Genomic DNA, 56,015 nt, shown 5'->3' on the forward strand with positions numbered 1-56,015 from the left:
GGGGTGAGTAAGAACCGGTACCTTTACAATCAAGGCGCAGGGGAAGTCACTTTCGATACCGAAAGGATACCTGAACTCAACATCGACCTGACCCAGTTCAGGGCCTATGATCCGACCTTGGGGAGGTGGTGGCAGGTGGATCCGATGGCCAGTGAGATGTCAAGCTGGACTCCGTATAACTACAGCTTCAACAACCCCATTAGGTTCAATGATCCTTTGGGTGATCGTCCCTCGGCTACGTTTAATGTTGGTCAAAGTGATGATTCCATAGGGCAAGACCAGTCTGAGGACTGGTTTGGGAACCAGCGGGCAATGAATTCCAATGAGGGGAGAGATGGACAAGATCATGTACCGAGTGGTGGGGATAAGGATAAGAAAAAGGAGGACAAGGAAAAAAAAGATGTGGTATATAATGATCTTGGGAAGCCCATGGCAACAGGACAGGCAGATCATGATCTTACAATAGAAGGATTTGCACTTCCCATCTTTAGTTTTCTAAAAGTACTAAAGATTCCTGGGGTTCAGGATTTCTTCAAGGCATTTGCCTCTAAGTCGAGTGCACAAGGATTTAAATCTCTGGGAGCCGCTGCAAAAGGGTTCTCCAAGAACAGCTTCAAGGCAGTTGATTCCAACTTGTTATCCAAGCACGGCATAGCAGATATTCACATATTCAAGCAGGGATTTCTTGGAAGAAATGCTGTGCTAAAACACTACGATGTTGTGAAGCATACTCACAGTGGAGAGCTACTAATAATAAGGAAGTCCACTCAAGAAATTATTGAATACACTGGAACCTTTATAAAATGAGATATACATCCAAAGCATATACGTATTTTTCTATCAGCGGGAAAAATTTTGATACTCAGGACTTTGTTAATCTGATTCAGATTACACCAACCAAAGTAGGCGAAAATCGACTTGGTGAGAAGTTTTGGGAATACAAAATTGAGGCAACCGATTCAGATCAAGATTTAGATAAGGCTATAGAGAAGCTCATTCAAATTTTTAATCCAAAGTCAAACGAGATTCAAGCCTATGCATCTCAGAAAGGTTTGTACATCAAAATATTTGTAGTTATTCAAAGTAAGAATAATGAGGATAATGGCGTGTTTCTAAATAGGAACTTTATCAAGTTCCTTGGTGACATGGGCGCGGAAATCGAAATTGATATCTATAATTAGTACGTGTTTCGATGAAAGAGATGCTAGAAAATAAAATTTGTTTGTTAGCAAGACTGGTCTTCGTTCTTATCAATTTTTTTATTTTCCAGTTTGGTATCATATCTGCCTTTGTCCGATCAGTTTTTATCAAAATCATCAGACTGCTATTTTAGAAGTTTATATATGATGAAATTGAACATTCGGTTTGTGTGGAAGTTGGTCGTACTGGTGTGCTAATCCGAGTACCCCATCTGGGTGAAGATTGGCGAAGGCGCTAGGTGTAGATTGCATCTACACCTTCTTATTTTTGGAATTTGTAATTCCAGTTTTGTATAAGTACTTTTAGTTATGGGGGAAGCATATCAAATTAGAGATCAGGAAATACCCTATTTTTTAACATTCCAAGTGGTGGGATGGGCAGATGTATTTTCCAGAAAACTGTATCGGGATTTTATCTTGGAGAATCTTACTTATTGCAGAAATGAAAAAGGACTTTTCCTCTTTGGTTACGTCATTATGACCAATCACCTTCATTTGGTGGTCCAACAAAAGGATGGGAATTTGTCAGGATGGGTAAGAGATTTTAAGAAGTTCACAAGTAAGAAATTGCTTAAAATGGTATTAGAAAATCCACAGGAGAGCAGAAAGGAATGGTTGAAGATGATTTTTACGTATCATGCGAAATCTAATAAAAGATCTGGGGAAATGCAGTTTTGGACACATGAAAACCATGCCATTGAGCTTTACCGACCGGAAATGATAGAAAGTAGGATGAATTATATACATGAGAATCCGGTTAGAGCGGGAATAGTAGATAAATCAGAAGATTATTTGTATTCCAGTGCTAGAAATTACTCTGGGTTAAAAGGTCTAATTGAAGTGGATTATTGGTGAATTTAGGATATATTCCAATTGTAAATTGGTTAGAATAAAAGGGTGTAGTTGCAAACTACACCCAGCTGCCGCCGGAAGCCTAAACTACACCGAGGGGGGGAGATCGTCCCTCGGCTACGTTTAATATTAATCAAACCAATGATAACATAGGTCAGGACCAGTCTAAAGACTGGTTTGGGGAGCAAGGTGCAATGAATTCCAATGGGGGCGGAGGAGGAATACAGAAATATTTGCCAAGTGGTGGGGATAAGGATAAGAAGGAAAATCAAGAAAAGAAAGAAGAGATTAAAATTGAGAATAATATTAGCGGCCAGAACAAGGTGTCTTCTAATGCTATGACCATTGGAATTGGAGTTGGCATAAGTCTGGAAGGAGTTGGAATAGCTATAAGTAGATACACTCCCGTTGGATTGGCTGGTGTTGGGGGATGGCAGATCGGAAATTCGATAGGAAATAATATTGAGATAGTCACTGAAACCTTAGCAGGATGGTTAGTTGGATTAGGAGTATCTCCAGAGGTACTGTTTGCAAAGGATAGATTAAAGGGAGGAAAACAGGGACAAAGAGATAGGGATTATGGATTGCCTCCTGAATTATTTGACTGGTATCATAACGGTGGTGGTAAAGCACAACATGGAGGGCAAAATATTGGAAGTGAATATGGACCATCACCTGGTGAGATTTTACAAGAATGGAAAGATTTAGGTCGACCAAGTGGATCGAAGCCAAAGGGGAAAAAATAAATATGGAAAAATTATTATGAACAGTTTTGAAGCACTAATTGAAGATTTAGAATCGTCTATATTGGAGAAAAAAATTGAGACAATAAAATATATTGGCGAAGTTCAGTATAAAGAATTCGAGCCGATATTATTGAAATTGTTGTCCAATGAAGAAGATATAAATGTTTTAAATGCATTAGCTTTAAGCCTTGGAAAATTGGAATGTAATGAAGCTGTTCCTATACTTATGAATTATATTAGGAATCCTAAATTTAAAAACACAAGAGGATCCTTTATCTATGCATTGTTGGATTTAGATTGTAGGGAATATTTCTTGGATTTTGCAAGGATGATATGTGAAGGCGATTTTGAAGTGTATAGCCATTCTTTTTCGATTTTTGAATCCATTGTTGATGATGTGAGTTACGAATTGAAATTCGAAGCAAAAAAAATTCTTGAAAGGCAGCAAAAAATAGAACTAACTAAAACTGAAAGTAAATATCCTCAGTATGAGCGGATTAATTATATAAATGAAGCATTGGAATTATTGAATTAGTTATTGGTAAAGATGAATGAATATAGGATGATCTATAGTTTTTTTCTCTCTTAAAGCTTCCACCATATATTTGAAGGTACTTTTTCCTGTTCATTTCATGGGATTGAAAAAGCTTGAGTTTTACCAATAGAGTTTATCTCCTAGGTTCACATCCTTGAAAAGGGAAAAATTTTATTATCTTCCCAAGCGGAAAACAAACATGAGAACCCGAACCATGGGTTCAGGATCGAAAAGGGTGGATTTATGGAAGCCCCTTCTGGGTGAAGTTTGGCGAAGATGCTAGGAGTTGTCCCGGACAGCTCTCGGGAGCATCTAAATCTCTTTATATAAGGCCTATCTGGGTGAAGATTGGCGAAGGTGCAAGGTGATGACCTGACCCAATTCAGGGCATATGACCCGGCCATGGGGAGATGGTGCCAGCTGGATCCGATGGCCAGCGAGATGTCAAGCTGCTGGACTCCTTACAACTACAGCTTCAACAATCCGGTCAGGTTCAATGTATAAACTACATCCGGAAGGGGATTACTATTTAGCCAAGAATACTGCTGAAATTTCTAAAGAACTTAACTTTTTAAAACACTCCTAAGTTTCTCCATATCCTTACTGATCTTGATATCCAGGATTTTTGCATAATGCTGAGTCTGTTTCAGGGATTTGTGTCCGAGCATTTTTGAGACAGTTTCAATGGGAACACCGTTTCCTAATGTTATCGTGGTCGCAAATGTATGCCTGGCGATATGAAAGGTCAGCTGTTTGTTGATTCCACATACATCGGCGATTTCCTTCAAATAAGAATTCATTTTCTGATTGCTCAAAACCGGTAATACATATCCTTTATTCTTACAATATGGATAGTCATTATATTTTTGGATAATAACCATTGCCTGAGAAAGTAATGGAAGTCTAGTTGGAGTTTCTGTTTTTTGTCTTTGGGTAAAAATCCATTGTTCACCATCTATTCCCAATTTGATATGATCCTTTTTCAGGTTTTTGACATCTATATAGGCAAGTCCTGTATAGCAGCAAAAAAGAAATATATCCCTGACCTGTGATAATCTTTCAATACCAAAATCCTTATTCCGGATACTGAGTAATTCTTCATTGCTCAATACCTCCCTTACAACTTCCTTTTTTACCATTTTGTATCCAAAGAATGGATCCCTGATCAGCCATCCTTTTTTGACACAGGAGAGGACAATCTTCTTAAAATTTGACAGATATTTTACAGTTGTATTGTGGCTGCAATTCCTGACAGTTTTCAACCAGAATTCATAGTCTGAAATAAATTCATAATTGAGTTGGTGGATTTCAATGTCATCTTTTTGGAATTTCCATTGAATGAAAGATCTGGTATGGTCCAAAGATGTCCTGTAACGCTGAAGGGTCCCTGCAGCGAATCCTTTTCCTACCAGTGCTTCGAGCTGTTCATTGTGCACCTGAAAGACCTCCAATATTTGTTTCCGATCCTCAGTTTTCCCAAGGAGAATATTTTTGATGTTTTCGGCTGTCACATCTTTGTTGTTGTCCATTAGGATTATTTTGGCTTGAAGGATTTTCATTTGAAACGAATCCAGGGAGGCATTCAGCTGTCTCACCTCTTCTTTGTTTCCCATTGCCCGTCCCAGCCCTTGATTCCACTTATGAACTTCACATACTCTTTTCGTGGAGATTTCCCTTGAATCACCGTCTACGGTCACCCTAGCGTAGATATACTTCTCCGATTTCTTACTGTTTTTGGTTGTTTTTAGAAAAAACATCAATCCAAAGCTTTTGTCTAACATAATGTTGTTTTTTTATTGGTTAAATAAATATCGAAAAACAGGCTAACCAATACAAGATGTTCAGCTATTGAACATGTTGTTATTCAGTAGTTTAAACCACCTAAAAAGCGTCTTTTTTTTGAAACCAAAGAACGCCACGAATGACGCTTTTGAATTTTGGGTATTTTTGAAAAATTTGGTGGATTTGGCACCAAAAACAAAAAGCCCACAGTTTGCGGACTGTAGGCTTTTTATAAATAAAATGATGTAAAATTGGTTGAAAATGTGCTTAAAATCGCTTTAAATCCACTTTTTCAATTTCTCAGCTCATTTCGATCAAATCTGGAAAATCTTTAATTCTTCAAATTTGAACGTTTTGTAAGCCATTTTCGCAGAGGAGGAGGGATTCGAACCCCCGGTACCTCACGGTACAACGGTTTTCAAGACCGCCGCGATCGACCACTCTGCCACTCCTCTATTTAATCCTAAAACGAATTGCTCGATTACGGATTGCAAATGTAGCCCTTAACTTTGATTTTGCAAATCGAGATCAGCCAAAAATGTTTTCGTTTGCTTTAAATCATTGATTTCCTGAAATATTGAATTGAAAGTTTCTGAGGATAGGATTTTTTTAGATCGATGTCGGATGTCCGATGACCGATGTTGGGAAGTTGGGGAGTGGGAAGTTTGGAAGTAGTGTTCAGTAGGCAGTCTCAGTAGGCAGTCTCAGTAGGCAGTCTTAGTAGGCAGTCTCAGTAGGCAGTCTCAGTAGGCAGTCTCAGTAAGCAGTCTCAGTAAGCAGTCTCAGTAAGCAGTCTCAGTTGGCAGTCTCAGTTGGCAGTCGCATTAAGCAGTGGGTAGGCATACCTCACAGTGGGGAAGTTTAAAGGTGGCAGTAGGTACTAAAGACTGAAAATTTTCTTCAATTTGAGGATTTAATGAGGATATGAAAATTAGATAATGTATCGAAAAATCCCGTATTTTAAAGGTTTATTAATTCAACCAAAAATGACTAAAACCACCACTTACCTGACCTTCGTATTGATATGTTCTTTATTGATTGCTTGCAGCCAACAAGATGATTCTGGAGATAATTCCGATTCGCTTCCCCGGATTGCTATTGCGGGGATAGCCATTGAATCGAGTACTTTTTCTCCGGCAGTGAGTGAAATGGATGCCTTCAGGGTCAGTAGGGGTGAGGAGATTTTTAACCTCTATCCGTTTTTCTCTACGGATTCGACAAATAGAAACCGGGCCAACTGGTTTCCGGCTTTGTATGCACGATCCTTACCTGGCGGGGCGGTGACAAGGGAAACCTATGAATCACTGGTTATCGAAATGCTCGAAAAACTTCAGGAGAATACTCCTTATGATGGGATGTTTTTGGATATACATGGTGCGATGAGTGTGGTGGGATTGGATGATCCTGAAGGGGATCTGATCACCAGAATCCGTGGGGTTATTGGTTCGGAAACAATGATATCTACCTCTATGGACCTGCATGGCAGTGTATCTTGGCGCTTGGCCGAAAATACTGACCTGATTACCTGCTACCGAATGGCACCCCATGAAGATGCCATGGAATCAAAGAAAAGAACTGTGGATAATCTCTTGAATAGGCTTGAATTGGGATTGGCAAAACCAAAATTTAAGGCTTGGATTGCAGTGCCAATTTTATTGCCTGGTGAAAAAACCAGCACAAGGGTTGAGCCTGCTAAGAGTCTGTATGATAAAGTTGCTCCGATAGCAGATCAGGAAGGGGTAGTGGATGCCGGGATCTGGATTGGCTATGCTTGGGCCGATGAACCAAGAAATCAGGCCTACGTCATGGTCACAGGTGATGATCAACAAAAAGTTAAAGAAGGTGCAGAGTATCTGGCCAAAAGTTTTTGGGAGGTAAGAAAGGAATTTGATTTTATTGCCCCCACAGCCACCTTGAAGGAAAGCCTTGAAAAAGCCATTGTAAGTGACATGAGGCCATTTATCATCAGCGATATGGGAGATAACCCTACAGCTGGAGGGGCAGGGGATGTAACCTGGACGCTGCGGGAAATTCTTTCCCGTCCTGAATTTAAAACAGATAAGGGACCTTCTGTGATTTATGCTTCCATTCCAGGACCTGATTTTGTGGAAATGGCTGTCAAAGCCGGGGTAGGGGCAGAGGTGGAAGGTGATGCAGGTGCAATGGTGGATGACCGATATGCTCCCCCGATTCGATTAAAAGGGACGATCACGGCCATCGAACACGGTGACCAACATGCACAGACTGAGGTTGTGGTCAAAGTGGGTAGTGTATCAGTGATTGTAACAAAAAGGCGCAAACCCTATCACCATGAAGCGGATTTTACAAATTTGGGGCTGAACCCAAGAGAAGCAGATATTGTGGTCGTAAAGATTGGCTATTTGGTGCCGGAGTTATATGATATGCGGGCCGATTGGATCATGGCTTTGACCCCGGGAGGCGTAGATCAGGATTTGGATCGATTAGAGTTCAAACGTATCAACCGTCCCATGTTTCCTTTCGACAAGGATATGAAGGATCCTGATCTTAAGGCAAAGTTGGTCCCGGTGAAGTGATCATTCTTTCAGTGCCGCCCATGTGAGAGTCTTCACTCATATCCTTGAGTCGAAAGAGAAACCATGAAAAAATTTCAGCCGTCAAACTAATTTTAATCGGGAATAAGGACTTTTTTATATCGTCCGTACCTACGGTACTTTTGGGCCCTTGTTTTCTTTTTTAACCCGGCAATAAATTACCGAGCTATTATATGGGTCATGCCGATGGCATTTTCTCTTTACTAAAATGAGAGCCCTGTTTTTGTCGCAAATGTGAGTGTCTCCACTCACATCCCATCCCACTTGATGTATTGCGAAATTATGGAATCAGACTTTACCTAAAATAAAATCGGGACAAAAGGCTTCTAGTTCCTACTTCGAAAATCTGACCATAGATTTTGCTTTTTTTTATTTCAGTTTGGAAAGTGCCTCCTCCAATGCATTGATTTTAGCTTCTGCATCGACCAGTTTTTTCTTTTCGTTTTCAACTACTGCGGCAGGAGCACCTGCTACAAAGCGTTCGTTACTGAGTTTTTTCAAAACCGAATTCAGGAATCCTTTGGTATATTCCAGGTCTTTGCGGATGTTTTCTATTTCTTCCTCCACATTGACTTGTCCTTCCATTGGAATAAAACATTCATCAGACTTCACTATAAAGCTTACTGCATTTTCCAAAGCATCGCCAAAGGAAACCTCCGTTAAATTGGATAGTTTCTTCAACACTGCTTCAAAACGCTGATAAAGCATTGGCTGATTTGTTTTGATCGTTAGAGAGAAAGCTTCTTTTGGAGAGATTCCTTTAGATGCCCGGATGTTTCTTATCTGTGAAACCAGCTCAAATACCTGATTGGCCTCTTCAATCTGAATTTTGTTGAATACATTGGCTTTTGGCCATTCCGCTACAATCAACGCCTCATGGGTATTTCGATCTTTAATCTGATGCCAAAGTTCTTCTGTCAGGAATGGCATAAAAGGATGCAGGATTTTTAGTATTTCCTCAAAGAATATGATGGTTTTATTGTAGGTCTCTGCATCTATTGGCTGCTGGTAGGCTGGCTTGATCATTTCCAAATACCAAGAACAGAAATCATCCCACACCAATTTGTAGGTTGCCATCAGGGCATCCGAAATTCGGAACTTGTTGAAGTGGTCTTCTATTTCGGTCAGAGCCTCATTGAAGCGATTATCAAACCATTCAATGGATGCCTTGTTGCTTTCACCGGATAGCTTATCATCAATTTCCCAACCCTTGACCAATCTGAAAGCATTCCAGATTTTGTTGGCAAAGTTCCTTCCCTGTTCAACCAATTTCTCATCATATGGCAAATCATTGCCGGCAGGAGAACTGAACAACATTCCTGTTCTGACACCATCGGCACCAAAGTTTTTGATCAGTTCGAGTGGATCGGGTGAGTTCCCTAAAGATTTGGACATCTTTCTACCAAGCTTGTCCCTTACAATCCCTGTAAGGTATACATTTCTGAATGGCTTGTCATCCATGTATTCATACCCAGATATGATCATTCTAGCTACCCAAAAGAAAAGGATTTCAGGAGCTGTGACTAGGTCATTGGTAGGGTAATAGTATTTGAGTTCTTCGTTTTTATTTCCTGAAGAGAAAACTTCAGTGTCAAACACAGAGATAGGCCATAACCATGAAGAAAACCAGGTGTCGAGGACATCATCGTCCTGCTTGAGGTCTTCCAATTTGTAGCTGGTATTGAATTTTTTGTTTGCAATTTGTACCGCTTCTTTATTTGTCTTGGCTACAACAAATTCCCCGTTTGGGAGATAGTATGCTGGTATCTGATGTCCCCACCACAATTGTCTTGATATACACCAATCCCTTACATTCTCCATCCAAGATCGGTACATGTTTTTGAACTTGGGTGGATGTAGTTGGATGATGTCATCCATGACCGAACTCAAAGCCGGCATGGTAATATCCTCCATTTTCAGAAACCATTGCAAAGAAAGCTTTGGTTCTACCACTGCATCAGTTCTCTCGGAATGCCCGACATTGGATTTATAGTCTTCAATCTTTTCGAGTTGACCTGCTTCATCCAATAATTTACTGATCTTCTTTCTAGCAATGAAACGGTCTTCACCTATCAGAATTTTGGCTTTTTCATTCAAAGTCCCATCATCATTTAAGATGTCGATGACTTCAAGTTTATGCTTTACTCCCAGCTCATAATCATTGACATCATGGGCTGGGGTGACCTTTAGACATCCTGTACCAAATTCCATGTCCACATACTCATCTTCAATGATCGGTATGGCTCTGTTGATCAATGGAATAATGGCCTGTTTTCCTTTGAGATGGTTAAAGCGTGGGTCATTTGGATTGATACAGATGGCCACATCCGCCATGATGGTTTCAGGACGGGTTGTCGCTATGGTCAAGTGATCATTTTCAGTCCCTTCAATTTTATATTGGATATAATACAGCTTGGAGGATATTTCTTTGGTAACCACCTCATCGTCTGAAAGCGCAGTTTTTCCCTGTGGATCCCAATTGACCATTCGGATTCCCCTATAGATTTTACCTTTGTGGTATAAGTCGATAAAAACAGAAATGACAGCATCACTGAGATCGGCATCCATGGTAAATTTGGTCCGGTCCCAATCGCAGGAGGCACCTAGTTTTTTTAGCTGTTCAAGGATGATTCCACCATATTTTTCTTTCCATTCCCAGGCGTATTTCAAAAATTCCTCTCGGGTCAAAGATTTTTTATCAATACCTCTTTCTTTAAGCATTGCCACTACCTTGGCCTCCGTCGCGATGGATGCATGGTCGGTTCCGGGAACCCAACAGGCATTTTTTCCTTCCATTCTTGCTTTACGAATCAATACATCCTGAATCGTATTATTGAGCATATGGCCCATGTGCAATACTCCAGTGACATTTGGTGGAGGAATGACGATGGTATAAGGTTCTTTGCTATGATCTACTTTGGAGGAGAAAAATCTGTTTTCCATCCAGTAGGCATACCATTTTGCTTCAACGGATTCAGGGCTGTATTTGGTAGCTAATGACATATGTTATTTTGTAATGAAAACTTCAAGGCGCAAAATTAAGATAAAATACTTTTAGACCTAGTTGTTTTTAGTAGGCAAAGTTCAGTTTCAGTAATCAGTGTAACTTGTCAAACTGCTATTGCCTCCTGAAAACTGCAACTGCTTACTACCTACCGAAAACTGCGACTGCCTACTGAACACTGCCTACTAAATACAGGGACTGCCTACAGCAAACTGCGACTGCATACTAGTAAAAGTTGGAATAAAAAAAACCGGAAAATATTCTCCGGCTTTGATTTGAGTGTTATAAAGTTATGTACATACGCAATGATGCCAATAAAATGATAATTCAATATTTCTTGCTAGGAAACTGAATTGTCCAGCACATCGGACATCCGACTTCGGACATCCAACCTGTTTGAAGTAGAATATTGGGTTACTGGCAAAGAAGCGGATATATACATACGCAATGATGCCAATAAAATGATAATTCAATATTTCTTGCTAGGAAACTGAATTGTCCAGCACATCGGACATCCGACTTCGGACATCCGACCTGTTTGAAGTAGAATATTGGGTTACTGGCAAAGAAGCGGATAACCATTTATAAAGTTTCTAAATCTTACTTTTTGATCTTTGAGAAATCAAAAGTCTCCAGAAATTTAGTGGTAAAATTACCTGCTCTGAACTCGGGGTCGTCCAATAAGGCAATATGGAAAGGAATGGTTGTCTTTATACCATCAATTACAAATTCTTCCAATGCTCTCTTCATTCTGACAATGACTTCTTCTCTGGATTGACCACTGACTATCAGTTTGGCGATCATGGAATCATAATTTGGTGGGATGACATATCCTGCATAAACATGGCTGTCAACTCTCACGCCTCTGCCCCCTGGCATATGCAGATTTAGAATTTTTCCCGGACTTGGTCGGAAACCATTGATGGGATCTTCTGCATTGATCCGGCATTCCATGGCAAACAATTTCGGATAATAGTTTTTGCCAGTAATTTTTTCTCCGGCAGCTACCTTAATCTGTTCTTTGATCAGGTCAAAATCAGTTACTTCTTCGGTAATGGGATGCTCTACCTGGATTCGTGTATTCATTTCCATAAAATAGAAATTCCTGTCTTTATCCACCAAGAACTCGATTGTTCCTGCACCCTCGTATTTGATGGCCTCAGCGCCTTTAATGGCAGCATTTCCCATAGCTTCTCTAAGTTCATCAGTCATAAATGGTGAAGGAGTTTCTTCTACCAGTTTTTGATGTCTCCGTTGTATAGAGCAATCTCTTTCAGAAAGGTGGCAGGCGTTTCCGTCGCTGTCCCCAACTATCTGAATCTCGATATGCCTTGGTTCTTCTACATATTTTTCAAGATATAGACCGTCATTTCCGAAAGCAGCACTGGATTCCTGTCTGGCATCATCCCATGCTTTTTTGAATTCACTTTCCTGACGGACTATTCTCATTCCTTTTCCTCCACCACCTGCAGTGGCTTTAAGAATCACAGGATAGCCCATTTCTGTGGCTATTTTAATTCCATGAGCCATATTTTCCATCAGCCCTTCTGATCCTGGAATAGTAGGAACACCTGCTATCTTCATGGTTGCTTTGGCAGTAGCTTTGTCACCCATTTTATTGATCATCTCAGGACTAGCACCTATAAACTTGATACCATATTCCTCACAAATTCTTGAAAACTCAGCGTTTTCAGAAAGAAATCCATAACCTGGATGTATGGCATCTGCATTTGTAATTTCCGCGGCAGCGATAATTCTAGGAATATTAAGATAAGATTCTCTGCTTGGGGCAGGGCCAATGCAAACAGCTTCGTCTGCAAATCGTACATGCAGGCTGTCTTTATCAGCTGTAGAATAGACTGCCACAGTTTTGATTCCCATCTCCTTACAGGTGCGGATTACTCTTAAGGCAATTTCTCCTCGGTTGGCTATTAATATTTTTTTAAACACGGTAAATCGGGTTAGTGAAACAAAATTATCCAGCTGGATCTACTAAGAATAATGGTTGGTCATATTCCACAGGAGTGGCATTATCAACCAATACTTTTACTATTTTCCCTGAAACTTCGGATTCTATTTCATTAAAAAGTTTCATGGCTTCAATAATACACACTGTTTGGCCGGCTGAAACTGAATCTCCAACCCCAACAAAAGGATCAGAATCAGGATTTGAAGTACGGTAAAATGTCCCGATCATAGGGGATTTGATTTCAATCAACTTGGAGTTCTCTTCTTTGGCCACGACGGGGGCAGAGGCTGCCTGAGCTGGAGCTACGGGTGCTGCTGCTACTGGAGCAGCGATTGGGTTGGGCTCAAGTTTTACTGTGGGTGCTTCTGAATATTTTTTTATAGAAAGTTTGAATTCGTCTGTTTCTATTTTCACTTCAGCAAGCCCTGAGTTTGAAATGAAGTCTATTAAATCCTGTATTTCTTTTGCTTTCATGATGCGTTTAGTTTATGAAAATCCTATTAGTAAATTGGTCTTGATTGGAATTAAAATAAAGAAGCTGTTTAAATTAAAGAATTTAAACAGCTTTTTAAAGTTATTTTACTCTTTCGGAGTAAGATCCATCCCTTGTATCCACCTTGATCATGATATCCTGATCAACAAACAATGGGACCATGACAACAGCACCTGTTTCCAAAGTTGCTTGTTTCATTGCATTTGTCGCAGTATCACCCTTGATGCCAGGCTCTGTGTAAGTGATCATTAGTTCCACGAAAGGTGGAAGTTCGACGGAAAGTGGTGTTTCTGTTTCTGCATGGACCAGAATATCCACTATTTGCCCTTCTTTTAGAAGATTTGATCTTTCTATTAATTTTTCAGGTATTGGGATTTGCTCGAATGTGTCAGTATCCATAAAATTGTAGCCAAAGTCATCCGCATAAATGAATTGGTGGGGTCTTTTCTCTACTCTAGCGGTGGTCACTTTTTCTCCTGCATTAAATGTCTTGTCCAGAACCTTTCCTGTATTGAGGCTTTTTAATTTGGTTCTGACAAATGCAGCACCTTTCCCAGGTTTGACGTGCTGAAATTCTACTATGGAATAAATGTCGTTGTTCATTTCCAGACACAGTCCATTTTTGAAGTCTGCGGTACTTGCCATTTTAAGTATTTAGGTTAATTGTTTATTTTATTTTGGGTCATAGCCCCATTTGAGGTAAATCGCACCCCAAGTAAATCCTCCTCCAAAAGCGGCTAGAATAATGTTATCGCCTTTTTTGAGCTGAGGTTCATAATCCCACAGGCATAGAGGTAAAGTTCCCGCGGTGGTATTTCCATATTTTTCTATATTCAGCATGACCTTATCAGGACCTATCCCCATTCGGTTAGCCGTTGCATCAATAATCCTTTTATTGGCTTGATGAGGCACCAGCCAAGCGACATCTGCCGCAGTCAGGTTATTTTTCGCCATTATATTGGCACTTACTTCTGCCATGTTGGTAACAGCAAATTTAAATACCGATGAACCTTCTTGAAATGCATAATGCTCTCTATTGGCAATCGTTTCGGTGGTTGCAGGTTTTCTGCTACCGCCTGCTTTCATATGAAGATATGGCGCACCGGATCCATCTGAATGTAATAATGAATCCAAGACTCCAACTTCTTCCGTCGTGGGCTCAAGAAGGACAGCCCCGCCACCATCGCCAAAAATGATACAAGTAGCTCTATCTTGATAGTCAATAATAGATGACATTTTATCTGCACCAACGATAATCACTTTTTTGTGCATTCCAGTTTCTATAAACTGGCTTCCCATAGTCAAGGCATATAAAAATCCTGAACAGGCAGCGGAAATATCAAAACTATAGCTTTTGGTTGCCCCAACACCGTCGGCTATGATGTTAGCAGTTGCAGGAAAAGGCATGTCAGGGGTTACCGTTGCACAAATGATTAGATCAATTTCTTCAGGATCTGTATTTGTCTTTTTCAGTAGACCTTTAATTGCGTTGATTCCGATGATGGAAGTGCCTTTGTTATCTCCTTTGAGAATTCTTCTTTCTTTGATTCCCGTTCTGGTAATGATCCATTCATCATTGGTGTCCACCATGGTTTCAAGCTCTCGGTTGGTCAAAATATATTCGGGTACCCATCCATGAACTCCGGTAATAACTGCTCTGGTTTTTTTCATTCAATGATTATTTAAGGCTTATTTTAGAATCGACGACCCTGCAATATATAACTTTGATTTAATTAGGGGAGGTACCTTGATCAGTCTGATTGCTTTTTAATCAAGGTCCAAAATTATCTAAAAAGCACTTTTTCACCAAAGAATTTTGGTTTTTGAATGCTTTTAAACAAAGATAGCTTTTTGAAATTAATGATTTGGGAAGAAATCAGGAAAATAAAAATCCATCCCGGAACTTCCCGGGATGGATTTTGTCAAAATGAATTTGGTGCTATTATTAAGCAAGAACTTCTTTCTCTATAACAACCTGCCCTTTGAAATACAGTTTGCCATCAAGCCAATATGCTCTATGTGGTAAATGATATTCACCTGTGGTGGGACATTGTGTAAGACCTGGAGCAGTTAACTTATAATGAGTTCTTCTTTTGTCTCTTCTGGTTTTCGAAATTTTGCGTTTAGGATGTGCCATCTCTATGCTATTTTAGATTAATCTTTTTTCTTTAACTTATTTAATATTTCCCATCTGGGATCTGCGGGTTTCTCCGGGATATCTTGATCTCCAGATTCGTCCGAATCATATTCATCTGAAAGATAAACCAAGCTACCATCTTCTTCAAATTCATCTTTATCCATTTCTCCTATATAATCTGGATGGATTTTCTTGGCAGGAATGGCCAATAAAATGAATTCATAGATCAACTGGGCTACATTGATGCTTTGGGTATCTTTGGTTATCATATACACATCCTCACTTATTTCCTCTTCGACCAGCCCGTACTTGTAAATGACTTTTTCGGCCACATCCATGGGATGATCAAATTCTTCTAAGCTTCTGTCACATGTCAATCTAATGGTTCCGACAATATCAAAATCTGCTTCCATTAATGAAGCGGTCTTTGTAACTGTCACATTTGCAGTAAGATCGGATCCGTTGACCCAGTCATTGGCTTCGTAAAATTTAAAGAACTCATCTTTCACTTCAAAAGAAAAGGTATGCTTACCTTCCCTTAGTTTAATGACATCAATATCGTAGGCTCTTAAGAATTTCACGGCTCCTCCTGCTTTTCAAGACCGCAAATTTAGGGAAATGCTTGGTAAAATAAAATTTGGCTGAAAAATAATTTGAACCAAATCAAAACCTGACCCCATATTCGGGATTCGGTTTTGAAGCTCATAAAAATTTACTTTTTACAACCATCAGTTTAACTCTGGTCATTTCGTGCATGGAGTAGGGGATACCTCCCAATCCTTCTCCTGAAGCATCTCTACCTCCAAAGGGCATCCAATCCACTCTAAAGGCAGTATGGTCATTGACCATTACCGCTGTAGCATTGAGCTTTTGAACTGTATCAAATGCAACATCAAGGTCTTTGGTAAATACTGCGGCTTGAAAATGATAATCAAGACTATTTGCTTCTTGAATAGCCTTTTCTCTGTCAGTATATGGGTAAATACAAACCACTGGTCCAAATATTTCCGCTGTTGATACCTTGGAATCTTTGGAGGGGTTCCAAATAACTGTTGGTGAATAACAGGTGTCCGAAATTTTCTTTCCTCCACAAAGTATTTCCCCACCACTTTTTTCTGCTTCCAATACCCATTCATGAACCCGATCAACTTCCTTTTCACCAATCAAAGGACCTACTTCCGTATTTTTATCCATAGGATCACCCACTATCAACTGCTCAGCTGCTTTGGAGATTTCATCGGCAAGGTTCTTTGCGATAGATTCATGGACAAAAACTTTCTGAACAGATACACAGACCTGACCAGCATGATAAAAACCACCTTTGACAAGGGCAGGAACCATAGATTTGAATTCTGCATCAGGCTCTACAATTACTGGAGCTGCTCCACCATGCTCCAATGCACACCTTGTTCCGGGAGCTAATTTTGATTTCAGATACCAACCGACATTAGCTGAACCAATAAATGAAAGATATCCGATACGTTTATCTGTTGCAAGGACTTCGGAAGATTCATTGTCGATGATCAATACCTGAACCCAATCCTTTGGTATACCCGCTTTGTAAAGTATTTCAACGAAAGCCAAACAAGAAAGTGGTGTGGTGGAAGCAGGTTTTACGATAACCGGACAACCTGCGGCAAAGGCTGTTATTGTCTGATGGACTATGAGGTTCAAAGGATGGTTGAAAGCCGAAATTGAAGCGACCACTCCAATAGGTTCTCTTGTAGTGAATGCTATTCTATTTGCAGAGGCTTGTGTTAATCCCATGGGGATTTGTTTTCCATTCAGTCGGCCGATTTCTTCTGCTGCAATTTTCACCCCGTTGATGGCGCGTAGGACTTCCACTTTGGAATCCTGATAAGGTTTACCTCCTTCGGAAGCTGCGGTATTGGTCAGTTCTTCTAGTTCGGATTTCATCAACTCCGCTACTTTTTCAAGCATAGCAATCCTATCATAAGGAGGAATCCATTTGGACCTATCCAAAAATAACTCATGTGCTTTCCTCAAAGCTTTTTCCACATCTTTTTTCCCGTCCATTGGAATTTCATGGATCAACGTCTTGTCGAATGGAGAGAAGACTTTCAAGGTTTGGGTATTGCTCATAGTTTTTTTGTTTTTTCTTTTAACATGACATTCAATATTGGGTGGTTAAGGGAATAATCGACCGGTAAGTCGATGATATGAACAGCTTTATTTTCAAGACAATGATTGAGGATTTCCTGAAAGTCAGTATCATTTTTGGGTCTATGGCCTTTTGCACCATAACTCTCAGCATACATCACAAAATCAGGATTTTTGTAATCAAGACCAAAATCATCAAATCCCATATCTTGCTGCTTCCATTTGATCATTCCGTAAGCATTGTCCCTTAGAATAATGACCGTCAAATGCAGATCCAATCGTACAGCAGTCTCTATTTCCTGAGAGTTCATCATAAACCCACCATCACCTACCACAGCAACTACATTTCTATCAGGGTATAGCATTTTGACCATCATGGCTGATGGAAGGCCTGCACCCATAGATGCCAAAGCATTGTCAAGCAAGAGGGTATTGGGTTGATGGCAGGTGTAATTTCGGGCAAACCAAAGTTTATAAATCCCATTATCTAATGTGATGATGTCTTTAGACTCTAGTTTTTTTCTCAATAGGTTGACAAGTCTTTGTGGCAACATCGGAAACCTTTCATCTAGAAAATATTTTGAAAGGTGTTCTGAAACTTCCTTTTTCACTTTTTTGTAAAAGTCAAAATCCCAGTCTTCTTGAACCATGATATGTGCTGTCAATTTTTTGACGGAACTAGTGATGTCACCTACCACATTTAATTGGGGAAAATAAACCGGATCTACCTCGGCAGGAGAGAAATTGACATGAATGACTTTTTTGCCATTGTTTTTCATGAAAAACGGAGGCTTTTCGATGACATCATGTCCAACATTAATAATGAGGTCAGCTTCTTCAATGGCAGCATGGAGGAAATCATTACTTGACAAAGCCGCAGTTCCCAAATATTGAGGGTGCCTTTCATCAATTACTCCCTTCCCCATTTGGGTGGTAAAAAAGTAAATACCTGTATGGTCCACAAATTCATGTAACGCCTCACAGGTTACTTTTCTATTGGCCCCTGCACCGATCAATAGCAAAGGCATTTTTGAATCATGTATCATTTCTACCGCTTTTTCAATTGCGATGTCATCCGGATTTGGAATGATGTGGCCCACAACCTCAAAAACACTGTCCTCACAGTCTTCCTGTGCGATGTCCTCCGGAAATTCCAAATGAACTGCTCCGGGCTTCTCTTCTATGGCCAATCTAAATGCTTCTCTAATATGGGAAGAAATAATATTGCTGTCCACGATTTGTTTGGTGTACTTGGTGATAGACTTCATCATGTCGACAACATCAATAATCTGAAATCTGGCCTGCTTACTTTTTTTGATCGGTTTTTGCCCTGTGATCATCAACATAGGCATTCCACCCAATTGGGCATAGGCAGCAGGTGTAACTAGATTTGTTGCACCGGGTCCTAAGGTTGCCATACAAACACCAGGCTTACCTGTCAGTCTGCCGTAGGTGGCTGCCATAAATCCAGCCCCTTGTTCGTGCCGATTGATAATTAATTTGATTTTTGAATTCTTGAGGGATTGGAGAAAATCAAGATTTTCCTCCCCGGGAACCGCAAATATGTACTCTACACCCTCATTTTCTAAGGCTTTGACAAAAAGGTCTGAAGCTTTCATGGTTGGTTTTTAGTTGTTTTAAAAACTTACTTTTACATACAACCACAAGTTAGTGAGATTGATTGCCTGAAAAATGGATTTTATTTGTTTTTATTAGAAAATAAAAATATTTTTTTCTTTAAGGTTTAGTCTATAATTTGTAGTTTTAAAAGAATATTTTGATTTTAACTATTAACTCCTCTAACCATCAACCACATTTAATATGTTGTCATTTGTCATCACCGCACTTGTTATAGCATTGATCGCGGCAGTTCTGGGATTTACCGGAGTAGCAAAAGGACTTGCTGCAATCGCTAAATTTGTTTTCTATATCTTCCTTGTGATTTTCTTGATCTCCCTGATTATAGGGTTGGTCAGCGGATTTTAATCCCCATAAAGAATATTTATAATTACCCGAAATGAACACATTCGCCTAATTCCGATTGCTTCCTTGAAGTCTTGTAATCTCAGTGAGAGATTTGGGATTTCAATAGCTAATTGGTCAATTCAGGCAAGAATCGATATGGGTTAATCACTGCTTAAAGAAAATCAAATCCCTGTCAATTCCCTGAATTTCACACTTTGTCGCTGACTGAGGTCTATCTTCTGTCCGTTTTGCATTTCTACCAACAAAGTACTGTTAAAGTAAGGCTCTATGTTTTTAACAAAATTCAGGTTGATGATAAATTGTCTATTTGCCCTAAAAAAAACCTCCTCAGGAAGTCTACTGTCCATATAGGTAAGGGATTTGTGCAGTAAGGGTTTTTTGTTTTCAAAATAAACCTTGACATAATTTCCCTCGCTTTCAATAAGAAAAATATCCTTTACCGGAACAAAGAAGCATTTCTCACCATCTTTAATAAAAATCTTTTTTTCAAGACCTAGTTTATCCTGGGAACTATTAGTGTAATCCTTAAACCTTTTCTCCACCTTTGAAATGGCGTCTTTGAGCCTTTCAGGGTTGATGGGTTTTAGAATATAATCCAATGCATTGACTTCAAAGGCTTTAATTGCATATTCATCATATGCGGTTACAAATATGACCTCGGGAACTTCATCCAACTTACCCAGTAATTCAAATCCGTCCATTCCTGGCATGTTTATATCCAAAAATATCAAATCCGGTTTGAGCGTATTGATGTCGGATATTGCTTTGGAAACTCTTTCACTTTTTCCTATCAATTCCAGTTTGGGGTAGGGAAGCAATAAAGTTTCAAGCTCCCGGATTGCCAGAATTTCATCATCAACGATGTAATATTTCTTTGTCATGGCTTGCATAGGTTAATGGATACAAAATGGTAACTGTAATTTGATCAGGTAATTTATTGCTGAGGTTGATTTCGGCATTTTCCCCAAAAAGGCTTTTCAGTCTTTTCCTGATATTGTTAAGCCCAATTCCTTTATTTTCTCCGATTTTGAGTTCACCAGGATTGGTTACTTCAATTTTGAACATTTTGGAAGATATGGATGACTTAATTCCGATGACTCCTCCATCTGGTAAATGGTTGATGCCATGTTTGATGGCATTCTCAGCAAGTGTCAGGACCATAGCAGGTGGGACTTTTGCATCCAAAGATTCTGCATCAAGGTCAATGGTCACATCCAAACGGTCTCCAAATCTTATCTTTTCCAGTTCAAGGTATTTAACAACTTCATTGATTTCATCAGAAAGATTGATAAAAGGAGTTTTTTCATAATTAAGGGTAAATCTTAAAAGTTCACTGAGTTTGATAATAGCCTCTCGCGCTTTATCGGCATCTATGAGGACTAGGGCTTTTATACTGTTTAGTGCATTAAATAGGAAATGAGGATTTAATTGGGATTTTAACAGTTCAAGCTCAGCCGTTTTTACCAAGGTTTCCATCAAGAGTTTTTGCTCTGAAATCTCTTTGTTTCTGTTCAGAATGTGGTACAGGTAATAAATGATGATCCACACAACTACATACCTGGCCACATTCATGATCTGTCCAAGAAATTGTATCAAAAACACATCTAACGTATTATACTCAGTTTCCTGAAAAAGCATTGGTGAGTAAAAGATAACCACCATGGACAGTGTGATAAAAAAAGTATCCAATAATGCCCTGAACCAAATTCGGGATAGACTCTTTTCAAATAAAGAAGGCTTGATAAAGAATGTTTTGTATTTATGAGAAGCAATCAATCCGGATAAGGACAATATGCCAAACTGAAATACAAAATCCCAATCAAACCTCTGAATTATAAAGAAGGTATAATTGATGGTTTCTACAAATACAATAGAACTCCATCCAAGGATTTGCAACAACCAATATTTCTGAGGCTTGGTCAGGTTTATTTTTTGCATAACTCATTCGAAACGGACAGGTTTTGAAGCTATCTTTGACAAAGTTGAGATAAACAGCAATTATATCTGCAGTAGAATACAGGGTTGCATGTTTCTGGGGATGAATGTTGGGTAGCGTGAATTTTATCTTATTGCTACTGTATTTTTCAAAATGCCAATTGCTTCGATTTCTATACTTACAATATCGCCTGGTTGAAGTGTGAAAGTATCATCCGGAACCAAGCAGGTTCCTGTCATCAGATATACCCCATCTGGAAAACTCATTTCTCTAAAAAGAAACTCGGCCAATTCCTCATGCCCTCTTTTCATTTGGTTGATAGAAATATCCCCTTCAAAAACTATTTTTGAATCCCTTTCTATTTTCATTACAATTTTGCTGTTAGGATCTATTGGCTCTTCGGGAACAAAAAGACAAGGCCCAATAGCGGCTGCGAGATCATAGCATTTTGCTTGAGGAAGGTATAATGGGTTTTCACCTTCTATATCTCTAGAACTCATATCATTCCCAATGGTATAACCAACAATTTTCCCAGATGAATTGATAAGAAGGGTCAGTTCTGGTTCTGGCACATTCCATTTTGAATCTTTACGGATATTGACTTTTCCTCCGGGATTAGCTACACGGTAATGAGTGGATTTGAAAAACAATTCAGGCCTTTCTGCTTCATATACTTTGGAATAGAATACATCGGCACCGCTATCCTTGGATTCTTCCATCCTTGCTTCCCTGCTCCTAAAATAAGTTACACCCGCAGCCCAAATTTCTTGGGTGCCGATGGGTGCTTGAAGCATATCAGCTGTCCAATTGATTTCATTCGAAGCGTTTGCATGGTCTTTGAGTTTGCCGTAAAGATTTTCTTGGTTGACAAGAGCGTTCCAATCCTTAGTGTCTGCGAGGTAATGCTTGCCCGCTGATTCGATGATGATGTTGTTTGAAGATTTGTAAATTTTCATAGAAATAGGGTTAATGGTTTATTGGTACTGTTTTTAGAAATGTAATTATGACAATTCATTTCATGAAGATTATATTTTTAGATGAAGGAATCAAGCATTATTTTATTTTCATCACTTCATCTTCAAACTTGAACTCTTGTCCATCACTGAGTTTGATCAGGATATCAAAGTTCAACTCAGTCTCGTTTGCAATGGACTCATTCCATCTAAGGTAAAATGGTTCACCCATAAATATCCGATGGTCATTTTCAAGGAAGGAGGGAATGGTTTGACCTGCAATCGTTGGATAATTTGAAATTAAAAATCTATCTGTTATTTCCTCTTCTTTCAAAATCATATTATTAGATAGATAGATTTCCTTTTTGTTGATAATCTTCAAATCATCGATTTTCTGAATTGAAGATGGAGGAATCGGTGAGCAGGCATAAGCTCCGTTTATAAAGAAAAAATGTAATTTGGATTCTTGGATTTGGGATAAATATTCAAAGCCTGAAATTTCAATTACTTTAAATAATTGGTCTTTTTCATAGAAAAAGTTAGGGTTGAAATCTGAAGTCCCAATTAACAAATCGCCAATAGCAAAATCTTTAATGGAAAATTCCTTGAATTGGGAAGATGGACCACATCCGCAGGAGTCAGGGCAAAACAAGTCGCATGACACAGGGATAATACCCATGGAAAGCATTACAGCCCAGATCACAATCATTTTCTTTTTCATATTCAATAATCAAGTTTATCTATCATCCTGACGATCCTTTCTACTTGGGTGTCCTGTTTTTTGGCATCCAAAACTGATTCAATATATAGTTTTTGTTCCCAATCGGGAAGGCTCAAAAATCTGTTCAACGCTTTGGGGGCATCTTTAAGACAATCCATGATTTCATCAGGAATTCCCTGAGGTCTTACATATTCGAAAAGTTGGATATGTACTTGATCCCCAGCTTCTTTTTTTATGGATTTTCTGATTTTTGCATTCACAGGTAAAAATAGGAGTCCATTTCCAAATGGCATCAGTTTATAATTATCCAGTTGAAAATTGTCGATAAATCCCCTGACTTTCATCCATCCAAATGGAAATCGTTTTTCCATAAGTACTTCGGGAATAAGTGCATAGGTCCAGCCACCTTTTCCGGGGAATTTTTCTAAAAGATAGTTTTTGTCAGTTAGCGGGATTTTTTTCATTACAGCAAGGACTCAATTTCCTTTTCCTAAATTTATAAAATTAAATATTTTATTCTATGTGGTTAGGAGTTGAAATTAATGCACTTGGAGAATTCTGATAAAAAGATTTGACCAATAAAAAAGATACCAGAACCTAAACCAAAGGTTTTGACCTTGACCCAAATCAAAAAGCTTCCCCAAAAGTAAGATAAAACCTGAATTCTTCTCCAGGAGAATGGGCAAGATCTAACCTGAGATTGAGCTTTTCCCGCTTGCTCAACTTGAATCTTCCGCCAAGACCATAAGTTGCCATGGTATTTTGGATTTGGAAGGGACGATCGTTGGAATATACATTTCCCAATCCAGCAAAGCCAACTAATCCCCACCTAGGTAGGAATTTCCACCGGTATTCCCCCTGAATTGCGGCCATGTTATTATCCCTGAACTTTCCTTCAAATAGTCCCCTCATCAAACGGTTTCCTCCCATTTGGGATAATAAAAAAAATGGTGGGTCGCCGGCCTGGATTTCAGAATAGGCCTGCCAGGCAAAATGTTGGTTTTCTTTGATTTGATGGACTTTTCTAAAATCTACCACCCATCTCCAATAACGGAAATCACTGCCTATGGCTGAATTGAAATACTGAAGACTGCTTTCCGCAAAGGTACCCGAGGTGGGGTAGAGCTGACTATCCCTGCTGTCATAGTACAACATGGGGCCAAAACCACTGACTGTCCCGCCTTCCAAGCCATGGTATAATCCGGACTCCAATAGGCCGGATGGTTCGACCCTTCTGATATCAAAATTGTCAAAATGATACCGGAACCCTGCATATAAATTGGCAGAGACTTTTCTCAGATAATCAAAGCGTAGTCTCGGTAATCTGGCATCAAAAGATTCTCTGTCTTGTTCCCTGATTTCATTACCTACTCCATAGAAGAAATAAACATAATCATACCAGCCCAACTCCCCGGCAAACAGGTTTTTGTTTTCCTTTGTAAACAATCTCCAACTGCTAAAGGATAACACCTGGTCAAAAAGGGTATAGGCAAATCCTACTGCTACCTGACTTTCAAAGGTATTTTCGCTGCTGCCTCCCATTTTGAAATTGGTGACTGCACCTACTCCAAAGGCCCAACTTGTCTCCGGTGTAAAATACACGAGGGGTAAGACGGCAAAAGTTGGCTTTTGGAAAGTACTGTCATTCTGTGCCTGAATTTGTTCAGCCGAAATAAACACAAAAACAAATACCAATAAAGTCTGTTTAAGATTAGTTGAATTTATTACCATAGCCGCTCTTTTTAAGAAACTTTCGGAAATTATTGGTTTTGAGAATTTCATTCAGTGCTTTTTCTTTGTCAGCTGCTTTGTTATAATAAGACTCACAGATTCTGTAACCTACAAAATAGCCCAAGTCAGCGGGGCGATCTTTGGAGTTATTTCCGTTATACAACCAATTGCTGTAGTCCATGCCGTACATTTCTTGGGAAAATTCTTTCCAGATTTGTTTCTCATTTTCGTATGCGTAAGCGTACATACTTTCGTTGATGGAAGTTCCGGTAATCTTCTTGGCAATAAAATCTGCGGCCCCCTCCATGATAGTCATTGTCAACAAGCGATGGTTAAAGTGGCCCCAAACCACTCCCGGACCAATTCGTTGTTGGGTATGTACCATTTCATGTGCTGTAAATTCCAGAATCATGGGTTTTTTGGGCAGGGTATGTTTTAGCCACCCGTTCATGCCCTCCCTAACAGTAGTACTGTCTGAGGCCACCATTTCCGTACCGATCAGTAGCCAACCACCTCTCACAGTGCCACCTGTGGACAAAATGCCTATGGCAAAACATATATCTGGGGCTTTGAAGTTTTTTAAGGATTGCCCGTACAAATTAATTTGGTTCTTTATTTCCGACCGGTATCCAGCAACTGAAAGTGTATTTTTTCTCACCGATTTCCAATATTCAGGGTATCGACCGATCTGAGAGATGTATTTTTCTGCAGTAAGGTCCCTTGCTTTGATCAGTTTTTTGAATCCCTCACTTGCTCTTTTCAGATATAATACATCCATAATCATGATGCTATCCTTTTTGGACTTTGCATTATATAACCTGTCAAATGCATCCCAGAAGTTATCAATATCTGATGTGATTATTGTAGGAGCTTGCCCCTTCGTATTAAAAGCAAAAAGAAAAAGTAAGAAATATGTCAGTAGTAAATTTTTCAAAATTGTTAAGAATTTAGATTTTATAAAACTAATAGATTTGGTTCTGAAAATTCAAACAATCATTAAGCTTCTTACTATTGCATATGGAGAATTTTGTATCTTTTACCTTCATTTTGCAGCGGTATGAATAAAGTATGCTTTCTTGTTATTCTGCTTTTAGGGGTAAACTTCCCAATTTATTCCCAGAATTCGGATTCTTTGTTATTGGCGAAAGCCACAAAAGCATTTGATTTAGCTGCTGTAAATTCAGATTCCGCCTACAATTTGGCCAATGAAGCACTTCATGATGCCCGAAGAAATACTTTTAATAAGGGTATAGCCAATTCCTATAATGCATTAGGATGGGTGTTTATGCACAAGGGAAATCTAGATTCTTCCGTCTATTATCTTAATTTATCACGGGATGTTTTTGCCAAGGAAAACTTCCTATATGATGTGGCAAGGGTGGATATCAATCTGACAGAAGTCATGACCAAACAGTCCCGCTTTGGTGAAGCATTGGTTTTTGCCCTTGAGGCGGATTCCCTTTCCCTTGCTCTGAAAGATGTTCCTTTACAAACAGATACCAAAAGGCTTCTTGGTATTTTGTATAGAGAACAGGGAGACAATAAAAAATCCGTAGAATATTTCAATGAGGCTATTAAAGGCTTTGAATTTCAGGGAGATTTGAGAAGATCTGTCAATACCGCAATTAGCCTCAGTATCCTATTGAGGAAAATCAATATGGTGGACAGTAGTCTGACTGTTTTGGAAAAATGCCTTAAAATCATTGAAGGTAAAGAGAATAATGAATATCAGTTGGCTATGGTAAGGGAACATTTAGGGGATACTTTTTATATGAAGCAGCTGTTTGAGGAGTCGCTTAGCCAATATATTATGGCTTATGAGCTTTTTGATAAACTGGGAAATAAAGCGGATATGGCTTATGAGGCTTTGGTAATTGGAAAGGCACAAATAGCCCTTGAAAAATATAAGGAGGCGGAATATTTTTTGAACCAGGCATTCTTCATCAGTGATACCCTTGATTTCTTGAATTACCAATTTGACGCTGCTTCCGAGTTGGCCAATTTGTACAAAGAAACAGGGCAATGGCAAAAGGCATTTGTATATCTGAACATGGCAGGCATAATGAAAGACAGTCTTGATCAACAAAAACAACTTGAAAATATGATTGGGCTGAAAGAAAAATATGAATCAGAAAAGCAAGATCAGGAAATAGCGCTGCTCAAATCAAACATGGAACTTGAAAACTCCCGCACCAGGAGAAGAATGCAATTTCAGATTTTCGCAATCTTTTTGTTTTTGGCAAGCTTGGGTATTGCTTACCTGATTTTTAATAGATACAGGTTAAAGCAGGAACTTAACGAACAAATGCTCAGAAATCAGATATCCAGTGATCTTCATGATGAAATAGGGTCAACACTGTCAAGCATAGATGTCAATAGTCGAATTGCACTTCTGAAGATGGAGGATAAAGAGACTGTTATTGGTCAGTTGCAAAAAATCCAACAAAATGCCCGTTCTATCATGGACAACCTGACCCAAATCGTTTGGTCGATCAATCCCAATAATGACAGTCTAGAAAAGCTGATTTTTAGGATGAAAGATTTTGCTGCTGAAATTTTGGAGCCTTTGGGAATACAATATGCATTTCATCAGGGAGGTAACCTTTCAGAACTCAATTTGAATCCTGTTTTCAGAAAGAATATCTACCTGATATTCAAGGAGGCAGTGAATAACTGTGCGAAATACAGTTCGGCGACAGAAGTTTTGATTTCTCTTGAAGTGAAAAATAATCTTCTATTCATTGAAATCGCTGATAATGGTGTAGGCTTTAATTATCAGAGAGAATTGAATAAAAGCAATGGCTTACTAAACATGGAGAACCGGGCAAAACAAATTCAAGCCAAATTTGAATTAAAAACTGAACCGGAAAGAGGTACTATGATAAAACTTGAAGCGCCTGTCACCTGATTGAGGTATTGGTTAATCCGATACTACATCTTAACTTGTTATCAATGCAATCAAAAAACTATGCCTGTAAAAATTTTAATTTTTGAAGATAATACCAATTTGAGGGAAGGGCTTTGTCAACTTCTCATGCTTAGGGATGAGTTTGAGATTGTTGGAAATTTTGGTGATGCCAAACAAGCTAGAGAGATTGTGATAAACTGCAGGCCTGATGTAGTTTTGATGGATATAGACATGCCGGGTATTAATGGAGTAGAGGCAGTTAAGCAAATCCGGGAATATGACTTGACCACCCAAATCATCATGTTAACTGTATTTGATGATAATAGCCACGTGTTTGATGCCTTGATGGCCGGAGCGAATGGTTACTTGTTGAAAAGAAATGTTTCAGATAGATTGGTTTTGGCTATTCAGGAAGTATTGGAAGGAGGAGCACCCATGAGTCCATCTATTGCAAGGCTCGTAATCGATCAGCTACATGTTCAAAAACCTGCCAATAAATACATGCTTTCTGAAAGAGAAAAAGAAATACTCAGATCACTTTCAAAAGGTAATAGTTTTAAACTGATTGCTGCCGAATTGGGGATAAGCTTTGAGACAGTTCGTACCCATATTAAGCGGATTTACGACAAACTCCATGTCCATTCCCAAGGTGAAGCTATCAGTAAAGCTTTACATGAAAAGTTGGTCTGACTTTTTGATATATTTTTTTAATATCCCCCTATTATGGTATTGATGGTGCAATTTATAATTCTGAATTTTAGCTCAGGCAAACATTATGAAGATTGTTTTAAAATTAGGGGCTTTGCTTAGTATGGTATTTTATTGTCACTTAATTATAACAAGATGAAAACTTTCAGTGCTTCTTCAAAATTTGAGGATTCCTTCGCAATAGTAAAGTATGGGAAAAATAAATTTTTTAATTTATTGGTTTTAGGGATTTCCCTAGTCGGATTGCTTGGATGTGCAGAAGAGCAAGACCCTAACAATCCAAATATAAATAACCCCAACAACCCAAATAATCCTAATCCAACAGTAAGTGTTGAGGTTACCGCTACATCTCCCGAATTCACTTTCTGGGGCGATGAGTTGACATTAACAGGTAAAGGGTTTTCTACCAAACTTGAGGACAATTTTGTTTGGCTCAAAAATGAGACAGCTGCATTTGGGAGTTGTTCATCTGATAACAGGACTGACTCTACAGGCTGGCGAAAAGCAACTGTTTTAAGGGCAACAGCCACATCTCTCACCATAAAGATTCCATATAAAACTGCTTCAGAAAACTCAAACAATAGAGCCTGCGGGGTAATCAATCCAAATATCAGCGTTACTGTAAATGGGAAAACAGCTGTTTCAGAAAAGGTTAAGCTTTTGGGAATACCCCATATCGCCGAAATTTGTTACACCAATTCGGGAACTAAAGGAGGAGGGATGATTCCTGGGAAAGAGCTTGAAAACCAAATCAGCATTCCTGGTGTGGGTCTTTATGGTGCAAGTTCAGGAATCGATGAAAAAATGAAACTGCTCGTTAATGGTGTTTACTTACCGTTGACAAAAGTGGAATCTACCGGTCCTACCAATTGTGCTAGTAGTTATAAATTTGTAATTCCTCTGGATTTTGCCAATGGCAATTGCTCCACACCTGACCCGGTCCTGACAGGTCGCTTTGCCAATATGATGGATTTTGTTGCTGTTATTGATGGTACCACCAAATCCTCTGAAAAATTAACTTATCCAGTATCTTCATTCCCTGATCGTTCTTACAGCACATTTACCCAAAGGACGTTTTCTTACAGCGCAGCGGGCAACCCCGAAATTGTTTTGACTGGAAATGGCCTCAATTGGTATCAAGAAGCCCGATTTTCCCCACAGGGAGGTACCGGTTGCACTTTGGCTACCATTGGTCCTGTGTCTTCTGAAAGTGGCACCAAGCTGACAATATTGGTTCCTTTGGCACAAATGCAGCCTGGTTGTCGCTATATACTTACGCTGGTTGATGTCTGTGGGCGTGTCAGTAATCAGGTCGGTCAGGTTACGATCGGGGCTTGATTAAGCGATTTCTTAAAAAGTTTGTTTAATATGTACCCTCAGATCACGGTATTTTAAAAGCTTATCAAGAAACGATAGAGAGTTCACAAAATCAATTTCACTCATTTGGATTTTCGAACAAGAGAAAATTTCGTAATATGAATATCCGGAATTATACAAGTAAAAAGCAATATTTATAAGATACTTTGGAGCAGCCTGAATTATCTGAAACTATAGACTTCCTGTTTCGGACTTCTACCCATTTGTTCCGGAAAGAGCTGGCTAATTGTATTTAGCCGGATATTCATATTTCGTAAATAAAACTTCCCTTTATTCCGTGATTAAGTTAAAAAATACATCTTAAAAGAGCCTCCGTTTTTGACCTGAATTTCGCCACGAAACTCACAGGGAAAATGATCTTTTATTTCCTGATAGGTGGTTTCGGATATGTTGATTTTGCCCGGTTTTGAAGCAGACTCCATTCTTGAAGCAATGTTTACGGTATTTCCCCAAATGTCATACTGCCATTTTTTGATGCCTACTATTCCAGCTATGACTGGCCCGGAATGTATACCTAGCCTCATTTCAAAATGCGGTAGTTGATTGTTTAATTTTTTTACCCTTTCAACAAAAGCCACCATTTCTTTGGCAGCCTTGACCATATTCAGGGCATGATCTTTATTGGGTGTAGGCAATCCGCTTGCACACATGTATGAATCCCCAATGGTTTTGATTTTTTCCAATCCATGTTTGGTGATGATTTCATCAAAGGCTTTAAAATAAAAATCAATTCCTTTTACCAACTTTTCAGGTTCTATCAGTTCTGATTGTTTGGAAAAATTCACAAAATCAGTAAACATAACTGTCACAAAGTTGGATTTGACAGCTTCTACCTTTCCATTTAATTTCAATTCCTTAGCCGTTTCAGATGGGAGAATATTTAAAAGAAGGGTCTCGGATCGCTTTTTTTCTTTTTGTATTTTTTTGTAGTACCAAAATAAAATCCCCAAGATGATGGCACCTAATGCCATGATAATTATCAGGGAGAACAAGACATTTCTTTGGTTACGTTTTTCCTGATTGAGCAGGTCTACCTCTATCTGTTTTCGGGAAACCTCAAAATCTGTCCTCAGATTGGCCATATTTTGGACTGTCGTCACATTGCTTACACTATCTCTATAAGCGATATGATCTTTATAATACCTGAAGGATTCCTCAATATTTCCTGACTTTTCATAGAGTTCAGATAATTTTAGGTTAGCATCACTTATCTGTTCTTTCAGTCCGTGAACTTTGCCCAGGTCCAAACTTCGTTTTGCGTACGTTAATGCAGTGGTTTGATCGCCCTTTTCCATGTATATATCTGCCATATAGATCAGGTAGATACTGATTGGGTAAAAATCTTCCATTTCTTCCAGGATTCTGATAGCCTCATTGATATTGGATTCGGCAAGTTCATTTTTTCCAATATTGGCATATACCATTCCGATATTTCCGAGATTATATGCCTTGCCGATCAGATAATCTGCCTTTTCAAAAATAAATCCTGACTCTTCAAAATAAACCAACGCAGAATCAAAGTATTGTCTGTGAAGGAATTCATCACCTGCATTCATTAAGGCTGCAGCTAGGGAAACTGAATCTTTGGCGGCTCTGAGTATGTCTATGGATTTGTGGTAATACAGCATCGCATTGACATGATTTTCCGAAATGGAATAAATGTCTGCTATAGCACCAAAAGCAGTACCTTCTCCTTCAGGAAATTCAGCTATCCTTGCTGCATCAGAACTTTTGAAAAACGCGGCCATGGCTTCTTCAAGATTTCCAAGAAGTCTTTTTTTATAACCTTGTTGTAAATACCCCCGATATAGGTAAAGATGATTATTCTGCTCCTGAGAAAGTCTGATAAGCTCTTCAGCATATCCCAATGCCTTTTGAAGATCCCTACTTTCGTTAAATGCCAGATTTCTGAGTAATTCAAGCTTTAGCGTATCCTTGAGGATATCCTGTTCATAGATTCTTGTCAGGCTATCAGCGACTTTCTGATCCTGTCCGAAAGTACTACCAACGACAAAGCAAAAAAAGCCTATCCCAAATAGAGAGGCTTTTGAATTACTATTCATAATAATATTTAGTTGTTTACAGAAATTTTTGGATCGTATCTGTGAATTTCCTTACTGCCTTTAGGTGTAAAATGAATGGTGTATAATTCATTAGATGGCACAGTGATATCCGGATCAACAGTGCCTTTCCAACTGCTTGAGTCTTTTATTTCTTTGGGACCTTTGCTGAAAACATTTTTAGAGGATTCGTTTTTGGTGATGGAAATAGAAGCTACACCTGATTTTTTTTTAATTTCCCAACTCACTTTATCTCCTGGCTTGACATTGAGATTGTTGGTGATTTTATCCTTTACTGACAAGATGAGCTGATTGGGATTTTCCGGATTGATTCCCAATATCCATATTTTATGATTTGACATAAATTAAAATTTTGTTAGATTATCTTTTAGAAAAATAAGTTTGATACAATCTAAAAAAAAATAATTATAAATAAATGACATTGTTGTTTTTTGTTATACAGACAACCAATCCTTCAATCTTTTTTGGAGTTTAATTGATTGGATTTCATTGATAGGTTTTTCCCAAAAATCAATTACCGAAGGAAACTCATTTGATTTCTCCTTATCTTCTTTGCTCAGGGAGGAGGTTACCATGATTACTTTTATATCAGCTTTATGGATCTTTTTTTTAAGGACTTCCAAAAAATCCCACCCTGACATTTTAGGCATGTTGATATCCAGAAATATCAATAGTTTAGAACAATCCTCATCAATATTGAAAATATAGCCTAAGGCTTCTCTGGCATCACTGAAACATTCAGGATGATCTGTTAATTTACTTTCTTTGAGAATGATCTCGTGGAGAAAAATCACGCCAGGATCATCATCAATTATAAAAATTTTCGGTCCAACAGCTGCCACTATTTTCTTAATTTTTCAGATTTAGAATGAATATCTCTTACTATCTCATCAAGTTGTTTCAATGTATCCATTAACTCGCTTTCAAGCTGCTCTCGACTTTTACCTACATTAGAATATTTAAGATAGTTGATCAATAATTGATTGATGCCCATTGCTTTGGTCAGTGGAGCTCGCACCAAATGTGACTGGTTCCAAGTGATTTCTTTTAGGGTTAAATTTTGAGCTTCTATTTCTGAAATCGCAATTTTCAATTTTTCATTAGTATCGCTTAGTTCTGTTGTCCTTTTATTAACCAAGGTTCCCAGATCATTCTTCATTTTAATATTGAAGAAGTATTTGATGATAAAATAAACTAAAAGAAAGAGGCAGATTATTGCAAAAACCTTGAATATTATAGTTTCAAAGAAATAAGCCTCAATCTCTATTGGCAAGGATTTTACCACATCCGTTTTGCCATATCTAAGAACTTTAACTTCAAGATTATATTTGCCTGGTTTCAGGCCATTGAAAATAAGATGTCTTTGGTCTTTGATGGGCAACCATTCAGTATTTCCCCCTTCAATCCTGTAAAAAAGCGAATATTGGCTGGGGTTTTCAAAGTCTATATTGGTAAATGAAATCTGAAACATATTCTCTCCTGGAGGTATGTCAATTTTATCCTCAAAAGGAACCTTATGATCTCCAACAATCAGTTCATCCCATTGGAAATTAGCTGCATTTTGCTCAAAGCTTCTTACTTCGGAAGGATCAATAATTCCGATACCTTCCACTGTAGGAATCCATATTTTTTCCGAAAAGTCTTTTATAGCCGCTGGGAAAATCAGTCCATTTGCCTCAGAATTGGGCATCCCGAGATTTTTGTTGTACAATGTGGAACTGATGAAAAAATCCTGGTCCTTGTTTTCCTTAAACCTCTTCAATTCTGAATTTGGTATATATTGTACACCAAAATTATTACTTAACCAAATTCCTTCTGTTTGATCCTCTGTGATACTGTAGACACTCTGTGATTTCAAACCGTGAGACTTTCGAAGAGATTTATATTTTCTGTTGGAATAAAGCAACATGCCACCATGTGTACCTATCCATAAGTCTTCGTTATTATCCTCATACATACAGTAAATAATATGCTCTCCTGGGGTTAAAGGCAAAGTTTGGTTTTCTATAAAATTACCATCCTTAATTCTAAATATACCTTGATTCATAGATCCAATAAGAATTTCTTTATTCTTCAATTCTAGGATACTGATAAAATTGGTATTTGAGAAATTTTCGGGAAGCTCAACTTTGTGAAGCAGATCGTTTTCATCGAAATAATGCATACCCCCATATCTGGTCAAAATCCATAACCAATTATTGGAGTCTTTGTAAATTGCGTAGGTATAATTACTTTTCAGCCCATCTTCTTGAGTAATTTTTTCAATGACTTTGCCTGATTTAATATCAATAACTGAAACCCCTCCAATGGATCCAACAAAAACTTTTTCTTCTCTGGCGCCAATGGTAATCACACCATTTTGTAGTAAACCATCGCTCACATTTACCGAAACTATTTCTCCGGATTTTATCTTAAAAATACCATCTGATCTTGTCCCAACCCAAATACTGCTATCTGGTGCCTGATAAATGGCTTTGATATTTTTTTCTTGGAGAACCTCAAAACTCACTTGATTTACTTTTGCCGGTCTGACCAATGCAAGTCCTTTTCCAAGGGTGCCTAAATAGAGGTTGTTTTTTTCTTTAATAATTTTTCTTACGGGATAATTTTTAAGTTCAGGATAGGAGAAGCGAGTAACCTTTTTATTTTCAATCATCATGACACCCTTTTCCAATGATCCTGCCCAAATTCGGTTTTCGGAATCGGAGGTAAGGCTAATGGGGTTGATGTCATGGAAATCTTCATAAGAAATAATCTTTTCCATTTCATAATTTTCTTTCAGACTGAAAATCCCTGATTCTGGGACCGAAATATAAATTGCAGCTAAGTTTCCAAAGATTTTTTGTGCAGAAAAACTAATGGATGAAATAAGTTTGGCTTCCTTTAATTTTAAATCAATTTCATAAAGCCCGCGGTTTGTACCCACCAACATTTTGGAATTTTCAAGGTTGAAAAAACTTTGGATTTCGAGTTTTGATTCTGGATTCCAAAAATCAAGAACACTAAATCGGCCATTTTTCCAATTGTAGATTTTACCATTTTGCATTCCAACCAACAAACCATTTTCCGATTCTGATATCGCTCTGATCCACGTATTTTCTGTAATTTGGGAACAATCGATTACTTGTAGGATATTTTTATCAAGTAGGGCAATACTTTTGTCGGCCGAAGCCCAAATTCCACTCTTTGTTTTAAAAAATGAATAGTAAGTCTGTTCCAGCATTTCCGGGTAGCTTTCTTTGTCAAATACCTTCGTATAAGTTCCATCCAAACGGACTAAACCTTCTTCAGTGGACATCCACAAAAATCCCGTATTGTCTTTTTCTAGCGCATAAATGGCATTTTGGGGCAATCCATTGGTATTGTCCCATATTTCCATCACATAGCCTTTCCCCATAGTTGGTGTATGTTGCTGGAGACTGTCAAAATTGGAAAGGGTTAACCTTTCTTTTGAAACCAAGAACAATGATGGGAATAATAGTAAGAAAGATATCTTTAGTAGAATTTTACCGGTCAAAATCGTTAAACTAGGCGTGATAATTGTTTTACTCTCAAATTAAATTTGCTCCAATTTTTATTCCGTTTGTTCAAAATCAACCTATCAGGAAGGCTTACAAAACTGGTGGAATTGTAAAATGACACGACTTTTAGGAATAATAATTCACGCTGAAAAGTAATACATTTTAAGGGCTTTTTTTTCACCTAAGTAGTATAAATCCAACAGTATTTTTTTTAACAGCAAAAAAACAAAAATAAATGAACTACAGAATATCTTCAAGTTTCAGATTATATAGTTTTAAATACATGTACTTGTATAGAAACTTCATACTACACTTATTTGTCTAATTTCCTCATGTTTTAATTTAATTTATATTTTCGGATTGCTTCCAAATTTTTATGACTTCGGTCATGAAAAGAAAAAAAACACAACATCGCAAATCCTTGATAAATCTATTCCTTTTTGAAAAAAATCATTTTCTTTTTTGAAGGAAATGCTATCCACCGTTAATCTTCATTGTCTCATTGTTGAATACAAACATATTACCATTGTCAAGTTCGATTTCAATGTCGATCATGATTTCCAAATTATCTTCTGGAACGCCGGTGAATTTTAGGTAAAGTCTTTCATCCTTCAAAAATTTATGATCTCTTTTTAAAAATTCTTCAATGCTGTATTCCATTTGAAAAGTTAATGTCATCCTGTATTGGTCATTAATTTCTTGTCCGATTTCCAAGATCTCATTTTGATTGACTTGAACTCTTTTTTTATTGATAATTCGGATAGCCTTTAAAGTTTCAATAGAAAATGAATCAGGAGGACTGCAAGCCCAAGCTTTGTTTGAAAAAAGCGAACCAAAATCAGACGAGGGCTTCATGGAAATTTCGCGTAGTCCGGAAACCCAAAATGCTTTATATAAAGTCTGATGATTTTAAGGAAAATTATAATTATCGAATATTTAACTCAATTATAGTTAACAAGTTTGAAGCCTTGATAGAAATAAAAAATAAAAATACCTGAAAATGAGAGTTTCATACTCCGTACTTTTAAAAAAAATCTAAAATTAAATTTCAGCCAAATATCTATGCACCATACTGATACTCATGGAACCTTCGCCAACGGCCGACGCCACCCTGTTCATAGCCCCTGACCTGACATCCCCTGCGGCAAAAACACCGGGAACACTGGTCTCCAATAAATAAGGATCTCTTTTAAGCTTCCAGATTTTTTTGAATTCATGATTCAGTTTCAGATCGTTGCCTGTGACCACAAAGTTCTTGTTGTCTTGCACGATCAATTTGGGCAGCCATTGCGTAACCGCCTGTGCACCGATAAAAATAAACAAGGCTGCGGCTTCTTGTTCTTTATCCTCATGGTTTTTGAATTTGACTGAAATACTTTCCAATTGATTTTCACCCTTGACTTCTGAGATTTCCCCTTCCGTCCAAAGGTCGATGTTTTCGACAGAGGCTATCTGATCGATAAGGTATGAGGACATGCTTGCTTCCAGTCCGATGCCCCTTATAAGGATAATTACTTTTTCTGCAAACTTGCTCAAATACATGGCGGCCTGTCCCGCGGAATTTCCTCCTCCAACTACCATGACTGTTTTGTTTTGGCAAAAGGATGCCTCCGTATTTGCCGCACCGTAATATATTCCCGCCCCCAACAATTTTCCCATTCCCGGGGCATTTAGGGTCCGGTAATTGACCCCTGTGGTGATGACCACACTTTTTGCATTGATTTTTACGCCAGATTTTAGCAATATGGTTTTATATGGATCATTGAATTCCAATCCGTCGACTTCCTGTGGGGACAAAAATTCAGTACCAAATCTAGTGGCTTGGGTGATGGCTCTTCTGGTAAGGTCAGAGCCACTGAGTCCTTTGGGAAATCCCAGATAATTTTCAATTCTGGAACTTGTGCCCGCCTGCCCTCCCGGAGCTCGTTTGTCAATCAATAGGGTTTTCAGTCCTTCAGATGCAGCATATACTGCAGCAGCAAGTCCTGAGGGGCCGGCTCCAATAATGACCGTATCATATAAATCTGCCGATGCTTCTACTTTCAAACCCAAGGCTTTGGCCAAGTCTACCACACTTGGATTGGTAAGGTTAGAACCGTCTTCCAAAAAGATTATGGGAAGATCTTTTTCACTGAGTTGATTGAGTTCCAAAAGAGATTTGGCTTCTTGGTTGTTTTTGAAATCATACCATTTGAAGTGGAACAGGTTTCCTGAAAGGAAATCTTTGAGCTGATGTGATTTGGGGGAAAATTGATATCCAACTAACTTTAGTCCTTTGAATTCGGGCACATAAGATTGTTCCCATTCCTCCAATAGGTCATTGAGAACCGGATAAAGTCTTTCCTCGGGCGGATCCCAAGGTTTGAGCAGGTAATAATCCAACTGCACATCATTGATGGCCTTAATGGCGGCTTCAGTATCAGAATATGCTGTCAGTAAGACCCGCTTAGCTTCAGGAAAAACTTCCTTTGCTTTTTCTAAAAACTCCACACCCTGCATTTCAGGCATACGGTTGTCGGAGAGAAACAGCGCCACGGTGTCGCCTTGGTTTTTAAGTGCAATCAAGCTTTCCAATGCTTCCTTGGCGGAAATGGTATTTAGAATCCTGTAATCACCTCTAAATCGGTTTCTAAGATCTCTGGTGATTGCTCTGAGGACCTGAGGATCATCATCAATGGAAAAAATTATAGGCTGTGACATATCTTATTGAATTGGAAAGCATATTTCAAAGGTTGTGCTTCCCGGTTGTGATTTCATTTTGATGTTTCCCTGATGTCTTTCGACGATATTCAAAACCAGCTCAAGCCCCAATCCGGTTCCATTGCCCATTGATTTGGTGGTGAAAAAAGGCTCCCAGATCCTTGATGCAATTTCCGGTGATATGCCTTTGCCATTATCAATGATGCATATTTTCACCTCATGGTTTTGTTGCCAAGTTTTGATGGTGATTTTGGGGTTTTCTACCTCTGATACAGCGTCTAATGCATTGTCAATCAAATTGGTCCAGACTTGGTTTATTTCGGAAACATACAATAGGAGGGGAGGGATTGAATGATCAAAATCCTGTATTACTTTAGTATTGTTGCTTTTAATTTTGTGGTTTAGGATATTGAGTGTGTTGATAATACCTTCATGAATATCATTCCTTTTTTTCTCAGGAGATTGGTCCATGTGGGTATATACTTTGACAGATTTTACAAGTTTGGAAATCCTCTCCGAAGATTCCTGAATGTCATTAACCATCTTTTCTATCATCAAATTATCGCCCATCCAATGTAATACAGGACCAAAATCTTCTTTGGCGACCATACTTGCCAGCTGATGAAGGTCTTTTTCCTCAAATCCAAAATCGGCAAGATCTTCAGCAAGTTCAAATGCACTTTCTACTTCAAAGTCTTCCAATAAATGGCTGAGATTATCCTCAAGTTCTTTTCTCTGGAGAAGGGTTTTGTGACCGGAATGATTGTTTATTTTTTCAAAAAGCAAATCATTGATCTGGTCTATAATTTCATCTGTCAATTTTATTTTAATCACTTTTTTAAACTTTTCGGGCTGATGCCTTAAATGCTTTTTTAGTTCAAGAGAACTCCTTAAAATTGCGGAAGCGGGATTGTTTAGCTCGTGGGCCAGTCCGGCGGATAGTTTTCCCAGAGCAGCCATTTTCTCAGTCTGCTTCTGAAAGTTGGTAAACTCCCTGACACGAGAAGTCATTTCATGGACCAATGCCTGACTGAGTTCGTAATGCTCCCTGAGCATTTCTTTTTCATATGATCTGTGCAAAAAAAGAATGGTGGCTTCCTCAATGACTTTTCCTTTACCGGAAGCAATCTTTCCTCTAGAAAATGGCAGAAACCCCGATACCTCACCAAAAACTTTTGTTCCAATCTCTCTCTCAAGCTCTCCAGAAATGGCAAATAACCGAAATTGTCCTTTGAGAATGATCAGGGTATTGTCAATGGGGTCACCGGGAAGGAAGATAGAATGACCAACTTCCAATGTTTTAACTTCTCCTTTGTCGATAAGCCAAAGAAGTTGATGGTCAGGAATGTCTTTAAAAATCTCGAAGGATTTGAGTGAATTAAAAATCTCTGTAATTTTCATGATACAGTAAGTTAATGAAAATTCAGGAAAGTGGTAATGATGATTTTCTCTTAACTATCATTTTGTTTTAAACCTTACTTCAAGACATCCTGGATCTCAGGTTGTTTCTTAAAAACTGATTTTGCAAAAGGACACAAGGGAAGTATTTTTTTGTTTTGAGATCTGGCAAGTTCTACAGCTGCCAATACAAGTTTATTGCCCGAACCAGTTCCACGGAGTTCATCCGATACTTCCGTATGTTCGATGATTAACAAATTTGCACCTGCTTTGGAGTATACCATTTCAGCTTTTCTTTTACCTTCTATTTCAATATAAAAGTAACCCTTTTTATCATCTTCTTCGTGTTGAATTTTCATGGATTCTGAGTATTTAGTTAAGTGATTGTAATCAATTCCAAGAATCAACCTTGTCACCCCGAGTTTTCAACATTATGTTAATGTTCAAAATAGGTAATGACATCAGGTTATCCCTACCTACCGCAGATAGGCGTCATCCCGAGGCACGAGGGATCTCCAGAGGTTCTATTTCTTTTAATATCTATCATTTACTGATCCTCATGAGACCCTTCCTGCGTCAGGGTGACGGCTGCTCCGATTCATGTCATTGGTAACCTTCATGGTTTTGAAAACCCCAAAGATTAATCGTAACCCATCTTCTATCTCCCGTCTTCTGTCTCCCGTCTTTTATCCCAAAACCTTCATTTGAACAGGGTCCCACATTATTGGTTTGTTCAGGTCAATACTGAGGTTACAGGCCAAGGATGGCGCGGCAGATCTTAATCCAAATGATGCATCTTCAGGAATTGGACTTCCCGACCGGATTCCATTGAAAAAGACAATCATATGATCCAAGCGGTCATCATATCCTTTTGGAGCATTGAATTGGGTTTCTTTGCCCATTTCATATCCTGCCTTGGTGTCACCATAAGTTGATTGGTACCATTTTTTGAATTCTTCTTTTTGGTCTTTTGAAAAGCTGGTATAGGAATCATATCCACCGAATCCTGGGGCGACACTTCGTTTTAAAGTTGTTACTTTGAAATCATTCCAACCAATATCTATCAATCCATCCGTTCCATAAATTTTCAGACCAAATCCTCCTTTGCCACTTCCATCACACAAATTCACTCTTGTATAAACCTGGAAAGAATCATGTTGATCTGATTTGGGATAGCTCATCATGGCATTGATCAAATCATAGGCATCCCTGCCATCTTTCCAATACTTCAATTCCCCAATACTGTAAATCTTATTTGGGCCATAAGAATCCGTGATGGTATGGATACTGGTCAACAAATGAACGATCAAATCCCCCGCTGCCCCGGTACCATAATCTGTGAAGTTTCTCCACCTAAAAAATCGTGTGGCATCAAATGGCACCTTTGGGGCATTTCCCAGAAAAGTATCAAAGTCTACCGTAGATGGTGAAGCATTTGTTGGTATTGAATAGTTCCAGGCACCCATGGTATCAGTCCTGTCACAAAATGCCTGCATATAAGTCAGATCACCTATGATACCGGATTCAAGAACCTTTTTAGCTTCCAAAATACCAACAGAACTCGCCCTTTGGCTTCCAACCTGAAACACCTTTCCGGTTTCTTTTTGGGTCTGGATGATGGCATGTCCCTGATTGATGTTCTGGATCATGGGTTTTTCGCAATAAACATGTTTTCCTGCCTTCATGGCATCGATGGCCATTTTCTCATGCCAATGGTCCGGAGTGCAAATCAATACTGCGTCAATATCTTGTCTTGCCAGCAGTTCTCGATAATCGCGTGTGGTATAGAAATCTTTTCCCCATTTTTCTTTGGCATATTCTAATCGACCTGTGTAGAGATCACAAGCTCCGACCAATTCAACCCCATCTACCTTCAAAGCGGTATCGGTATCGTAATGTCCAATTATCCCGGCACCGATCAGACCGATTCTGATCCGGTCGTTAGCACTTACTTTTGTGTTTGATATTAATGGAACGGTATTTCCATAAGCCTTGCTTTCCAAACTTGTTCCCAATCCAGCCAAAGCCAAGCTTCCACCAACTTTTTTTAGAAATTTTCTTCTATTGTTACCCATAATATTTGTCTATTTTTTGGTTCACCTTTTTTAATAGTAGATAGATATATGCTGGTTATCTGATATTTGTTGATACTAGATATTCATGGATATCTGATCAGCAAAAGGATGATTGGTTCATCATCAAAGTGGTAATGAGCATATAAGCTACTGGTATTTTTCCAAATTTTCATATTATTTATTTTGTATGCAATAATACCAGTAAAATGGCAATTCAATAATTCTTGTCATGAGACTGAGAGGTCCGTTACATCGGTCATCCGACTTCTGTCTTCCGTCTTTTTGCAATAGAATATTGAGTTTCTGGCAAAGAAGTGGTTATCCATAATTACTAATTGTTCATTGTTATCTTTTCAATTATCTCTTTGGATACTTTGTGTTTAATGATCATTTTCTTATCCTGATTGGGTAATATCTCTTCTTTGATTAACCAATGGTCAGCATCATATTCCTGATAAACAGATGGTTTTGTCAGTCCTCTTTTTCCCCGCCAAATGGGAAGCTGAACAGGTTCCCATAATTTTGTTTTTGCTGATTTGTATGCGGCATCGATGATTGAATTCACCACATAACCATCATAGAATGTTTCCCGCGGCTGGGTTCCATTTTCAAAGGACTCGAACATATCAATGAACATATTGGGATAGCCCAGTTCATGGGCCTCATCTCCCACAGGAAATTGCCACCCGGAAGAGGACTCCGCTTTTTCTGCTACATAATCGGTTCCGGCACCACTAGTAAACATTTCAAAACCGGTACGCAAAAAGGAATTGATCCAAATAGTTCCTTCGGTGCCCATGACCTCGTCTCGAAGATCCATGCCACCACGGAATGTCCAAGAAACTTCAAATTGGCCTATGGCACCATTTTCATATTTGACCAAGCCAATAGCATGGTCTTCAGCATCAATCGGCTTGACCTGTGTATCCGCCCAGCACATGACTTCCATAGGCAAGACATCTTTTCCTATGAAGTTTCGGGCAATTTCTATACAATGGCAACCTAAATCTACAATGGCCCCACCTCCTGCTTTCTCCATATCCCAAAACCAATCTGAGTGTGGACCGGGATGGGTTTCCCTTGATTTCGCCCATAATATCCGGCCTATAGCGCCTGATTCCACACTTTTTATCGATTTCAGGAATTTTGGAGTATAGCATAAATCTTCCAGATATCCCGCAAAAATCCCGGCTTCCTCACAGGCCAAAGTCATCCGCAATGCCTCTTCAGCAGTTCTCCCAAGAGGTTTGGTACACAATACAGGTTTCTTATGTTTAACACAAAGCATCACTGCTGCCTCATGAACATAATTGGGAAGTGCTATGACTACCATATCAGTATCAGGATTGCTTACGGCGGCTTCCATATCAGTGGTGTAGTGGTCTACATGATAATCTTTAGCAAACCTTTTGGCAGTCTCTTCTTTTCGGGCATATACCACTTTTACCTGATCTTTGCCACGTCTCCCAATAAGGGATTCAGCATAAAACCTTCCAATAAAACCTCCGCCGAGGATACATATATTCACCATATTTTAGCTGTTAAATAAATTTTCGACTTCTTTCAAATTAATCTGATGCGCTTTGACCACATCATATTTTTGGATTGTCTTTTCTTCCAAACACTGTTCAATGACCAAATGGGCTTTGATCCCCATTTTTTTCACTTCCTCAGCAAATCGGACATAATCAATGTCTCCTTTTGGATTAAATGTATCCGTCCAAATTCCATTTTCGGATTGTCTTAAATGAAAAGATACAATTCTATCACCATACATTTTGAGGGTGTCAAAAACGGCTAATTGGGAATTTTCAGAACCACGATAAATCCAATGGACATCCATGCAGAAATACAGGTGTTTTGGATCAGTGTTTTGGAGTACATGATGAAATTCCCTAGCACCTGCTCTAAGCTCGACATCATGGGTATGGTAAGCCAGTTTCATTCCCATACTGCTGATTTCTTTCCCCAATTGATCCAAATGCGAGCTTTGGCAAAATAGCTGTTCATCGTTTTTCAAAGGGCCACCACCCCATTGAATAGGGTTGGGATTGGTTACAATGATTTTTGTCCCTATTCTTTTTGCGTTTTCTGCAATTTCCAAGATGTTTTCGATGGATTTATTTGCATCATCTTCTTCATGCATCAAGCTTCCAACATAGAAGGAAGGCAACTGGATTTTGTATTTTTCGAGATAGGGGAGCAACTCCTTCAATTGGGCCGCATTCTTGAGAGAAGGTTCAAAACCCTGAATCCCGGTCTTTGCAAATTCCCCCAAACATGTATCCCAATTCTCGCCCCAACCTTTGCCAGATCGATTATAAAAAGTGATCCAATTGTATTCATTGGCAGAAATCGGTAACGAATTGTTTTGGCTACACTTCAATTTATTGCTTGAAGTTAACATTATGGTTAAGGGTAAAAGCCCTATGAAATTCCTTCTTTTCATGGCCATTACTTAACTTTCAGGGTAATCTCTTCCTCTTTTTTAAGGAAGTCAGCTTTCGTCACTTCTTTTTTCCCACTTTCCAAAATAGCTTCATCAGAGACTACTTGAACAGGTGTTATGCATGAAAGATTTTTTTCTCTAAATGGGATATTATAAGATAGGTTATAGGCAGAGATTACAGACCATCGGGCATTTTCAGATAAATTGGCCTCAGACCTATGCAAAAGGTTGGGGTGAAAGAACAAAACATCTCCAGGTTTCAATTCACAATAGACCAATTCTGAATATTTCTCAACCTCTCTTACAAAATCCGGATCAGCCCCTTGTTGTTCTCCTATGAAACGGTGCTCAAAACGTTGCATTTTATGGGAACCTTTAAGTACCTGAATACAGCCGTTTTCTTTGTTTGCTTCTGTTAAAGCCAACATCACTGAAATCATGGCTTCGGGATATAAAAAGCCGTTTTTGTACCAATAGCCATAATCCTGATGCCATTCCCAGGCACCTCCGACCTTAGGCTGTTTTTGCATGACTTTGGAATGGAAATGACAAACTTTACCTGGGCCTAATAAAACCTGGACTGATTTAACCATTCTCTTACACCTTGACATCAATCCAAAGGAATCATCACCTGCAGTAAACCATAAGGTTAGTTTGGTGTTTTTTCCATCCTGATCAGTGAGATCAAAAGAATTTTTGGTGACAGTATCGTCTGATGCTGCCTCATAAAGCAGTTTAATTTCTTCTTTGGTAAAAAGTTGTCTTATTATGATATATCCATCTTTTTTATAGGAATCAATTTCATCTTCGGTCATGTTGGTTTGGGTTGATCGTTAAGTTCAATATAGCCTACCTTGGTAACTACCTGATTGATATTAAGTAATAATTCTTAATTTATCTACAATTTTGGAAATAGTAAAGTGTTTTTATTTCGTGGTAAAAATATGAGTAGTCTCAATTCAGAAAAAAATGAGTTTAATTCAAAAAATTAATCTCTACATAACCTCTTCATTTATTGACGGGTTATCTTTTTTAAAGAGCAAGGTGATTAATTTCAATGTATATCCCAAAAAAAATTGGAATAGTTTGGGGCAATACCAATTACAAGAATGTAACTTAAAATTTAAAAAAAATTACCTTAACCGAATTTTATAATATTTTTTTTTGATGAGTAAATTTTTCAATACATATTTTTTGAATCATACTTTTTTTATATCAAATTAAATTCTAAATTTCAAACAAATAAAAAATTTAAGTGGTTGGTAAATCGTTTTATCTAAAGAGAATCTTAGGTTTATCAGTATTTTTTACAAATTAATTTACTTTATTTTTTGATGGTGTGGGAATTAAAAACAGCTTTAAAATTACATCCTCAAAAGGGATTGATTGCATATAATTAATTGATCAATAAACCAAAACCAAATTATTTATGAGAAACCTATTACTAATAATTTGTGGTCTTGTGCTGATGAGTTGGACGATAAGTCCGGCTATTGCACAGACAGTGAGGGGTACTGTCACCAGCGCAGCTGATGGAAGTTCACTCCCGGGAGTTTCTGTCATCATCAAGGGTACGTCAACAGGCGTTGCAACGGATCTAGATGGAAACTATTCTTTAAATGTATCTGGTCCTGAGACGACCTTGGTGTATTCCTATATTGGGTTTGCAGCACGGGAAATCAGAGTCGGAAATCAGTCTGTAATTAACGTTACACTTACCGAGGATGCTTCTGAACTCGGGGAAGTAGTTGTAACAGCTCTTGGTATCGAAAGAAATGTCAGGGCGCTGCAGTATTCAATCACTACAGTTAGCGGTGAAGAGTTTACAGATGCAAGGGAAAACAACATCGCCAATCAACTTGCAGGAAGAGTCGCTGGTGTAAACGTAACCAATGTAGCATCAGGCCCAGCAGGTTCTTCTAGGGTAATCATCCGAGGAAACACTTCCCTTCAGGGAAATAACCAGCCATTATATGTGGTAGATGGTATTCCAATGGATAACACCAACTTTGGACAGGCAGGTGTTTGGGGCGGTTCCGATGGTGGAGATGGTATGACATCTGTCAACCCTGATGATATCGAATCCATGACAGTTTTGAAAGGTGCAAGTGCGGCTGCATTGTATGGTGCAAGGGCTGCTAATGGTGTGATTTTGATCACTACTAAAAGAGGTACAAAAAGAAAAGGTATTGGGGTTGAATTCAATACGAATACCGTATTTGAAAGGATCAATAACCAAACTGACCTACAGACTACTTTTGGCTCCGGTCGTTTTCAAGGAGATCAAATCACCGGTGCGGCTGTTAGACCAACGACAGTGCAACAGGGTTATAATTGGGGAACTCAAGCCTGGGGTGAAAGATTGGGAAGTGGTACATCCATGCATTTTGACGGGGTGCAAAGACCCTATGTCCATGCAGGTGATAACTGGGATAGATTTTACCAGACAGGTACCGCTATAACAAATAGCCTTTCCTTGGCCGGTGGTGGAGAAAACCAAACCTTTAGGTTTAATATGACTGACCTTAGAAGTACCTCAGTGGTACCAAATGCAGGTTTCGATAGGTTGAACTTATCCATGTCCACCAACGGTAAATTTGGAAAAAGATTGACATTTGATGCCAAGATTTTGTATTCCAATGAAAGGACCAAAAACAGGCCTAGGTTATCTGATTCACCTGGAAATGCATTCCAATCTATTTTTGCATTGCCACCAAATGTGAATGTGGAATGGGGTAAAGGTGATCCAAACCGATTGGGAACAATTCCTGTTGGAACTGATCCTGCATTATTGAATACATGGGGTTTTGCTGAAAGAGAAGAATACCTGATGGTGAACAATCCATGGGGACAGAATCCTTATTTCTCAGCATATCAATTATCTATTAATGACGTGAGGGACAGGATTCTGACCACAGGTAGTCTTAGATATGATATCACCGACCATTTGTATATATCCGGAAGGGCCGGTATGGATTGGTTTACCAGAAGGGGATCCAATTTAACTCCTCAAGGTACTGGTTACCAAAGGGGTGGAGCTATGAATGAGAATACCAGAAATGTAAGTGAAATCAATTTGGAAACAATGCTGGGATATAACAGAACATTTGGTGACTTTGGTGTCAATGCATTTATTGGAGCCAACAGGATGCGTAGAGAGGATGAAACGATTTCCGCAAATGGGCAGGGATTCAATGTTCCCTTTTTCCATGCCATCAATAACACTGTTACCAGAAATTTCGGCTATGGTTATTCTGGATGGGGTATCAATTCATTATTTGCATCAGCAGAATTCAGTTATAAAAACATCCTGTTCTTAACTGCTACAGGAAGGAAAGACTGGTTCTCAGTTTTGGATCCAGAATTCAATAATATTACATATCCTTCCGTAGGGGGAAGTTTTGTTTTCTCGGATGCCATGAGTGAATTGCCTCGCTGGTTTAGTTTTGGAAAGGTAAGGGCTTCTTGGGCACAAGTAGGTAACGTAACTGTGGGGCCTTATCAGATAGCCAATGTTTACTCTTTACTTGGTGCTCCGGCAATTGGATTCGATGGCAATCAGGTAGCCATGGCTTCTTTTGCCACAGCACAGGGAAATGGAGGTACCATTCCGAACAAATTCCTAAGGCCGCTCCTTTCAACAGAAATTGAAGCTGGTTTTGATGTGAGGTTTTTCCAAAACAGATTGGGACTTGATTTTACCATGTACCGTCAGAGAAGTACGGATGACCAATTGAATGCACAGGTTTCAAGATCATCCGGATTTGGATCTACTTTGGTTAACCTAGGTGAAATGGAAAACAGGGGTGTTGAAATCCTTTTAACAGGAACTCCTGTTCAAAGAGGTGATTTTAGGTGGGATGTTTCACTCAACTTGGCAAGAAACAGGAATGAAGTAAAGGCGCTTATTCCGGGGAATGATATCCTTAATGTGGACGAGCCTAGGACAAGGACCGTATTTGTACAGCACAGGACTGGTTATCCTTTCGGTGTATTGGCAGGATGGGTGCAAAAACGTTCACCTAATGGACAGCTAGTCTTTGAACCAAATGGTGCTCCGGTACAATCCGATAGGATGGAAGTTATCGGTAACGGTATTCCTGACTGGACCGGAGGTATCAACAACAGCATAACCTGGAAAGGATTTAACATCTCTGCCTTGGTGGATTTCAGGTTAGGCGGAGATATTTATTCAGGTACCAATGTAAGATTGACACAATGGGGACTTCATAAACAATCACTTCAGGGAAGGGCAGGGGAAGCACCTTTGACAGTTTCAGGTGTGACGCAGGCTGGTACTGATTCAAATGGAGCTCCTATTTATGAGGCCTTTAACAAAACACTTTCTGCAGGAGAGGCCAATAATTATTGGAACCAAATGGGAAACAGGGTGCAGGATCACTTTATCTATGACGGTTCATTCGCCAAGCTGAGACAGATTACTTTGGGATACAATTTTCCAAGAAGAATCCTGGACAAAACGCCTCTGACAACGCTGAACCTTTCATTTGTAGGTAGAAATCTTTCGATTCTGTGGAAAAATGTGGACAACATTGATCCTGAATCCGCATATTCTTCCGGAAACGGACAAGGTCTTGATTACTTTGGTATGCCACAGACTAGAACTTTCGGATTTAACCTAAGGGCAGGATTTTAACCAAAAACCGATATCATACTATGAAACTTATAAATAAAATAATGATAACGATCATGGCTATGAGTATAGCGATGATGGGATGCGATACACAAGAGTTACATGACCTGAATATCAATCCTCAGGCTGTCAACCAAATAGACTTGAATTTCATGTTTACAGCAGGCCAAATTGGCACTGCCTCCGGTGGATCTGCAGGTGATAACAGATTTATAGATTGGCGGACCAATATCGGTATGACTGCCTACTTGATACAGCAGCTTGCCAATGCGGGCGGAGGGATAGCTCCAGGTGATAAGTACACAGAAAACTTCGAATCCAACTCAGCTCCATTTGAATTCTTCTATGGAGATGCACTGAAAAATTTCTCAGAAGTGATCAAGCAAACAGGTCCAGGTGGATATGATGAAGGAAAAAAACTCAATACCAGACATGCAGCAAGAATAATGACTGTCTTGAATTTCCACAGGCTAACAGATTTCTACGGCAATATTCCTTATTTCAATGCTTTGCAGGGAATGAATGGTGTGTTTTTTCCTGAATATGATAAGCAGGCTGAGATTTATCCGGCAATGTTAAAGGAACTGGAAGAGGCTACCGCAGCACTGAGTACCTCCAATCCAGATGATGGATTTGCCAGAGCGGATTTGGTTTTTAGAGGAGATATCGCCAAATGGAAAAAATTCGGATATTCACTGATGTTGCGTCTTGCCATGCGGGTTTCCAATGTGGCCCCGCAATTGGCTGGGGAGTATGTTACGAAGGCAATTGCTGGGGGTGTTATGCAAACCAATGCAGACAATTTCTGGGTACCTATGTCAGAAGGACCAAGTCTTTGGATAAATCAAAACGGAATTTCCAGAGCTTTCTTTCCAGGTGATGGAGGACAGCCTGGTTACCTTAGCAAAACTTTCATAGACTGGTTGAAAGCTGGAGCTACTGCACCTAATGAGGTGGATCCAAGACTGATGATTATCAGTGGTGGAATAGCTACTTGGTCAGCAGTAGCTTGGAATCCCATTAATATCAATCCTTTGGAACAAAGAGGTATGCCTAATGGCTTTGATGAAGCGGGTTTAGAATTAATGGCAGGAGGGCCAGTTGATCAGCAGACAACTTTCTCAAGAATAAATTATCTTATGTTGGAAAGAGGTTCTCCTTACATCATGATGAATGCTGCAGAATCTCATTTTCTAATGGCGGAAGCCTTGGTAAGAGGTATTGGATCTGGAATCACAGGTACACCTGCTGCCCATTACAATGCAGGTGTTCGGGCTGCTATGCAGATGTACACCCCGTTTGATGAATCATTTGTAGTTTCAGATGCTCAGGTTGATGCTTATTTAGCGAGACACCCTTATGGTGTGGAAAAACCGGCTTTGGAAATGATCGGAGATCAAATGTGGGCAAGCAAGTTCTTGAATTGGTGGGAAGCTTGGTCTGATTGGAGAAGAACAGGTTATCCGATTTTAACTCCAACCAACCATCCTGCAAATGTTACCCAAGGTCAGATCATGAGAAAGTTAAGATATCCGGCTGCTGAAGTAGCATCCAATGCCAACTTCCAGACTGGGGCTACACTTCCTGATTTCTTTATGACCAGGGTATGGTGGGATGGCGGAAATTAAGTTAAAACAAATCAGAACTATAGATTAAAAATAAAACCGGGAATTTTCCTGGTTTTATTTTTTGCCCTGAAATATCCCATTTCCATCAGTTCCCATATAAGCTCCCCAAAGAGGAGGTTTTTTAATTTTGATATGTGTGTCAATCCTTCTGACCCGCATTCCTAAAAATGATAGGATATCAGAATGGTTGTAATATTGGCAATAAACAATATCTAAATATCCATCCTGATCCATATCACCGATCCAAGGGGTAGAGAACACATTTTTATAATATTGGGTTTGATCGATTATCCATTTCTTCTGATCATTAAAATCAATGGCCAATAATTTATTTTCAATTTGAAAAGAAGATTGATCTCCGATATCCCTATTGCAATCATATTCATTGATGCTGATGATTACTTCATCAATGCCATCTCTGTTTAAATCATAGACTACAGGTGAAGAAAATCCTGTACATCCCAAGGAATCCAAATAGGTAATTTCACCACTTTTTCCATCCAACATGACCTGAAGTGAACCGGTGTTTTGTGGCCATTGTCCTTTGCTGACAAATGTGAAAAAATCCGGAATGTCATCTTTGTTGAAGTAACCGACAGCAAAACTGTTACTGCATTCTGTACCATCAATTTTGTTTTGCCATATAAGATCCAAGTTTTTACCGTCAATAGCAAAAACAGAACTTGCATGGGAAATGGCTATGATATCCAAAAAACCATCTTTATTGATATCTGCAAGGACAGGCGGAGCAATAAATCCCTGTCCAATTTCCGAAGCTATGATTTTGGAATCTGATAGTTTTTGACTGGTTAAATCGGAAAGTTTTCCCAAGAATAGATTTCCACTGAAAGTTTCACCACCTGATCCGAATAAAATATAGTGCTCATCACTTCCGGGTTGGGAAAACGTCAAAGGAGACATATATGATTCCATGCCATCCGGCATGGAATCAGCAGCCAAAATTTCACCTGATCTGGAATCCATCAGCATCAAAACACCAGGAAACCGGTTTTCCATCTGATATGGTTCTGCCTCGGCATTGCCTCCGTTAACGGTCAATAAATCAGGCAACCCATCTCCGTTTTGGTCAGGAACCAAGACACTGTTATTGAAGTTGAACCTGGCATATTGAAGGATTGGATGGTCTTCATATTGGTATTTATATTCCCAAATCAAATGTCCATTTTTTCCATCAATTGCCCTAAAATGTGGAGATCGGCCCCCTATAAAAACATCAGGAACGCCATCATCATTGACATCCAAAAATGTAGCAGAACCATAAACCTGATCCTCGGCCTCATGTTGCCAAATAATTTCCCCGGTCAACCCATCAATGGCAAGAATACCCTGATTACTGTATTGAAACTCATTTTTACCTGCACCCATCACAATGTCCAAAATACCATCACCGTTTAAATCAACTGCTCTTGGTGATGATTGGGAACCAATTACCGGAAGATCTGTGCTCCATTTCAGTTCAGTGGTTTTTTTGGGTTGGCATCCTGAAAATGCCAACAATTCAATGAATAAGAATAATTGGATATTTCTTTTGAGAAAGGGAATGGTTTTAAAATCACTCATCACAGTTGAAGGTTTGAACTTGGTCACAATAAATGTATCAGATTTTGATAAATTATAATTAAAAATAAAGTGTTTAATGGTTATCTGCTTCTTTGCCAGTAACCCAATATTCTACCTCAAACAGGTTGGAAGTCCGAAGTTGACGGACATTTCATTTTCCTGGCGAGAATTATATTAAATAACCATTTTACTTGCATCATTGCGTTCATACATGAATTGTTTACTAAAATTTAGAAAAGCAACTGACGCTTGAAAGACTTTGCAAATATTGTTGTAATACTTTAGATTTATGGCACCACGCCATGAAGATTGACACTCTATCCGTAAAGGGCTGTTAGTTAACCCAATTAGCCATGAAATTCATTTATTGTATCCTGTTTCTTCTATTACCTTTAAATATAATTAAATTAATTCCTGAATATAACCCTGAAATCCCGGGAATTTTTGAAAACATTGCTCCTAGAAAGTCCGGAATAAGATTCCAAAATACATTGACAGAAGGAAAGGGTACCAATATCCTTACATATGAATACTTTTATAATGGCGGGGGTGTTGCCATCGGGGACATCAACAATGATGGCCTTGAGGATATTTATTTTACAGGAAACATGGTCCCGAATAAGCTTTATTTGAATGAGGGGGATTTTAAATTTAATGACATCACCAAACAGGCTGGAGTTGAAGGTAAAAATGCCTGGACCACAGGTGTGACCATGGTGGATATCAACGCGGATGGTTGGTTGGATATTTATGTTTGCTATTCAGGTAAAGGAAGTCCAAACACCAGAAGGAACCAGTTATTTATAAATCATAAAGACGGGACTTTTGTTGATGAAGCAGCTTCTTATGGATTAGCGGATTCATCCAATAGTATTCAGGCTTTGTTTTTTGATTATGATCTTGACGGTGACCTTGATATGTATTTGTTGAATCACAATACCAAAGTGATCAATGAAATTGAGTTTGATAATGCCAGGCAGGATAGAAATCCCGATGCAGGGGACAAACTCTACAGAAATGATGGCGGAAAGTTTGTAGATGTAAGTCAGGAAGCGGGAATATTGGGAAATTCTATGGGTTTTGGACTTGGAGTGGCAGTCTCCGACCTGACAGGAAACGGTTTTCCAGACATCTATATATCCAATGATTACATCGAGCCCGATTATCTGTATATCAACAACGGTGACGGTACCTTTACTGAAAGCCTGACGGATTACCTGCAACACATTTCCTATTTTTCTATGGGTTCTGATATCAGTGATATTAACAATGACGGTCTTCCTGATATTTTCACTTTGGACATGCTGCCAGAGGATAACAAGAGACAAAAATTGCTTTATGGTCCGGAAAATTACGAACAATATGCCTTGATGGTCATGAAGGGTTTTTACCATCAGAACATGAGAAACATGCTCCAACTCAATAACGGCAATGGTACCTTTAGTGAAATCGGTCAGTTGGCGGGAATCTCGAATACAGATTGGAGTTGGACCACATTTTTTGTAGATGTAGATAATGATGGCTGGAAGGATCTTTTTGTCACCAATGGCTATTACAGGGATTATACCAATAGGGATTTCCTGAAATTTAAAGGAGATTATTATTTCAACAAGGCAAGGGAAAATGAACCAGCTGATACACTGTTTTTGGTGACGAGCATGAGTTCTACTCCGGTTCACAATTACATTTTTCAAAATAACAGAGACCTGACCTTTAATAACAAAAGTAAGGATTGGGGATTTTCCCAACCTAACTTCTCCAATGGGGCAGCATTTGCGGATTTGGACAATGATGGGAACATAGACTTGGTAGTCAATAATCTGAATGCTCCTGCAGGAATCTTTAAAAATGCACTTTCAGGAAACAGTAAGCCAAATAACTTTCTACAGTTTGACTTAAAAGGGGAGGGTAAAAATACCTTTGGATATGGGACTAAGATTTCTGTATATACCAATGGGGAAGTTCAGTTTTTTGAACAACAGCCCACCAGAGGATTCCAATCTTCTATGAGTCATCGGATCCATGTTGGATTGGGGGAAAATACAAAAGCAGATTCAGTTCTGATTCAGTGGCCAAGTGGGAAGAGGCAAAAATTAAATGAAGTGGAATCAAATCAGATTTTTGTCGCCCAAGAAAAAAATGCTGGCCATCACCATGTTGAAACCCAATTAGCTTCAAACCCTTATTTTACCAAGATACAGCCACCTTTAGAATTTACCCATGAAGAATACGGCTTCAATGATTTTAAAAGACAACCACTTCTATTGAATATGATGACTACTTGTGGACCTGTGATGTCGTTAGGAGATATCAACAATAATGGATTCACAGACTTATTTATAGGGGGTACCAAAGGTTCGCCCGGTAAATTGTTTTCACAAGTATCAACGGGACATTTCATAGAATCCCAAGGACTTGATCTTTCAAAAGAGAACGAATTCACAGATGCAGATGCAGTCTTTTTCGATGCTACCGGTAATGGTCATATGGATCTTTACATCGCCAGTGGGGGATACCATGATTACCTGTCCAATGATGAAAGCCTTCAGGACAGACTTTATATCAATCAGGGGGGCGGGAATTTTGTCAAATCAGAAGATGCACTCCCAAAAATAAGGTCCAGTGCTTCCTGTGTCAAAGTAGTGGATTTTGATGGAGATGGTCACATGGATTTGTTTGTAGGAGGAAGGGTTATCCCAGGACAGTTTCCCAAAAGCCCTAAAAGCTTGTTGTTGAAAAATGACGGAAATGGCAAATTTGTGGACGTGATTTCAGATATCATTCCTGAATTGGAATTTGGCGGCATGGTGACTGATGCTACTTGGACAGATTTGGATGGTGATGGTAAACAGGATTTGATTGTTGTTGGAGAATATATGCCCATTCGGATTTTTCTGAATAAAGGCGGGAAAAGATTTGAGGAGGCCACTTCACAATATTTTGAATCTCCTCTTGAGGGCCTTTGGTCAGCTATAGCGATGGACGATTTTGATGGAGATGGGGATATGGATTTTATTGTGGGCAATTTCGGATTAAACTCACAGCTTCGGGCTAGCAAATCCGAGCCAATGAAATTGGTCTTTTCTGATTTTGATGGAAACAGTTCCATTGATCCCATCCTTACCCAGTATACTCAGGGAATTGAATATCCATTTGCGAGCAGGGATGAGTTATTGGATCAGATGTACAACTTGAGAAGTAAATTCACAAATTATGAATCCTATTCGGATGCCAAACTTAGTAACATATTCAACAAAGATCAATTGTCCAAAGCTTCAACACTTCAGGTTACGGAACTGAGAACATTGTATTTGGAAAACAAAAATGGAAAATTGATTCCGAAGGCATTGCCCATGCAGGCACAGTTTACGCCCGTTTATGCCATCTCGGTATTGGATATCGATCAGGATGGGCATCTTGATTTTATCTTGGGTGGGAATCAGAATTCCAGCCGCTTAAGGATAGGGGTGATGGATTCTAACTTTGGTCATTTGTTCAAAGGAGATGGAAAGGGTAATTTCCAGTTTATTCCTCAAAAAGAATCCGGACTCAATTTTATGGGGGATATCAAATCCATGGAAATCATCAAAGCAGGAAGATTGGATCTGTTGTTCGTCGGGGTGAATAATCATGGATTGGATGCCTATTTGTGGAATAAAAAATGATAGGATTCGATTATCTGCGAAAATGCAAGCCATGATAATGCCCAATATATAGGGATGATATACAGGGGATTTTATCAAGATTAGGTTCGAAGGAAATTATTGAATTCAGAAATAATCCCATAGGGATGAACGATTTCTTAGCCACGGGTTTCAACCCGTGGACTATGAAATTCGGAACTAAGCCAAAGTCCCGTAGGGACGAACGATATTATCCGAACCCTTTGAAATCGTCCGTCCCTACAGGGCTTACGGGCTTGAATTGCACCTAAGACCCCCGGTTGAAACCGGGGGCTATTATATCTTTCGTGCCGATGGCACTTGGGGTTACCATAAGCCTAAGTAGTGTAGGTTAAAATATACCCCCCCCCCTTATTCAATAGTAGTAAAATCGAATTACTCATACTTAGCAGTTATTGAAGCTTAAAAATATCAACCAAATGTTCATCTCATTGAAAAGCTTAATTCCTCTCTGTTTTTTCTTATTAACACCCTTCATCGTTTTTTCCCAAGAAATAACCTCCGACTTTTCGGA

General features: G+C 38.9%; 44 protein-coding genes and 1 tRNA gene. 14 read left to right on the forward strand and 31 right to left on the reverse strand.

The window, feature by feature from the left end; genetic code table 11:
- From ACEW8U_RS13135 to ACEW8U_RS13160, 6 genes are all read left to right on the forward strand, one after another.
- Positions 1 to 807 (forward strand): RHS repeat domain-containing protein (locus ACEW8U_RS13135; RefSeq protein ID WP_373522510.1); only part of this gene is annotated, 807 nt, incomplete at its 5' end.
- Positions 804 to 1,181 carry a DUF4279 domain-containing protein gene (locus tag ACEW8U_RS13140; RefSeq protein ID WP_373522511.1) on the forward strand — a complete coding sequence of 126 codons (378 nt, stop codon included), beginning with the start codon at positions 804 to 806 and terminating at the stop codon, positions 1,179 to 1,181. The genes ACEW8U_RS13135 and ACEW8U_RS13140, both read left to right, overlap by 4 nt.
- Before the next feature lie 327 nt (positions 1,182 to 1,508).
- Positions 1,509 to 2,054, forward strand: coding sequence for a transposase (locus tag ACEW8U_RS13145; RefSeq protein ID WP_373522512.1), 546 nt, complete (start codon positions 1,509 to 1,511; stop codon positions 2,052 to 2,054).
- A gap of 191 nt (positions 2,055 to 2,245) precedes the next feature.
- Entirely contained in the window at positions 2,246 to 2,797 is a 552-nt protein-coding gene (locus ACEW8U_RS13150; protein ID WP_373522513.1) for a hypothetical protein, read from the forward strand.
- Positions 2,798 to 2,813: 16 nt separating this feature from the next.
- On the forward strand, positions 2,814 to 3,332 hold the full coding sequence (locus ACEW8U_RS13155; protein ID WP_373522514.1) for a HEAT repeat domain-containing protein: 519 nt from the start codon (positions 2,814 to 2,816) through the stop codon (positions 3,330 to 3,332).
- A 357-nt stretch (positions 3,333 to 3,689) separates the two neighbouring features.
- Positions 3,690 to 3,836, forward strand: a complete 147-nt coding sequence (locus tag ACEW8U_RS13160; protein ID WP_373522553.1) for an RHS repeat-associated core domain-containing protein — start codon at positions 3,690 to 3,692, stop codon at positions 3,834 to 3,836.
- 59 nt (positions 3,837 to 3,895) lie between these two features.
- On the opposite strand, the gene ACEW8U_RS13165 is transcribed toward ACEW8U_RS13160, so the two are convergent.
- Both ACEW8U_RS13165 and ACEW8U_RS13170 read right to left on the reverse strand, forming a co-directional pair.
- Positions 3,896 to 5,113, reverse strand: a complete 1,218-nt coding sequence (locus ACEW8U_RS13165) for a site-specific integrase (protein ID WP_373522515.1) — start codon at positions 5,111 to 5,113, stop codon at positions 3,896 to 3,898.
- Positions 5,114 to 5,484: 371 nt separating this feature from the next.
- Positions 5,485 to 5,569 (reverse strand) — tRNA-Ser (locus ACEW8U_RS13170).
- Positions 5,570 to 6,100: 531 nt separating this feature from the next.
- Here ACEW8U_RS13170 and ACEW8U_RS13175 point away from each other — a divergent pair.
- Positions 6,101 to 7,669 (forward strand): M81 family metallopeptidase, encoded by a 1,569-nt coding sequence (locus ACEW8U_RS13175; RefSeq protein WP_373522516.1) that lies wholly within the window; start codon positions 6,101 to 6,103, stop codon positions 7,667 to 7,669.
- A 387-nt stretch (positions 7,670 to 8,056) separates the two neighbouring features.
- Here the strand turns inward: ACEW8U_RS13175 and ACEW8U_RS13180 are convergent, their stop codons facing one another.
- The 9 genes from ACEW8U_RS13180 to ACEW8U_RS13220 all read right to left on the reverse strand — a co-directional run bounded on the left by ACEW8U_RS13180 (position 8,057) and on the right by ACEW8U_RS13220 (position 19,030).
- Positions 8,057 to 10,690: a valine--tRNA ligase gene (locus tag ACEW8U_RS13180; protein WP_373522517.1), complete on the reverse strand. Its 2,634-nt coding sequence runs from the start codon at positions 10,688 to 10,690 to the stop codon at positions 8,057 to 8,059.
- A gap of 601 nt (positions 10,691 to 11,291) precedes the next feature.
- Positions 11,292 to 12,641: an acetyl-CoA carboxylase biotin carboxylase subunit gene (accC, locus tag ACEW8U_RS13185; protein ID WP_373522518.1), complete on the reverse strand. Its 1,350-nt coding sequence runs from the start codon at positions 12,639 to 12,641 to the stop codon at positions 11,292 to 11,294.
- 25 nt (positions 12,642 to 12,666) lie between these two features.
- Complete coding sequence (gene accB / locus ACEW8U_RS13190) at positions 12,667 to 13,134, reverse strand: acetyl-CoA carboxylase biotin carboxyl carrier protein (RefSeq protein ID WP_373522519.1); 468 nt, start codon at positions 13,132 to 13,134, stop codon at positions 12,667 to 12,669.
- Between the two features lie 100 nt (positions 13,135 to 13,234).
- A complete protein-coding gene (efp, locus tag ACEW8U_RS13195; protein WP_373522520.1) occupies positions 13,235 to 13,798 on the reverse strand; it encodes an elongation factor P in 564 nt (187 codons plus the stop codon).
- Between the two features lie 27 nt (positions 13,799 to 13,825).
- Entirely contained in the window at positions 13,826 to 14,824 is a 999-nt protein-coding gene (locus tag ACEW8U_RS13200; protein WP_373522521.1) for a beta-ketoacyl-ACP synthase III, read from the reverse strand.
- A 274-nt stretch (positions 14,825 to 15,098) separates the two neighbouring features.
- Complete coding sequence (rpmF, locus tag ACEW8U_RS13205) at positions 15,099 to 15,290, reverse strand: 50S ribosomal protein L32 (protein ID WP_373522522.1); 192 nt, start codon at positions 15,288 to 15,290, stop codon at positions 15,099 to 15,101.
- A gap of 17 nt (positions 15,291 to 15,307) precedes the next feature.
- Positions 15,308 to 15,871: a DUF177 domain-containing protein gene (locus ACEW8U_RS13210; RefSeq protein ID WP_373522523.1), complete on the reverse strand. Its 564-nt coding sequence runs from the start codon at positions 15,869 to 15,871 to the stop codon at positions 15,308 to 15,310.
- A gap of 121 nt (positions 15,872 to 15,992) precedes the next feature.
- The gene (locus tag ACEW8U_RS13215; RefSeq protein ID WP_373522524.1) at positions 15,993 to 17,393 is read right to left on the reverse strand and encodes an aldehyde dehydrogenase family protein; all 1,401 of its coding nucleotides are present in this window, start codon (positions 17,391 to 17,393) and stop codon (positions 15,993 to 15,995) included.
- Positions 17,390 to 19,030, reverse strand: a complete 1,641-nt coding sequence (locus ACEW8U_RS13220; protein ID WP_373522525.1) for an acetolactate synthase large subunit — start codon at positions 19,028 to 19,030, stop codon at positions 17,390 to 17,392. The genes ACEW8U_RS13215 and ACEW8U_RS13220 overlap by 4 nt, the downstream gene beginning before the upstream one ends.
- A gap of 202 nt (positions 19,031 to 19,232) precedes the next feature.
- On the opposite strand from ACEW8U_RS13220, the gene ACEW8U_RS13225 reads away from it, so the two are divergent.
- Positions 19,233 to 19,397 (forward strand): DUF1328 domain-containing protein, encoded by a 165-nt coding sequence (locus ACEW8U_RS13225; protein ID WP_373522526.1) that lies wholly within the window; start codon positions 19,233 to 19,235, stop codon positions 19,395 to 19,397.
- A 161-nt stretch (positions 19,398 to 19,558) separates the two neighbouring features.
- On the opposite strand, the gene ACEW8U_RS13230 is transcribed toward ACEW8U_RS13225, so the two are convergent.
- From ACEW8U_RS13230 to ACEW8U_RS13260, 7 genes are all read right to left on the reverse strand, one after another.
- The gene (locus tag ACEW8U_RS13230; RefSeq protein WP_373522527.1) at positions 19,559 to 20,278 is read right to left on the reverse strand and encodes a LytR/AlgR family response regulator transcription factor; all 720 of its coding nucleotides are present in this window, start codon (positions 20,276 to 20,278) and stop codon (positions 19,559 to 19,561) included.
- The gene (locus ACEW8U_RS13235) at positions 20,253 to 21,335 is read right to left on the reverse strand and encodes a sensor histidine kinase (protein ID WP_373522528.1); all 1,083 of its coding nucleotides are present in this window, start codon (positions 21,333 to 21,335) and stop codon (positions 20,253 to 20,255) included. Before ACEW8U_RS13235 ends, ACEW8U_RS13230 begins: the two co-directional genes overlap by 26 nt.
- 123 nt (positions 21,336 to 21,458) lie before the next feature.
- Positions 21,459 to 22,289, reverse strand: a complete 831-nt coding sequence (locus tag ACEW8U_RS13240; protein ID WP_373522529.1) for a fumarylacetoacetate hydrolase family protein — start codon at positions 22,287 to 22,289, stop codon at positions 21,459 to 21,461.
- Between the two features lie 97 nt (positions 22,290 to 22,386).
- The gene (locus ACEW8U_RS13245; protein WP_373522530.1) at positions 22,387 to 23,007 is read right to left on the reverse strand and encodes a hypothetical protein; all 621 of its coding nucleotides are present in this window, start codon (positions 23,005 to 23,007) and stop codon (positions 22,387 to 22,389) included.
- Positions 23,008 to 23,009: 2 nt separating this feature from the next.
- Positions 23,010 to 23,471, reverse strand: coding sequence for a YdeI/OmpD-associated family protein (locus tag ACEW8U_RS13250; RefSeq protein ID WP_373522531.1), 462 nt, complete (start codon positions 23,469 to 23,471; stop codon positions 23,010 to 23,012).
- A gap of 163 nt (positions 23,472 to 23,634) precedes the next feature.
- Entirely contained in the window at positions 23,635 to 24,738 is a 1,104-nt protein-coding gene (locus tag ACEW8U_RS13255; RefSeq protein ID WP_373522532.1) for a BamA/TamA family outer membrane protein, read from the reverse strand.
- The gene (locus ACEW8U_RS13260) at positions 24,719 to 25,672 is read right to left on the reverse strand and encodes a DUF2268 domain-containing putative Zn-dependent protease (RefSeq protein WP_373522533.1); all 954 of its coding nucleotides are present in this window, start codon (positions 25,670 to 25,672) and stop codon (positions 24,719 to 24,721) included. Before ACEW8U_RS13260 ends, ACEW8U_RS13255 begins: the two co-directional genes overlap by 20 nt.
- Positions 25,673 to 25,795: 123 nt before the next feature.
- Between ACEW8U_RS13260 and ACEW8U_RS13265 the strand changes: the two genes are divergently transcribed.
- From ACEW8U_RS13265 to ACEW8U_RS13275, 3 genes are all read left to right on the forward strand, one after another.
- On the forward strand, positions 25,796 to 27,646 hold the full coding sequence (locus ACEW8U_RS13265) for a histidine kinase (protein WP_373522534.1): 1,851 nt from the start codon (positions 25,796 to 25,798) through the stop codon (positions 27,644 to 27,646).
- Positions 27,647 to 27,706: 60 nt separating this feature from the next.
- Positions 27,707 to 28,336: a response regulator gene (locus ACEW8U_RS13270; RefSeq protein WP_373522535.1), complete on the forward strand. Its 630-nt coding sequence runs from the start codon at positions 27,707 to 27,709 to the stop codon at positions 28,334 to 28,336.
- A gap of 153 nt (positions 28,337 to 28,489) precedes the next feature.
- Positions 28,490 to 29,692, forward strand: coding sequence for a hypothetical protein (locus tag ACEW8U_RS13275; protein WP_373522536.1), 1,203 nt, complete (start codon positions 28,490 to 28,492; stop codon positions 29,690 to 29,692).
- Positions 29,693 to 30,012: 320 nt separating this feature from the next.
- Here the strand turns inward: ACEW8U_RS13275 and ACEW8U_RS13280 are convergent, their stop codons facing one another.
- The 12 genes from ACEW8U_RS13280 to ACEW8U_RS13335 all read right to left on the reverse strand — a co-directional run bounded on the left by ACEW8U_RS13280 (position 30,013) and on the right by ACEW8U_RS13335 (position 44,770).
- Positions 30,013 to 31,794, reverse strand: a complete 1,782-nt coding sequence (locus ACEW8U_RS13280; RefSeq protein WP_373522537.1) for an adenylate/guanylate cyclase domain-containing protein — start codon at positions 31,792 to 31,794, stop codon at positions 30,013 to 30,015.
- Positions 31,795 to 31,802: 8 nt separating this feature from the next.
- Positions 31,803 to 32,153 (reverse strand): hypothetical protein, encoded by a 351-nt coding sequence (locus ACEW8U_RS13285; RefSeq protein WP_373522538.1) that lies wholly within the window; start codon positions 32,151 to 32,153, stop codon positions 31,803 to 31,805.
- Between the two features lie 93 nt (positions 32,154 to 32,246).
- Positions 32,247 to 32,654, reverse strand: a complete 408-nt coding sequence (locus tag ACEW8U_RS13290) for a response regulator (RefSeq protein ID WP_373522539.1) — start codon at positions 32,652 to 32,654, stop codon at positions 32,247 to 32,249.
- Positions 32,654 to 35,209: a two-component regulator propeller domain-containing protein gene (locus ACEW8U_RS13295; RefSeq protein WP_373522540.1), complete on the reverse strand. Its 2,556-nt coding sequence runs from the start codon at positions 35,207 to 35,209 to the stop codon at positions 32,654 to 32,656. Before ACEW8U_RS13295 ends, ACEW8U_RS13290 begins: the two co-directional genes overlap by 1 nt.
- A gap of 598 nt (positions 35,210 to 35,807) precedes the next feature.
- Entirely contained in the window at positions 35,808 to 36,188 is a 381-nt protein-coding gene (locus tag ACEW8U_RS13300) for a hypothetical protein (RefSeq protein WP_373522541.1), read from the reverse strand.
- 186 nt (positions 36,189 to 36,374) lie between these two features.
- Positions 36,375 to 38,033 (reverse strand): FAD-dependent oxidoreductase, encoded by a 1,659-nt coding sequence (locus ACEW8U_RS13305; RefSeq protein ID WP_373522542.1) that lies wholly within the window; start codon positions 38,031 to 38,033, stop codon positions 36,375 to 36,377.
- Positions 38,034 to 38,036: 3 nt separating this feature from the next.
- Entirely contained in the window at positions 38,037 to 39,434 is a 1,398-nt protein-coding gene (locus ACEW8U_RS13310; RefSeq protein ID WP_373522543.1) for an ATP-binding protein, read from the reverse strand.
- Positions 39,435 to 39,508: 74 nt separating this feature from the next.
- Complete coding sequence (locus ACEW8U_RS13315) at positions 39,509 to 39,790, reverse strand: GNAT family N-acetyltransferase (protein ID WP_373522544.1); 282 nt, start codon at positions 39,788 to 39,790, stop codon at positions 39,509 to 39,511.
- 327 nt (positions 39,791 to 40,117) lie between these two features.
- Positions 40,118 to 41,506 (reverse strand): Gfo/Idh/MocA family protein, encoded by a 1,389-nt coding sequence (locus ACEW8U_RS13320; RefSeq protein ID WP_373522545.1) that lies wholly within the window; start codon positions 41,504 to 41,506, stop codon positions 40,118 to 40,120.
- 331 nt (positions 41,507 to 41,837) lie between these two features.
- Positions 41,838 to 43,037, reverse strand: a complete 1,200-nt coding sequence (locus ACEW8U_RS13325) for a Gfo/Idh/MocA family protein (RefSeq protein WP_373522546.1) — start codon at positions 43,035 to 43,037, stop codon at positions 41,838 to 41,840.
- A gap of 3 nt (positions 43,038 to 43,040) precedes the next feature.
- On the reverse strand, positions 43,041 to 43,913 hold the full coding sequence (locus tag ACEW8U_RS13330; RefSeq protein WP_373522547.1) for a sugar phosphate isomerase/epimerase family protein: 873 nt from the start codon (positions 43,911 to 43,913) through the stop codon (positions 43,041 to 43,043).
- Between the two features lie 47 nt (positions 43,914 to 43,960).
- Positions 43,961 to 44,770 carry a phytanoyl-CoA dioxygenase family protein gene (locus ACEW8U_RS13335; protein WP_373522548.1) on the reverse strand — a complete coding sequence of 270 codons (810 nt, stop codon included), beginning with the start codon at positions 44,768 to 44,770 and terminating at the stop codon, positions 43,961 to 43,963.
- 614 nt (positions 44,771 to 45,384) lie between these two features.
- On the opposite strand from ACEW8U_RS13335, the gene ACEW8U_RS13340 reads away from it, so the two are divergent.
- Together ACEW8U_RS13340 and ACEW8U_RS13345 are read left to right on the forward strand one after the other, a co-directional pair.
- Positions 45,385 to 48,612 carry a SusC/RagA family TonB-linked outer membrane protein gene (locus ACEW8U_RS13340; RefSeq protein ID WP_373522549.1) on the forward strand — a complete coding sequence of 1,076 codons (3,228 nt, stop codon included), beginning with the start codon at positions 45,385 to 45,387 and terminating at the stop codon, positions 48,610 to 48,612.
- 20 nt (positions 48,613 to 48,632) lie between these two features.
- Entirely contained in the window at positions 48,633 to 50,237 is a 1,605-nt protein-coding gene (locus ACEW8U_RS13345; RefSeq protein WP_373522550.1) for a SusD/RagB family nutrient-binding outer membrane lipoprotein, read from the forward strand.
- 54 nt (positions 50,238 to 50,291) lie between these two features.
- Here the strand turns inward: ACEW8U_RS13345 and ACEW8U_RS13350 are convergent, their stop codons facing one another.
- Complete coding sequence (locus ACEW8U_RS13350) at positions 50,292 to 51,818, reverse strand: hypothetical protein (protein ID WP_373522551.1); 1,527 nt, start codon at positions 51,816 to 51,818, stop codon at positions 50,292 to 50,294.
- A gap of 353 nt (positions 51,819 to 52,171) precedes the next feature.
- On the opposite strand from ACEW8U_RS13350, the gene ACEW8U_RS13355 reads away from it, so the two are divergent.
- Positions 52,172 to 55,483, forward strand: coding sequence for a VCBS repeat-containing protein (locus ACEW8U_RS13355; RefSeq protein WP_373522552.1), 3,312 nt, complete (start codon positions 52,172 to 52,174; stop codon positions 55,481 to 55,483).
- Positions 55,484 to 56,015 lie beyond the last annotated feature (532 nt).

The sequence above is a fragment of the Aquiflexum sp. genome (assembly GCF_041751335.1).
In the GTDB taxonomy this organism is placed as follows: domain Bacteria; phylum Bacteroidota; class Bacteroidia; order Cytophagales; family Cyclobacteriaceae; genus Aquiflexum.

Coding starts and splice junctions, on each gene's coding strand:
- ACEW8U_RS13235 (WP_373522528.1), bottom strand. CDS start 21,335: ATGCAAAAAATAAACCTGACCAAGCCTCAGAAATATTGGTTGTTGCAA.
- rpmF (WP_373522522.1), bottom strand. CDS start 15,290: ATGGCACATCCTAAACGCAAAATTTCGAAAACCAGAAGAGACAAAAGA.
- ACEW8U_RS13240 (WP_373522529.1), bottom strand. CDS start 22,289: ATGAAAATTTACAAATCTTCAAACAACATCATCATCGAATCAGCGGGC.
- ACEW8U_RS13355 (WP_373522552.1), top strand. CDS start 52,172: ATGAAATTCATTTATTGTATCCTGTTTCTTCTATTACCTTTAAATATA.
- ACEW8U_RS13230 (WP_373522527.1), bottom strand. CDS start 20,278: ATGACAAAGAAATATTACATCGTTGATGATGAAATTCTGGCAATCCGG.
- ACEW8U_RS13320 (WP_373522545.1), bottom strand. CDS start 41,506: ATGGGTAACAATAGAAGAAAATTTCTAAAAAAAGTTGGTGGAAGCTTG.
- ACEW8U_RS13345 (WP_373522550.1), top strand. CDS start 48,633: ATGAAACTTATAAATAAAATAATGATAACGATCATGGCTATGAGTATA.
- ACEW8U_RS13175 (WP_373522516.1), top strand. CDS start 6,101: ATGACTAAAACCACCACTTACCTGACCTTCGTATTGATATGTTCTTTA.
- ACEW8U_RS13265 (WP_373522534.1), top strand. CDS start 25,796: ATGAATAAAGTATGCTTTCTTGTTATTCTGCTTTTAGGGGTAAACTTC.
- ACEW8U_RS13310 (WP_373522543.1), bottom strand. CDS start 39,434: ATGAAAATTACAGAGATTTTTAATTCACTCAAATCCTTCGAGATTTTT.
- ACEW8U_RS13140 (WP_373522511.1), top strand. CDS start 804: ATGAGATATACATCCAAAGCATATACGTATTTTTCTATCAGCGGGAAA.
- ACEW8U_RS13285 (WP_373522538.1), bottom strand. CDS start 32,153: ATGTCAAATCATAAAATATGGATATTGGGAATCAATCCGGAAAATCCC.
- ACEW8U_RS13330 (WP_373522547.1), bottom strand. CDS start 43,913: ATGTTAACTTCAAGCAATAAATTGAAGTGTAGCCAAAACAATTCGTTA.
- ACEW8U_RS13300 (WP_373522541.1), bottom strand. CDS start 36,188: ATGAAGCCCTCGTCTGATTTTGGTTCGCTTTTTTCAAACAAAGCTTGG.
- ACEW8U_RS13295 (WP_373522540.1), bottom strand. CDS start 35,209: ATGGGGAAAGGCTATGTGATGGAAATATGGGACAATACCAATGGATTG.
- ACEW8U_RS13340 (WP_373522549.1), top strand. CDS start 45,385: ATGAGAAACCTATTACTAATAATTTGTGGTCTTGTGCTGATGAGTTGG.
- ACEW8U_RS13155 (WP_373522514.1), top strand. CDS start 2,814: ATGAACAGTTTTGAAGCACTAATTGAAGATTTAGAATCGTCTATATTG.
- ACEW8U_RS13220 (WP_373522525.1), bottom strand. CDS start 19,030: ATGAAAGCTTCAGACCTTTTTGTCAAAGCCTTAGAAAATGAGGGTGTA.
- ACEW8U_RS13150 (WP_373522513.1), top strand. CDS start 2,246: ATGAATTCCAATGGGGGCGGAGGAGGAATACAGAAATATTTGCCAAGT.
- ACEW8U_RS13350 (WP_373522551.1), bottom strand. CDS start 51,818: ATGAGTGATTTTAAAACCATTCCCTTTCTCAAAAGAAATATCCAATTA.
- ACEW8U_RS13200 (WP_373522521.1), bottom strand. CDS start 14,824: ATGAAAAAAACCAGAGCAGTTATTACCGGAGTTCATGGATGGGTACCC.
- ACEW8U_RS13145 (WP_373522512.1), top strand. CDS start 1,509: ATGGGGGAAGCATATCAAATTAGAGATCAGGAAATACCCTATTTTTTA.
- ACEW8U_RS13325 (WP_373522546.1), bottom strand. CDS start 43,037: ATGGTGAATATATGTATCCTCGGCGGAGGTTTTATTGGAAGGTTTTAT.
- ACEW8U_RS13280 (WP_373522537.1), bottom strand. CDS start 31,794: ATGAATAGTAATTCAAAAGCCTCTCTATTTGGGATAGGCTTTTTTTGC.
- ACEW8U_RS13315 (WP_373522544.1), bottom strand. CDS start 39,790: ATGAAAATTCAACACGAAGAAGATGATAAAAAGGGTTACTTTTATATT.
- ACEW8U_RS13180 (WP_373522517.1), bottom strand. CDS start 10,690: ATGTCATTAGCTACCAAATACAGCCCTGAATCCGTTGAAGCAAAATGG.
- ACEW8U_RS13165 (WP_373522515.1), bottom strand. CDS start 5,113: ATGTTAGACAAAAGCTTTGGATTGATGTTTTTTCTAAAAACAACCAAA.
- accB (WP_373522519.1), bottom strand. CDS start 13,134: ATGAAAGCAAAAGAAATACAGGATTTAATAGACTTCATTTCAAACTCA.
- efp (WP_373522520.1), bottom strand. CDS start 13,798: ATGGCAAGTACCGCAGACTTCAAAAATGGACTGTGTCTGGAAATGAAC.
- ACEW8U_RS13255 (WP_373522532.1), bottom strand. CDS start 24,738: ATGGTAATAAATTCAACTAATCTTAAACAGACTTTATTGGTATTTGTT.
- ACEW8U_RS13245 (WP_373522530.1), bottom strand. CDS start 23,007: ATGAAAAAGAAAATGATTGTGATCTGGGCTGTAATGCTTTCCATGGGT.
- ACEW8U_RS13225 (WP_373522526.1), top strand. CDS start 19,233: ATGTTGTCATTTGTCATCACCGCACTTGTTATAGCATTGATCGCGGCA.
- ACEW8U_RS13250 (WP_373522531.1), bottom strand. CDS start 23,471: ATGAAAAAAATCCCGCTAACTGACAAAAACTATCTTTTAGAAAAATTC.
- ACEW8U_RS13335 (WP_373522548.1), bottom strand. CDS start 44,770: ATGACCGAAGATGAAATTGATTCCTATAAAAAAGATGGATATATCATA.
- ACEW8U_RS13215 (WP_373522524.1), bottom strand. CDS start 17,393: ATGAGCAATACCCAAACCTTGAAAGTCTTCTCTCCATTCGACAAGACG.
- ACEW8U_RS13305 (WP_373522542.1), bottom strand. CDS start 38,033: ATGTCACAGCCTATAATTTTTTCCATTGATGATGATCCTCAGGTCCTC.
- ACEW8U_RS13270 (WP_373522535.1), top strand. CDS start 27,707: ATGCCTGTAAAAATTTTAATTTTTGAAGATAATACCAATTTGAGGGAA.
- ACEW8U_RS13275 (WP_373522536.1), top strand. CDS start 28,490: ATGAAAACTTTCAGTGCTTCTTCAAAATTTGAGGATTCCTTCGCAATA.